Source organism: Rheinheimera gaetbuli, from assembly GCF_054781935.1.
Genome location: NZ_BAAGTL010000028.1, coordinates 173015 through 230685, shown reverse-complemented (window position 1 = coordinate 230685; position 57671 = coordinate 173015). Strand labels below are relative to the sequence as shown.

General features: G+C 49.1%; 52 protein-coding genes (2 of these 52 running past the window's edge). 15 read left to right on the top strand and 37 right to left on the bottom strand.

Features of this window, described 5'->3' with window-relative positions; genetic code table 11:
* On the top strand, positions 1–1352 hold the 3' portion of the coding sequence (locus ACYVIC_RS17460) for a TonB-dependent receptor domain-containing protein (RefSeq protein WP_460862009.1). The gene continues 424 nt to the left of window position 1, outside the view; 1352 of the gene's 1776 nt are visible here — the last part of the coding sequence; its start codon lies off the left edge, out of view; its stop codon occupies positions 1350–1352.
* Positions 1353–1432: 80 nt separating this feature from the next.
* Here ACYVIC_RS17460 and ACYVIC_RS17455 read toward each other — a convergent pair whose 3' ends face one another.
* The 4 genes from ACYVIC_RS17455 to ACYVIC_RS17440 form a co-directional block, all read right to left on the bottom strand.
* A complete protein-coding gene (locus ACYVIC_RS17455; RefSeq protein ID WP_460862007.1) occupies positions 1433–2224 on the bottom strand; it encodes a substrate-binding periplasmic protein in 792 nt (263 codons plus the stop codon).
* A gap of 48 nt (positions 2225–2272) precedes the next feature.
* Positions 2273–2824: a peptide-methionine (S)-S-oxide reductase MsrA gene (gene msrA, locus ACYVIC_RS17450; RefSeq protein ID WP_460862006.1), complete on the bottom strand. Its 552-nt coding sequence runs from the start codon at positions 2822–2824 to the stop codon at positions 2273–2275.
* Between the two features lie 90 nt (positions 2825–2914).
* Positions 2915–6040 carry an efflux RND transporter permease subunit gene (locus ACYVIC_RS17445; protein ID WP_460862004.1) on the bottom strand — a complete coding sequence of 1042 codons (3126 nt, stop codon included), beginning with the start codon at positions 6038–6040 and terminating at the stop codon, positions 2915–2917.
* 2 nt (positions 6041–6042) lie between these two features.
* On the bottom strand, positions 6043–7095 hold the full coding sequence (locus ACYVIC_RS17440) for an efflux RND transporter periplasmic adaptor subunit (RefSeq protein ID WP_460862003.1): 1053 nt from the start codon (positions 7093–7095) through the stop codon (positions 6043–6045).
* Positions 7096–7297: 202 nt separating this feature from the next.
* Between ACYVIC_RS17440 and ACYVIC_RS17435 the strand changes: the two genes are divergently transcribed.
* The 4 genes from ACYVIC_RS17435 (at position 7298) to ACYVIC_RS17420 (ending at position 10990) form a co-directional block, all read left to right on the top strand.
* Positions 7298–7960 (top strand): DUF2982 domain-containing protein, encoded by a 663-nt coding sequence (locus ACYVIC_RS17435; protein WP_460862001.1) that lies wholly within the window; start codon positions 7298–7300, stop codon positions 7958–7960.
* A 59-nt stretch (positions 7961–8019) separates the two neighbouring features.
* Positions 8020–8355: a hypothetical protein gene (locus tag ACYVIC_RS17430; RefSeq protein ID WP_460862000.1), complete on the top strand. Its 336-nt coding sequence runs from the start codon at positions 8020–8022 to the stop codon at positions 8353–8355.
* Positions 8356–8463: 108 nt separating this feature from the next.
* Positions 8464–10122: a FapA family protein gene (locus ACYVIC_RS17425; RefSeq protein WP_460861999.1), complete on the top strand. Its 1659-nt coding sequence runs from the start codon at positions 8464–8466 to the stop codon at positions 10120–10122.
* A gap of 103 nt (positions 10123–10225) precedes the next feature.
* On the top strand, positions 10226–10990 hold the full coding sequence (locus ACYVIC_RS17420; protein WP_460861997.1) for a DUF2884 family protein: 765 nt from the start codon (positions 10226–10228) through the stop codon (positions 10988–10990).
* Between the two features lies 1 nt (position 10991).
* Here ACYVIC_RS17420 and ACYVIC_RS17415 read toward each other — a convergent pair whose 3' ends face one another.
* The 4 genes from ACYVIC_RS17415 to ACYVIC_RS17400 form a co-directional block, all read right to left on the bottom strand.
* The gene (locus ACYVIC_RS17415) at positions 10992–12044 is read right to left on the bottom strand and encodes a succinylglutamate desuccinylase/aspartoacylase family protein (protein WP_460861995.1); all 1053 of its coding nucleotides are present in this window, start codon (positions 12042–12044) and stop codon (positions 10992–10994) included.
* Positions 12044–12961, bottom strand: a complete 918-nt coding sequence (gene rimK / locus ACYVIC_RS17410; RefSeq protein ID WP_460861994.1) for a 30S ribosomal protein S6--L-glutamate ligase — start codon at positions 12959–12961, stop codon at positions 12044–12046. Before rimK ends, ACYVIC_RS17415 begins: the two co-directional genes overlap by 1 nt.
* 101 nt (positions 12962–13062) lie before the next feature.
* The gene (gene mgtE / locus ACYVIC_RS17405; protein WP_460861993.1) at positions 13063–14412 is read right to left on the bottom strand and encodes a magnesium transporter; all 1350 of its coding nucleotides are present in this window, start codon (positions 14410–14412) and stop codon (positions 13063–13065) included.
* A 26-nt stretch (positions 14413–14438) separates the two neighbouring features.
* On the bottom strand, positions 14439–15401 hold the full coding sequence (locus ACYVIC_RS17400) for a magnesium transporter CorA family protein (protein ID WP_460861991.1): 963 nt from the start codon (positions 15399–15401) through the stop codon (positions 14439–14441).
* Positions 15402–15716: 315 nt separating this feature from the next.
* On the opposite strand from ACYVIC_RS17400, the gene ACYVIC_RS17395 reads away from it, so the two are divergent.
* Positions 15717–16289, top strand: coding sequence for an HAD-IC family P-type ATPase (locus ACYVIC_RS17395; RefSeq protein ID WP_460862653.1), 573 nt, complete (start codon positions 15717–15719; stop codon positions 16287–16289).
* A complete protein-coding gene (locus ACYVIC_RS17390; protein ID WP_460861990.1) occupies positions 16231–16620 on the top strand; it encodes a cation transporting ATPase C-terminal domain-containing protein in 390 nt (129 codons plus the stop codon). Before ACYVIC_RS17395 ends, ACYVIC_RS17390 begins: the two co-directional genes overlap by 59 nt.
* Positions 16621–16647: 27 nt before the next feature.
* Here the strand turns inward: ACYVIC_RS17390 and ACYVIC_RS17385 are convergent, their stop codons facing one another.
* The 10 genes from ACYVIC_RS17385 to ACYVIC_RS17340 form a co-directional block, all read right to left on the bottom strand.
* Positions 16648–17898: an alkaline phosphatase family protein gene (locus ACYVIC_RS17385; protein WP_460861988.1), complete on the bottom strand. Its 1251-nt coding sequence runs from the start codon at positions 17896–17898 to the stop codon at positions 16648–16650.
* Positions 17899–18197: 299 nt separating this feature from the next.
* On the bottom strand, positions 18198–18626 hold the full coding sequence (locus tag ACYVIC_RS17380; protein WP_460861986.1) for a hypothetical protein: 429 nt from the start codon (positions 18624–18626) through the stop codon (positions 18198–18200).
* Positions 18627–18783: 157 nt separating this feature from the next.
* Positions 18784–20628: a DUF885 domain-containing protein gene (locus tag ACYVIC_RS17375; RefSeq protein ID WP_460861985.1), complete on the bottom strand. Its 1845-nt coding sequence runs from the start codon at positions 20626–20628 to the stop codon at positions 18784–18786.
* Positions 20629–20741: 113 nt separating this feature from the next.
* Entirely contained in the window at positions 20742–21896 is a 1155-nt protein-coding gene (hemW, locus tag ACYVIC_RS17370) for a radical SAM family heme chaperone HemW (RefSeq protein WP_460861983.1), read from the bottom strand.
* A 2-nt stretch (positions 21897–21898) separates the two neighbouring features.
* On the bottom strand, positions 21899–22501 hold the full coding sequence (gene rdgB, locus ACYVIC_RS17365; protein WP_460861982.1) for an RdgB/HAM1 family non-canonical purine NTP pyrophosphatase: 603 nt from the start codon (positions 22499–22501) through the stop codon (positions 21899–21901).
* A 4-nt stretch (positions 22502–22505) separates the two neighbouring features.
* Positions 22506–22928, bottom strand: a complete 423-nt coding sequence (locus ACYVIC_RS17360; protein ID WP_460861980.1) for a DUF4426 domain-containing protein — start codon at positions 22926–22928, stop codon at positions 22506–22508.
* A 43-nt stretch (positions 22929–22971) separates the two neighbouring features.
* Positions 22972–23268: a DUF167 family protein YggU gene (yggU, locus tag ACYVIC_RS17355; protein ID WP_460861979.1), complete on the bottom strand. Its 297-nt coding sequence runs from the start codon at positions 23266–23268 to the stop codon at positions 22972–22974.
* Positions 23265–23804 carry a YggT family protein gene (locus ACYVIC_RS17350; RefSeq protein WP_460861977.1) on the bottom strand — a complete coding sequence of 180 codons (540 nt, stop codon included), beginning with the start codon at positions 23802–23804 and terminating at the stop codon, positions 23265–23267. Before ACYVIC_RS17350 ends, yggU begins: the two co-directional genes overlap by 4 nt.
* Positions 23805–23825: 21 nt before the next feature.
* Positions 23826–24653 (bottom strand): pyrroline-5-carboxylate reductase, encoded by an 828-nt coding sequence (proC, locus tag ACYVIC_RS17345; protein WP_460861976.1) that lies wholly within the window; start codon positions 24651–24653, stop codon positions 23826–23828.
* An 8-nt stretch (positions 24654–24661) separates the two neighbouring features.
* On the bottom strand, positions 24662–25336 hold the full coding sequence (locus tag ACYVIC_RS17340) for a YggS family pyridoxal phosphate-dependent enzyme (protein ID WP_460861975.1): 675 nt from the start codon (positions 25334–25336) through the stop codon (positions 24662–24664).
* Between the two features lie 30 nt (positions 25337–25366).
* Between ACYVIC_RS17340 and ACYVIC_RS17335 the strand changes: the two genes are divergently transcribed.
* Genes ACYVIC_RS17335 through ACYVIC_RS17325 form a run of 3 tightly spaced genes read left to right on the top strand, consistent with a single transcriptional unit; the run spans position 25367 to position 27992 of the window.
* Complete coding sequence (locus ACYVIC_RS17335) at positions 25367–26419, top strand: type IV pilus twitching motility protein PilT (RefSeq protein ID WP_460861973.1); 1053 nt, start codon at positions 25367–25369, stop codon at positions 26417–26419.
* A gap of 5 nt (positions 26420–26424) precedes the next feature.
* Positions 26425–27549 carry a PilT/PilU family type 4a pilus ATPase gene (locus ACYVIC_RS17330; RefSeq protein ID WP_460861972.1) on the top strand — a complete coding sequence of 375 codons (1125 nt, stop codon included), beginning with the start codon at positions 26425–26427 and terminating at the stop codon, positions 27547–27549.
* Positions 27550–27566: 17 nt separating this feature from the next.
* Positions 27567–27992, top strand: a complete 426-nt coding sequence (locus ACYVIC_RS17325) for a CBS domain-containing protein (protein ID WP_460861970.1) — start codon at positions 27567–27569, stop codon at positions 27990–27992.
* Here ACYVIC_RS17325 and ACYVIC_RS17320 read toward each other — a convergent pair.
* Both ACYVIC_RS17320 and ACYVIC_RS17315 read right to left on the bottom strand, forming a co-directional pair.
* Complete coding sequence (locus tag ACYVIC_RS17320) at positions 27989–28684, bottom strand: lytic transglycosylase domain-containing protein (RefSeq protein ID WP_460861968.1); 696 nt, start codon at positions 28682–28684, stop codon at positions 27989–27991. The two genes, ACYVIC_RS17325 and ACYVIC_RS17320, sit on opposite strands and share 4 nt — an antisense overlap.
* Before the next feature lie 64 nt (positions 28685–28748).
* Entirely contained in the window at positions 28749–30032 is a 1284-nt protein-coding gene (locus ACYVIC_RS17315; protein ID WP_460861967.1) for a DUF3422 family protein, read from the bottom strand.
* A gap of 309 nt (positions 30033–30341) precedes the next feature.
* On the opposite strand from ACYVIC_RS17315, the gene ACYVIC_RS17310 reads away from it, so the two are divergent.
* A complete protein-coding gene (locus ACYVIC_RS17310) occupies positions 30342–31223 on the top strand; it encodes an EamA family transporter (protein WP_460861966.1) in 882 nt (293 codons plus the stop codon).
* 8 nt (positions 31224–31231) lie between these two features.
* On the opposite strand, the gene ACYVIC_RS17305 is transcribed toward ACYVIC_RS17310, so the two are convergent.
* Positions 31232–31720 carry a fasciclin domain-containing protein gene (locus ACYVIC_RS17305; RefSeq protein ID WP_460861964.1) on the bottom strand — a complete coding sequence of 163 codons (489 nt, stop codon included), beginning with the start codon at positions 31718–31720 and terminating at the stop codon, positions 31232–31234.
* Positions 31721–31934: 214 nt separating this feature from the next.
* Here ACYVIC_RS17305 and ACYVIC_RS17300 point away from each other — a divergent pair, with 214 nt between their 5' ends.
* Positions 31935–32363, top strand: coding sequence for a CBS domain-containing protein (locus tag ACYVIC_RS17300; protein ID WP_460861963.1), 429 nt, complete (start codon positions 31935–31937; stop codon positions 32361–32363).
* A 29-nt stretch (positions 32364–32392) separates the two neighbouring features.
* Here the strand turns inward: ACYVIC_RS17300 and ACYVIC_RS17295 are convergent, their stop codons facing one another.
* The 11 genes from ACYVIC_RS17295 to ACYVIC_RS17245 form a co-directional block, all read right to left on the bottom strand.
* Positions 32393–34546, bottom strand: a complete 2154-nt coding sequence (locus tag ACYVIC_RS17295; protein ID WP_460861962.1) for a S46 family peptidase — start codon at positions 34544–34546, stop codon at positions 32393–32395.
* A 161-nt stretch (positions 34547–34707) separates the two neighbouring features.
* Positions 34708–36405: a diguanylate cyclase domain-containing protein gene (locus ACYVIC_RS17290; RefSeq protein WP_460861961.1), complete on the bottom strand. Its 1698-nt coding sequence runs from the start codon at positions 36403–36405 to the stop codon at positions 34708–34710.
* Between the two features lie 94 nt (positions 36406–36499).
* Entirely contained in the window at positions 36500–37114 is a 615-nt protein-coding gene (gene hisIE / locus ACYVIC_RS17285; protein ID WP_460861959.1) for a bifunctional phosphoribosyl-AMP cyclohydrolase/phosphoribosyl-ATP diphosphatase HisIE, read from the bottom strand.
* A 135-nt stretch (positions 37115–37249) separates the two neighbouring features.
* Positions 37250–38023 carry an imidazole glycerol phosphate synthase subunit HisF gene (gene hisF / locus ACYVIC_RS17280; RefSeq protein WP_460861958.1) on the bottom strand — a complete coding sequence of 258 codons (774 nt, stop codon included), beginning with the start codon at positions 38021–38023 and terminating at the stop codon, positions 37250–37252.
* On the bottom strand, positions 38005–38742 hold the full coding sequence (gene hisA, locus ACYVIC_RS17275) for a 1-(5-phosphoribosyl)-5-[(5-phosphoribosylamino)methylideneamino]imidazole-4-carboxamide isomerase (protein ID WP_460861956.1): 738 nt from the start codon (positions 38740–38742) through the stop codon (positions 38005–38007). The genes hisF and hisA overlap by 19 nt, the downstream gene beginning before the upstream one ends.
* Positions 38739–39332, bottom strand: coding sequence for an imidazole glycerol phosphate synthase subunit HisH (gene hisH / locus ACYVIC_RS17270; protein WP_460861955.1), 594 nt, complete (start codon positions 39330–39332; stop codon positions 38739–38741). The genes hisA and hisH overlap by 4 nt, the downstream gene beginning before the upstream one ends.
* Complete coding sequence (gene hisB, locus ACYVIC_RS17265; protein WP_460861954.1) at positions 39332–40402, bottom strand: bifunctional histidinol-phosphatase/imidazoleglycerol-phosphate dehydratase HisB; 1071 nt, start codon at positions 40400–40402, stop codon at positions 39332–39334. Before hisB ends, hisH begins: the two co-directional genes overlap by 1 nt.
* The gene (hisC, locus tag ACYVIC_RS17260; protein WP_460861952.1) at positions 40399–41514 is read right to left on the bottom strand and encodes a histidinol-phosphate transaminase; all 1116 of its coding nucleotides are present in this window, start codon (positions 41512–41514) and stop codon (positions 40399–40401) included. The genes hisB and hisC overlap by 4 nt, the downstream gene beginning before the upstream one ends.
* 7 nt (positions 41515–41521) lie before the next feature.
* Positions 41522–42841: a histidinol dehydrogenase gene (gene hisD, locus ACYVIC_RS17255; RefSeq protein ID WP_460861950.1), complete on the bottom strand. Its 1320-nt coding sequence runs from the start codon at positions 42839–42841 to the stop codon at positions 41522–41524.
* Positions 42842–42843: 2 nt separating this feature from the next.
* On the bottom strand, positions 42844–43752 hold the full coding sequence (gene hisG / locus ACYVIC_RS17250) for an ATP phosphoribosyltransferase (protein ID WP_173499564.1): 909 nt from the start codon (positions 43750–43752) through the stop codon (positions 42844–42846).
* A 388-nt stretch (positions 43753–44140) separates the two neighbouring features.
* On the bottom strand, positions 44141–45214 hold the full coding sequence (locus ACYVIC_RS17245) for a M24 family metallopeptidase (RefSeq protein ID WP_460861948.1): 1074 nt from the start codon (positions 45212–45214) through the stop codon (positions 44141–44143).
* A gap of 140 nt (positions 45215–45354) precedes the next feature.
* On the opposite strand from ACYVIC_RS17245, the gene ACYVIC_RS17240 reads away from it, so the two are divergent.
* Positions 45355–46005, top strand: coding sequence for a GntR family transcriptional regulator (locus ACYVIC_RS17240; RefSeq protein ID WP_460862651.1), 651 nt, complete (start codon positions 45355–45357; stop codon positions 46003–46005).
* A 42-nt stretch (positions 46006–46047) separates the two neighbouring features.
* On the opposite strand, the gene ACYVIC_RS17235 is transcribed toward ACYVIC_RS17240, so the two are convergent.
* Positions 46048–48675, bottom strand: coding sequence for a M9 family metallopeptidase (locus ACYVIC_RS17235; protein ID WP_460861947.1), 2628 nt, complete (start codon positions 48673–48675; stop codon positions 46048–46050).
* 223 nt (positions 48676–48898) lie between these two features.
* Between ACYVIC_RS17235 and ACYVIC_RS17230 the strand changes: the two genes are divergently transcribed.
* On the top strand, positions 48899–51139 hold the full coding sequence (locus ACYVIC_RS17230; protein ID WP_460861945.1) for a S9 family peptidase: 2241 nt from the start codon (positions 48899–48901) through the stop codon (positions 51137–51139).
* A gap of 55 nt (positions 51140–51194) precedes the next feature.
* On the opposite strand, the gene ACYVIC_RS17225 is transcribed toward ACYVIC_RS17230, so the two are convergent.
* The 4 genes from ACYVIC_RS17225 to ACYVIC_RS17210 form a co-directional block, all read right to left on the bottom strand.
* Positions 51195–52613: a peptide MFS transporter gene (locus tag ACYVIC_RS17225; protein WP_460861943.1), complete on the bottom strand. Its 1419-nt coding sequence runs from the start codon at positions 52611–52613 to the stop codon at positions 51195–51197.
* A gap of 58 nt (positions 52614–52671) precedes the next feature.
* On the bottom strand, positions 52672–52860 hold the full coding sequence (locus ACYVIC_RS17220; protein WP_460861942.1) for a hypothetical protein: 189 nt from the start codon (positions 52858–52860) through the stop codon (positions 52672–52674).
* A gap of 71 nt (positions 52861–52931) precedes the next feature.
* The gene (locus tag ACYVIC_RS17215) at positions 52932–55640 is read right to left on the bottom strand and encodes a TonB-dependent receptor domain-containing protein (protein WP_460861941.1); all 2709 of its coding nucleotides are present in this window, start codon (positions 55638–55640) and stop codon (positions 52932–52934) included.
* Positions 55641–55731: 91 nt separating this feature from the next.
* Entirely contained in the window at positions 55732–56985 is a 1254-nt protein-coding gene (locus ACYVIC_RS17210) for an NAD(P)/FAD-dependent oxidoreductase (protein WP_460861939.1), read from the bottom strand.
* Between the two features lie 80 nt (positions 56986–57065).
* On the opposite strand from ACYVIC_RS17210, the gene dapA reads away from it, so the two are divergent.
* A protein-coding gene (gene dapA / locus ACYVIC_RS17205) for a 4-hydroxy-tetrahydrodipicolinate synthase (RefSeq protein WP_460861938.1) crosses the window boundary here: on the top strand, positions 57066–57671 show its 5' portion. The gene runs 318 nt beyond the window's last position; 606 of the gene's 924 nt are visible here — the first part of the coding sequence; it begins with the start codon at positions 57066–57068; its stop codon lies off the right edge, out of view.

Below are 57671 nucleotides of genomic sequence, written 5' to 3'. Positions count from 1 at the left end.
TTATCGCTATTACCACAAGACGTGCCAATACCGTTGAGCTAAATGCTAATGTTGGTAGTTACGGCCAGGCAGGTACTGATATCAGTTTAAGTCACAGTGCAGCTCAGTTAACCTTGCGGGCTACTGCAGGGGTAAGCCGTGCTGATGGTTTTAATGTCCAGCCTGCACAAGATCCGGATCGGGATGGATACAATCAGAAGTTTATGAAAGCGGCGGCAGACTATCAAACAGCACTGGGTTTATGGACGGCTCAGGTTGATGTTAATTCCGGCTATTATGAGTTTGATACGTCCTGGGGTACAGAAGATCAAGCCGATACCTTAAACCGCACCTATTTACTCGGCTGGGGTCATCAAACAGGCTCATGGCAGCACCAGGCTCAGCTAAGCCGGCAGTTAGATCGTGATGTGAGTTTCGGCCCGGTGTCCAGTAGCCCGTTTACTACCGAACGTGATGAGTTTAACTATCAAACCACAACGGATCTTACCGACAAGCTGGCGGTATTGTTGGGGGTTAACTGGTATCAGGAAGAAGTGGCAAAAGCCGCACCAAGCTTTGAGCGTGACAATCGTACTAACCGCGCGCTGTTTACCGGTGTTAGTTACCAGCTGAGTCAGTTAAAGCTTGAAGTTGCCGCGAGACAGGATAATGCAACTCAGTATGGCAGCAATAACACCTGGCAACTTGCGACTGGTTATCAGTTCAACGAGCAATGGGCACTGCGCGCCAGCCGCGGTTCGGCTTTTAAAGCGCCGACGTTTAATGACTTATATTTCCCGGGTGCCAGCAACCCGGATTTACTGCCGGAACGCGCAATTGCCGATGAACTGGCGCTAGATTTCACAACAGCGGCTGCGCAAATAAGCCTGGCGTGGTTTAACCGCGACGTAACTAATCTTATTCAATGGGTTATTACGCAGCCGGAAAATATCGCTAAAGCTGATATTGAAGGCATAGAATTTAGTATGGCTTATCAGTGGCAGCAGTGGTCGCAACGTTTTGCTTACACCTGGCTGGATGCGCGCGACAAGTCAAATGATGCCCGGTTGTTACTGCGTCCGGAAAACAGTATCAACTGGCGTGGTGGTTTTAACGCCGATAGTTGGTCAGCTTTTATCACGGCAGATTATCAAAGCCGCACCAGGCAGCCATTTGACTGGGCAAGCGGCAGTAATTTCCCTGATGCACCTGCTCATACTTTATGGGGCTTAGGTGCCAGTTATACGGTTTCAGCAGCACTTACAGTGCGCGCCAAGGTGGACAATCTGTTCGACAAGGATTATTACACCAATCATGGCTATGCCACGGCCGGTACTAACTTTGGTATCAGTGTTAGCTATACGCCGCAATAGCCGGGTTGGGCTTAAACAAGCATGCTTATCGCATGCTTGTTTATCCACAGGTTCTGTTTTTGGCTGGTTGCCGCAAAGTGTTATTGTGCTGCCATATCCGGATAATGCAGGTAATCGTAATAGCGTTGAGGTTGAATAGTGCTGTTAAGAAGCCGCCATAATTGCTCTGCCAGTGCTGTATTCTGCTGATAAAAGGCCTGGCTAAATACCAGATAACCGGTGGTCTCATACAAGGGGGGATACACTACAATCAGTGGTTTACGCTGGCTAAGCAAGTCAGCGCCGGCAACATCATTCACTTTACACAGCGTGGTGGTGGCATCAACCCGACCGGACAATACCAGTTCTAACGCCTGCTGCTGTGAGCGCACAGGCACCACGCTTATACCCGCTGGATAATCTGGGGTAGAGTAGCCAAGCGGCCTGGAAAAGACCAGGTTGCCATGTTGCTGGGTGATTTTCTGTTGAATATCGTTGTCTGCCCGGTGAACCAGGCAAGTAGCATGGCTGCTCATGGCGCGTCCGGGGTCTGGCTTGCCGTCTGCAGTAGTGGGGTAAACTGCAAACTCGCTGCGCTGCGGTAAATAAGTGGCTACCAGCGCATCTACTTCATTTTGTTCGAGCTTTTGCAGGCAACGCCGCCAGGGAAAACGGACAAAGATCAGTTTAACATTACCGGCCACTGCAGCAGTGGCATGCAAATGCTCTAAAGTCACGCCGGGTAGAGCGGGCGTAACATGGCCCTCGCCGGTATAATAGGGCAGTAGTTGTTTGTCTTCGTAGCAAAATGTCAGTGTGACATTGTGTTCTGCCCGCGTTACAAATGCTAATAACAAACTAAGACAAAGCAGCAACACAATAGGGTACGTCATAGTGTTCTCGATTTTTACAGCACTGCAATATGTTGCACAGCAACTTACTCAGGGTGTTAATGCGGCTGATTTTAACAGCTCAGCATAGCTTTGTCTGAATTTTGCCATTTTCGGCGCCACTACCACCTGACAATAGCCTTGCTCCGGGTGTTGTAAAAAGTATCCCTGATGATAGCTCTCGGCCAGATAAAACGCTGACACAGGGCTTAGTTGCGTGACAATAGCTTTACTGAATACTCGTTTTTCGCTCAGCTGCAGTATCATTTGTTCTGCAATTTGCTGTTGTTGCGCGTTGTGATAAAAAATAACTGAGCGGTACTGCGTGCCAACATCATTACCCTGACGGTTTAGCTGCGTTGGGTCGTGCAAGCTAAAAAATACCAGACACAGTTGCTGATAACTAATAATGCTGTCATCAAATTCTACCTGTACCACTTCGGCGTGGCCGGTATCGCCATCACAAACACGGCGGTAGCTCGCGCTGCTGGCGTCACCGCCCATATAGCCGCTTAATGCACGGATAACACCATTGAGCTGGTTCATCGCGGCTTCCAGACACCAAAAGCAGCCTGCGCCAAAGGTTGCGGTTTGTATCGACATAATAAATCCTCTGATTAGTTGCTGCCATGTTAGCTGTAATTCATCTTAGTTTAGCCAGTAAAAAGGGCGCTGTGCAGCGCCCTTTCAGATTTACAGAGGATTAACCTCATCTGCGGCATGCTCGTCGGGCGCTTCACGTTCCAGCCGGTGCAGTTTTTGCTCAAGTCGCTTCGGTGAGCCTGTATTGCCCGCTATAACCATGTAGGTTACCGGTACTACGTAAATTGTCATGAGTGTGGCCAGCGCTACCCCTGAGAAGATAACCATGCCTATTACCATCCGGCTTTCTGAGCCAGGGCCGCTGGCGACTATCAGCGGGATACTGCTCATTGCTGTGGTAAACGCCGTCATGACGATAGGGCGCAGGCGCTGACTAGACGCTTGCTTTATCGCGCTGCTGAATTCAACACCAGCATCACGTAACTGGTTGGCAAATTCCACAATCAGGATGCCATTTTTAGCCACCAGCCCTATTAGCATTACCAAACCTATCTGGCTATAAATATTCAGTGTCATGCCGGTAAAATACAAACCGGATAAGGCACCAACCAGACCAAGTGGTACCGTGATCAGGATTACCAGTGGGTGAACAAAGCTTTCAAATTGCGCGGCCAGTACCAGATAGGTGATAAGCAACGCCAACACAAACACCATTAACGTTGAGCTGCCGCTTTCCTGATACAGTAATGACTCGCCCTTGTAATCAATACCTACTGTATCCTGAATCTCGGTTTGCACCACATTCTCTAAATATTCTAATGCTTCACCCAGGCTGTATCCCGGCGCCATGCTGGCAGTGAGCGTAATGCTGCGCATCCGGTTGTAACGGTTCAGGCTGGATGATGTAGCTTCTTCACGCAACGTCACCAGATTGTCCAGTGGGATCAGCTCGCCTGAGGTGTCAGAGCGCAAGTAGACATTGGTGATAGTGCCTGGTGCGGCGAAGTCTTCATCAAGGCCCTCAATGATCACATCGTATTCTTTGCCGCGATCTAAAAAGGTGGTTACCCGGCGTCCGCCTAGCATAGCCTCTAGTGAGCGGCCGATAGCGCCGACAGAAATCCCCAGATCGCCGGCACGTTCAGTGTTAATTTCAACCAGCACTTGTGGCACGGTTTCTTTATAATCGTGGTCCATCATCAGGATATTTGGGTTTTCTGCCGCTTTAGCTATAACGATATCGCGCCAACGCGCCAGATCCTCATAGGTATTGCCCTGCAACACCAACTGAATGGGCCGGCTACCACCGCCACCGCCACCTAGGCCACTGCGCATAAAGGTAAAGGCGCGTACATCTGGTATAGCATTTAATTTTGGGCCAACCTCTGCCATTAATTCCTGAGTGCGGCGTTTACCATTGTGCCAGTTTTCTGCACCCACTATGGCAACGCCGCCACTGTTACCCCAGCCCGGTACCCGTACTAGCAACCGGTTAAACTCGCCATTGTGGTAGTACGGCATCAGGACGTCTTCTATCAAGCGCATATTACGGCTGTTGCTGCTATAACTGGCGCCTTCGGCCGGGCTCATCATTACAAAAAAAGTGCCTCTGTCCTCTTGCGGCGCCAATTCGCTGGGCAGCAACCGCACCAGCATGTAGCTGGCAACAAAGCATAAGCTGACGACTATCATCACCGGCCAGCGTGTGCCACAGACTACGTCAAGTTGACGGCGGTAGGCGGCTTCGAGTTTGTGAAAGGCGGCATGTAGCCATAGTCCCAACTTACTTTCCCGCTTTTGGTGCGTCAGCAGCTTGCTACAGAGCATCGGCGACAGCGTAAGGGCTGTGACACTGGAAAAGGCTACAGCTGCAGCAATAGCCAGGGCAAACTCGGTAAAGAGTTTGCCAAGTTGGCCCTGCATAAACACCAGCGGTACAAACACTGAAATTAGCACCAGTGTTGTAGCCACTACGGCAAAACCGACCTCACGGGCACCGCGATAGGACGCCAACAAAGGGTGTTCGCCCAGTTCAATCCTTCGGTAAATATTTTCCAGCACCACGATAGAGTCATCAACCACCAGACCAATAGCCAGCACCATTGCCAGTAAAGTTAACAGGTTGACGGAGAAATCAAGGGCAAACAATACGGTTACGGCGGCAACCAATGCTACTGGCACAGTAACCGCCGGGATAAAGGTAGCGCGGATGTTGCCTAAAAACAGAAATATCACCACCACGACCAACGACATGGCGATAGCCAGGGTGTTGTATACTTCTTTTATCGATTCAGCGATAAATAACGACGAATCATAACCCGGCTCAATAGTGGTGCCTTCTGGCAGTGTGGGTTTGATGCGCTCCATTTCAGCTCGCGCAGCTCTGACAACTTCCAGTGTATTGGCTTTAGACTGCTTAATAATACCGATGCCAAGCAGGTTTTTACCATCACCACGAAACTCACTTTCTTCATTTTCAGAGGTCAGTAATACGTCAGCTACTTCGCCCAGCCTCACCAGATAGTTGTTGGCGCCGCGCTTAATCACCAGCCGGCGAAAATCCTGCTGGGTTTTATAGCTGCGCTCAACCCGCACGGTAAAATCACGGTCGTCAGATTTAACATTACCGGCTGGCAGTTCAACATTTTCTGCTCTTAACACGTTTTCTATGTCTTGCACGGTTACGCCGCGCGCAGCCATGGCATCGCGGTTCAGCCAGATCCGCATAGCATAATCGCGCGAGCCGCCAAGTTGTAGCCTGGCAACACCATCAACTACTGAGAAACGCTCAACGATATAACGTTTGGCGTAATCGGTAAGTTCCAGTGTCGTCATCGACTCGCTGTTAAGTACAAACCAGGCAATAGTGTCTTCGTCGTCACTGGCTTTGGATACTTCAGGCGGATCAGCTTGATCGGGCAGGTTATTCAACGCCCGTGATACTCTGTCGCGCACATCGTTGGCAGCAGAGTCTATGTCGCGCTCCACGTTAAACTCAATCGAGATATTAGAGCGGCCATTGCGACTGGTCGAGGTGATATTTTTAATGCCCTCTACGCCGCTGATGCGGTCTTCCAGCAGCTGGGTAATTTTCGATTCTACAATTTCTGCTGACGCACCGGGGTAATTAGTGCTAATGCTGACGATAGGGGAGTCGATATCCGGGTATTCGCGCAGCGGCAGCATAGTAAAGCAGACAATGCCAAATACCAGCAGCAGCAAATTAACAACCGTGGCAAAAACCGGCCTTTTAACTGAAGTATCAGATAGCCACATAATCAGCCACCAACCCGGTTAATGGTAACGCCGGACCGCAGTTTCTGCGTGCCTTCCACAACCACCTCGTCGCCTTGTTTCAACCCACTGATAATTTCTACCCAACCTGGTGTACGCTGGCCTATCACTACCTCAACCTGACTGACGGTGTTATCTGGGGCGACTTTATAGACAAATTGTTTTTGTTGTTGTGGCACCAGTGCACGCTCAGCAATCTGCATTGCCATGCGGTTGTCCAGTTCAAGTAGCACATTTAACAACATACCAGGGCGCAGACGAAGGTCTTCGTTGGGTAGGGCGCCATGCACTGTTACGGTGCGGGTGACAGGATCTATCCGTGTATCAATGGCACTGACCATGCCGTTAAACCGGATATCGCCGTAGGCCGCATTGGTGACAGACAGCGGCATACCCACTTTAATGTCAGCCAGATAATGCTCTGCCACACTAAAAGCCACCCGCAAGGTATTTAAATCGTCCAGCGTGGTAATCACAGTACCGCTACTGACGTAAGCGCCCACACTAACCTGCCGTAAACCAAGATAGCCATTAAACGGCGCTGCAATAGTCATTTCTGCTAACTGTGCTTTGGCAATCTCAAGTTGGGCCAGGGTAGTGTTTACTTTGGTTTTTTGTTCATCAAGCAATGACTGTGCTGTGGCCTGTGTGGTAGCGAGGTTTTTCAACCGGTTTAGCTGACGTTTTTGTTCATCCAGCACGCCTTCAAGTTCTGTTACCCGTGCGCGCTCTTGCACATCATGCAAGCGTGCTATTACATCGCCTTGTTTAACCGCTTTACCCTCTCGCACATTGAGTTCGGTAATAAAGTCGCTGGTCGGTGCAATCAGACTAATAGAGTGGTTAGCAATGCCGGTACCCAGTGAGCTAACGCTGCGGATCATCGGTTTGGTTTCGACCATTGCAGTACTCACTGCAACCACCGTTGCCCTGCGCTGGGTATCTTGCTGCTGATTTGGCACGACATACAGATAGCCAATAAACAGCAGCAATGCAAACAGTATTGTCCAGATTAATTTAGAATGTAATTTTGCCACTATAACCCCGTGTACCAGCTAATTTTAATATACTGCCTTATTGTATGGAATAAACCGGGTTTTAGATTTCCTGTTATCGCAATGACTGCGGCATTGGTCGCTTGATACACCAATACCGTTATGCTTAACTGGTAATAATCTTCGTTATGCGTGCAAAATTTATACAGCGCTGTGCTTTGATAATGTGAATAAGGAGACCTTAATGCAACCTGTGCAAATTGAGGCTAACTCTAGTAAAGGCGGTGCAAAATTGCTGCTGGCCAGTTCAGCGACAATGTTGATACTTGTTCTGATCGCCAGCGCATTGGATCAAATTAGCTGGTGGTTTGCCTTGTTGATTGTAGCCTGCGTACTTGGGATTTTTGCTGGTTGGGCCAAACTGGCTGAGCCAAAATTTTTTTTGCAGTTTGATGATGATGGCGTGCGCTTTTTTCACCGTTTGGGTAGTTGGCATTTGCCCTGGCAATGTTTTTTGTATAGCGGCGTACCGCAGCTAAATGAGCAGAGCATGGCGTTTATAGCGTTTAAAGTCACTGACTACGATGCTTTGTTAAAACATATACCGCTGCGCCTGGCGGTGAAACTGATGACAGAACAGCGACCACTTTACATGGAAGCTGTGCGTTTAGGTTGTGCTCAAGGCCAATGTGCTACTGAGCTGCTTAGTGAGAAAGATTATTTTGATACGGCAAAACAGCGCTATCACGGCGTTACTGCAGCATTTGCCTGGCGTATGCAACGGTTGGCGTCAGCAACTGGCTTTGATATCTTTGTGCCAGTAAGCTTTGCTGATGCCGACGCTCAGCAGTTGTGTCGGCAAATTAATCAATACAGGCTACAATTAATACGTAATACAGTAACCTAGACACTACAGAGTGTCTGTATCATAATATTGCTATCCGTTTATGTAATGCAGGTCTGTGAATGAATAATTTCGAAAAAGCGTTTTTGGTAAGTGGCCGTAATACTTTAATCCACAAAAATAAAAAGCTGGATTTAGTGGTTGTTAATGATGACGATGATCCTGTGGTGTTGGTGACGCGTCACGGCGTGAAACCCTTTACTGAGACCGTGCCGACAAACCGCGCCGAGGCAAAAGAGCGTTATTTGGAATTGGTGGATATTTCCAGCTCTGACGTTTTTGGTGAGGCAAAAACACTGTTGTTTATTCAGGCAATTAATAACAAAGAGTACAAAGTAGACTACAGTAAAAAGGATTCAGATTTGTTTATCCGTATCCATCAGGAAAACTATATCTGATAATTAGCAATAGAATTACGTTTTCAGCAGATGCAGTGCTTGCCTTTGGGCCGGTTATTTGTTTCAGTAGATATGCTTTAGTGCAGTAACCTTAAAGTGTGAAGCCATATGCAATTTACCGAGCAAAATAACAGTATAAAAATAACCGTGCCTGTAACGTTGGACGCGCTGAGCGCTAATGATCTGAATGCTGCGATACAGCAGGCCGGTTTTTCCCGCTGCTTGATTATTCAGGAGCAACTCACTAATTTGCTGGTTGAGTATCAGCAAATTCAGCAAAAAATTAAAGAACAACTCCAGCCAGCGGGCACGCAGCTTACCTATCGTATTGCAGAAAAAAGAGATGCGGAACTCAGTTTTGAAATTGCTGAAGATCAAAGTTCAGCTGCAGCTGTAATAACAGCAGCCTGGGGCGGTGCACCGGTATCGGCAAACTCGCTGGTAAAAGGCGCACAGGAAGCTGGTGTGGTGTTTGGTTTTAGTAAAGATCACATTGTTAAACTGGTTACTCATGCCAGTAAGGCAGAGCCTGGTAGTAGAGTCAAACTGGTAATAGCCAAAGGGCGCCCGGTTAAAAATGGTGAAAACTCGCGTTTTGAACCCATGATTGCTGAAATGCAGAGCCGCCGTAACCGGCCTTTGGTGCAGTCTGACGATAAAGCCGACTTACGTGATTTTGGGGTTATTCCTGCTGTTAGATCAGGCGAGCCTTTAGTGCGACGCCATCCACCTACACCCGGTGTAGATGGTATGTCAGTAACGGGCACACTAATAGCTGCCGTGCCTGGCCAGGCGGTAGAGTGGAACCTGGGCGAAGGCGTCGAGTTGGCTGCACATGACCCGGATTTGTTAGTTGCAGCCAGAGATGGTTTACCACGTATGGTTGAAAATGGTGCCACGGTTGATGAAGTCTTTACGGTTAAGAATGTTGATTTGGCTACCGGGCATATTATTTTCAAGGGTTCGGTGGTAGTCAATGGCGATGTTACCGAAGGCATGAAAGTGGTAGCCGGAGGCAACGTATTTGTAAAAGGCTTTGTTGAAGGTATTTTGATTGAAGCAGGCGGTGATATTACCGTGGGTGGGTCTATTATTGGTCATCAGCTTGCTTCAGCAGAAAAAGACAGCAGCTACAGCACCACGCTTCAAGCAAAGGGCGACATTCAGTGTAATCTGGCGCAATATGCCAGGTTTTCCGCTGAAGGTAACCTATATATCAATAAACAAATTATGCACTGCGCAGTGGCTGCGGCTAAGGTTTATGCCGGACCGGAAGACAACCCTAATGGCAAAGTTATCGGTGGCTATTTTTACCTCGATTATGGCATTTTTACCGGTAATTTGGGCGCGCCGTCCAGTAGCAATGTGTTAATCGAACTTAACCGCATGATAGACCCGATAGCTGAAAAGCAAGACGTACTTCGCAGCAGTATCACGGCAGCAAAAAAAGATATGCAGGATATTCGCGAGCAACTGGAAAAGCTGAAAAAGATAGAAGGCAATGCCCAAATTGATGCGCGACGGCAGGAGCTAACCGCCGAGTTTGAAGAACATAAAACTGTGGCACTGGCCCTGATTAACGATGTCAAACAACTTGAGTTACAGCGTCAGCAAAGGCTGTCTGAAGCATTGATAGTAGTGCGGCAGCAATTATTCTCTGCCGTCGAAGTGCATTTTGGTACTGACCAGATACGTAGCCGGCGTGAATACGGCCCGTCAAAAATCCTGCTGGTCGACGGTAGCCCGGCGATAGAAGCGTTTTTCTGATAGTTTTAGCGATAATCAGTCTATTGCGTGCGGTGCATTCAGCTGCGCCCGGTTTGGTATTGGCGTACGCTTAGACTAAATGTCTGCAGTAAGGTGTTACAGCGTGAAATTGTTATCTGTGTTAATTCTTGCAATGTTGTCACCCTTTGGCTTGAAGGCTGCTGAATGCAATATGGCTTTTATACACGGTATTCTTATCGCGCCAGATCATATTCGCATTCTACAAAATAACCGCACCCATGTTCAGATTAACGCCGACAAACAGTTGTTTATCCGTGGGGAATGGATAGCGCTGGCTGATGCAGACACCGTGCTGCTGCAACAATATAGTCAGGACTTACGTAAGTTTGTGCCGGAAATAGTCAGTATTGCTGTAGATGGCGTGGAGCTTGGGTTGTCTAGTGTTGAAGCCATGTTTACTGGCCTTGGCAGTAAAGCCCAGCAGGCTGAATGGCGTGAGCTGGTTCGCGAAACGACTTTTCAGTGGATGTCGCGCTTTGTCCGTACCAACGAGCATTTTTACCTTGCACCACAAAGTTTGAATGAGTTGGATTATTTTCTTAACGACGAACTCAAGCCTCAGTTAAATAATCTGGCCAGACATACGGTTGGTGCAGTTTGGGGGGCGCTGCGCGATGCGCTGCGTCACTCCGATAGCAATTTTGAGCGAGCCGATAGCCAGGAGTGGCAGTCAGTCGGGGAATTAGTTGATAAAATAAACCTTGGGTTAGATGCCAAGGTGGTAGAAATGGAAGCAAAGTCGGCGTTATTTTGTCAACGGATGCAGGAGCTGGACCAGGTGGAGCAAGCGTTGCAGCAGCGGGTCCCGGCATTAAAACCTTATGATGTTCTGGCATTAAAGCCGTAGGCTAGACCACACCATATTCTTCTCCCAACACTGGCGGCATAGCATTGTCAACTTCGTCGTTAATTGCGTCCAGCGTTTTTTCGGCTTCATCCAGAGAACTCACTTCTGCAACATGAAATAGTGCTTCGCCTTCGTTTACCAAAGGCAGGTTGTTGCGTCCAATAACAATGCCATCAAAGGTAGCTGATACTGTCACTTCAAAATCTGAGTAGGGCGAGTAGATATGCGCCATGGTATCACCGGTTTTTACCGTTTGCCCCAGGCCAACATAATAACGCGCTATACCGTCGTGTTCAGCGCGCACCCAACTGCTTTTCTTCGAAAATAATGAGCGAGTGGCGGGTTTGCGCCGGCCGGCTCTGAGCATGCCTAAATCTGTCATAACATTGAGTATGCCGCGCACGCCGATATTAATTGATTGTTCGTCAAACCGCAGAGCTTCGCCTGCTTCGTACAGTAGAATAGGAATACCTAAACTGTTAGCTGTACCCCGCATGGTGCCCTCGCGCGAAGCCGCTTTGATAATAATGGGCGCGTTAAATACTTCTGCCATTCGCAGTGCTGTTTTATCTTTGGCACTGGCACGCACCTGCGGTAGGTTAGAGCGGTGAATCGCACCAGTGTGTAGGTCTATGGCATGGGTGCATTTTTTCAAAATTTTGTCGGTAAACTGAAATGCCATCCTGCTGCCAAGCGAGCCTTTTTCACTGCCTGGAAAGCTACGATTTAAATCTCGTCGATCTGGTAAATAGCGTGACTGCTGCACAAAGCCGTAAGTATTTACTATTGGCACGACGACAAGTGTGCCCTTAAGTTGGCTAAGCCGCGGTAATTTCAACAGGCGGCGGCAAATTTCGACGCCGTTAATCTCATCACCATGCAAAGCTGCCGCCACTAATAGCACCGGGCCTTCTTTACGTCCATGTATAACATGGGCGCCAATGTTTAGCTCGGTATGGGTGTAAAGCTTGCCAAATGGAATATCTACCACCGCACGGCTGCCAGGTGGAATACTGCTGTTGCCAAGACTAAAGGCTGCTCTGCCTACCTGCATTAGCCGGTTCCTTTTGTGTTCAGTTTACGTCGGCTTTTATGCCGGGCGACTTGTTGCTCAAGGAATATTATTGTCATATCAGCAATATCTTTATCTGTTGCCGTTTCAATGCCTTCCAACCCCGGCGAGCTGTTTACTTCCATCACAACAGGGCCATGGTTAGAGCGCAGCAAATCTACTCCCGCCACATTTAACCCCATGGTTTTGGCGGCCCGCATAGCGGTGCTGCGCTCTTCTTTGCTTAGCCGCACAGTGGATGCTGTACCACCGCGATGCAGATTTGAGCGAAATTCGCCAGCTTTGGCCTGACGTTTCATTGCTGCTACCACCTTATTGCCAATCACAAAACAGCGAATGTCAGCGCCACTGGCCTCTTTGATATATTCTTGCACCAAAATATTGGCGTTTAGTCCCATAAAGGCTTCTATAACACTCTCTGCTGCGGTACGTGTTTCTGCTAAAACTACGCCAATGCCCTGAGTACCTTCGAGCAGTTTTATCACCAGAGGTGCACCGCCAACCATATCAATTAAATCCGGAATATCGCCGGGTTTATCGGCAAAACCGGTAACCGGCAGGCCAATGCCCTGACGAGCAAGCAGCTGCATACTGCGCAGTTTATCGCGTGCCCGGCTAATGGCTACTGATTCATTCAGGCTATACACACCCATCATCTCAAACTGCCGCAGTACCGCAGTACCGTAAAAGGTAATAGAAGCACCAATACGCGGGATCACGGCATCAAAACCTGCCAGCACTTCACCTTTGTGGTGAATAGAGGAATTGCTGCGGTTAATATTCATATAGCAGGCAAGTGGATCTATCACCTGCACCTCGTGGCCACGCTCCGTTGCCGCTTCTACTAGTCGTTTAGTAGAGTATAGCTGGGCGTTACGCGATAAAATCGCAATTTTCATGCGCTCTCCGATAAGCAAAAACCAAGGCTGCTATTGTAAAAGGCTGTGTATAGCCTGGCAGCAGAAATACCTTGTCTGAGGCAAAATAAAGTACTTGCTTTTTAACTGAGCAAGAATAGTGAGCCCAGGCCTAAAAAGGCAAAAAAGCCGATTACATCGGTTACGGTGGTTAAAATTACTGAGCCGGACAACGCCGGATCAATATTTAGTTTTTCCAGCCAAATCGGAATTAACACGCCGGAGATAGCCGCCACTACAATATTGATGATGATAGCTGAGCCGATAATAGCGCCGATAATCCAATCACCAAACCAAAAATAAGTAATAACGGCAATGACTATGGCCCAAAGCAGACCATTAATAGCACCGACGCCGAGTTCCTTGCGAAGCAAGGTTAAGTATGTTTGTGGCGTAATTTGTTCCAGCGCCAGGCCACGGATAATCAGGGTTAATGTTTGGCTGCCGGCGATACCGCCCATACTGGCCACAATTGGCATTAGCACCGCCAGTGCCACAACTTGCTGTAAAGTGGCTTCAAATAAACCAATTGTCCAGGCCGCCAGAAAAGCAGTAAGTAAGTTAATGCCCAGCCATAATGCCCTACGTTTGGCGCTATCAACGACCGGTGCAAATAAGTCTTCCTCTTCGTCCAGACCAGCGGTATGCATAAACTGGCTTTCCAGGCTACGCCGTACGTTTTCCAGTGCTTCACCAATAGACAGGCGACCAAGTAATTTGCCTTCACTGTCTACAACTGCCAGTGCGGTATAACCAGAGCGTGAAACAATATCTGAGCCTTGGTCTAAATCCATTTCGCCCTCTACCAGCGGAGCATCTTTATCTATTACCGTTTCTACCGGCAGGTGCGATCCTAAACCTAATAACTGCGTTGCGTGTACTAAACCAACATAACGGCCGGTTCTGTCTACAACGAATAATGCATCGTGATATTCAGCGTCATCTGCCAGTTGGCGAAACAGCCGGATGGCGTCGCGAACTCTGGCATTTTTATTGATAATGAGCATATCGTGGTCGGCATAGCGGCCACATTGATCGTCGGTATACGCCAAAGCGGTATCCAGCCAGCGGCGTTGGCTTTCATCAAGGCGGGAGCAGGCATAGTTGTATATGCGCAGAGGCAACTCATCGAGTAGCTCAATCAGATCATCAACTTCCATACCCTCAACCAGACTGCGCAGTTGCGCTTCATCTAGTTGCTTAAAAACGTTGTCACGGGCGTCAACCCGCATGTAAGTCAGTGCAGCAATCTGATCATCAGGATGCAAACCCAACCAGGCACTGACCCGTTGCTCTACCGGCATGGCCTCTAAGGCAATAGCAATTTCTTCCGGCTCCAGCTGACTAAGTTTGCCGGTTAACTGGCCGGCTTCATTTTCATCAAAGCTGTCACGGACAATTTCTTCAATATCAAGCGGTTGATTTTCAGCCATATACTACTCCCTTGCCTGAGGTGGCATTACCACCAGCCGCGAATTTTAAACCAAATCAGCCCTGATACACCGCCAACTGCCATCAGACTTAAGACAATATAGTAGGCGTTGGGCATTTGTAGCTCGGGCATATAAATAAAGTTCATGCCGTAAATGCCGGCGACAAAAGTCAACGGAATAAAAATGGTGCTGACTATAGTTAACACTTTCATCCGTTCGTTGATCTGGTGTGACGTTGTCGACAAATAGCCTTCTACCAGATCACTTAGCTGATCGTAGTACATCTCTGTCATGCTGTGCAGCCGTTCAAATTTCTCGTAAAAATCACGTATTTCAGCCGTACTGAACTGCCGCTGCAAGGGGCTATTTTCTTCATACAATGCATCAGAAAAGATATCTTTCTGATAAGCCAGATTACGGTTAATTTTTCGCAGTACCGAACGGTAGCGCATAATCAGCGCCATCTTCTCATCGTTGCCGCTGCTCAGCATAACATCTTCAAGTTCACTCTGTTCATCTTCAAAACTGATCAGTTTTTCCAGATAGCTGGCTGAAACCGCCAGAATACTCTGCTTTATCCAGTCTGCGATATTGCTGCTTAGGGTCGCCTGCAGTTGTGGTTGCAATTGTTTTAGCAGTACCGGGTTATGGCTGTGTATTTTGCTTATTAGTACCTGCTTTGAATAGAGCAAATTTACCTGCGCGCTGCGGGTGTATTCACTAAAGTCGGCATCAGCATAGCCGCGCAAAATCAGTAGAGTAAAATCGGGTTGGCTCTCGACTTTGGGCGGGTGGCGCTGACGGCTGAAATCTTCTGCTAAGGTTGCCTCTATAGCAAAGCGCTGCAATATTTGCTGTTGCTCGTCTTGGGTTGCCTCATTGAGGTTGATCCATACACGCGCATCTGCTGGCAAAGTGGCAGGCAATTGTGCAGTGGTGTAGTCGCGCCAGCTGCTGGTTTCTGGTTCAAAATAGCTAAGTAAAATCATAGAGTTTGTCCAGCCGTTGCCGCATAGCTACAGCATACCTATAAATGCCTGCTACGGGCAAATACTCAAACAGTGTATTGACGACAATTTGCTGTTGGTACAGCAAAGATTAAAGAAACATCCCTAACCTGATATTTACTTGTTGTTGGCATTCGTGCTTTCAATTAAATTTGATGCTGTGTCACTGACTCAACCGATTATCAGGACCACGGCCCCGCTTCGCTTGGCAAGGCTTTTGACATAGCAATTGCCACTGAGGAAACTATGATGACTGACTGTAAGCAAACGCAGTGGCACCAGTAGCAAGCCGACACACTGTACCGGCAATTCTCGGTGCATCTTGAGCATGGCTTAGACCTGTTGCAGGTAGAGCAAGCGCGTCAACAGTATGGCGCCAACCTGTTACCGGCCAAACCGCCACTGCCGGTCTGGCGACGATTTGTACGCCAGTTTAATAATTTGCTGATATACGTGCTGCTGGTTGCCGCTGTGCTGGCGGCGGTATTAGCAGAATATCTGGATATGGCGGTGATTTTAGCTGTGGTGCTGGTAAATGGCATCATCGGCTTTATTCAGGAAGGCCAGGCTGAAAAAGCGCTGCTGGCGATTGGCGTTTTGCTGTCAAGCCGGGCCAGGGTACTGCGCGCCGGGACCACCGAACTGTTAGACGCCGCCGAACTGGTGCCGGGCGATATTGTTATACTCGAAGCCGGCGACAAAGTGCCAGCCGATATGCGCTTGCTAAAGGTGTATAACCTGCAGGTACAGGAAGCCTCATTAACCGGTGAATCGGTGGCGGTAGAAAAACATCCTGCAGCACTGGCGGCAGATGTGGTGCTGGCCGAGCGGCGCAATATGGTTTACCGCAGGCATCTTCGGCGTATTTAACTGGGCCATAGCCCAGCAGTTAAGTATCGACTACGCCCGCACTATGGCCGTGAACACTCTGGTAGCGATGGAAGTCTGGTATTTGTTCAGCGTGCGCTATATGCAGGGGCCATCGCTGTCACTTCAGGGTATTAAAGGCACTAAACCGGTACTGATAGCGGTAGCCATAGTGCTTGGCCTGCAACTGCTGTTTACTTACCTGCCGCTGCTGCAACAGCTGTTCAGCACTAAGCCGTTGCAGTTTAGCCACGGCTTAATATGTGCGGGTGTGGGTATGGCGCTATTTGCTATGTTGGAGCTGGAAAAGTGGTTAACACGGCAACGCCGGTAATTACTCTGTTTTGTTGCAGTGGTATATTCACGGCCCTGTTGTGCTGTTCAGCACGGTATCGGGCCAGGCCGGGTTGCCGTCGTTAGCGGCGGGTGTTAAGCCCAAAATGCGGCACATCAGGTTATACAGCTCGGTATTGCTAAAAGCAGGAATAATGCTGCCGGCTTTAAATGCCGGGCCGTGGCCGATAAACATGGCCTGCATAGCGTCGCTCTGGTTATCATAACCGTGGCTACCACTGGTTTTGCCTTCAGCGGCCATTTGCCGGTATTTTGCCGCGGCTTTTTGCTGAATTAACAGCCAACCAGGCTGCGGCACTACTAACAATGGCGCTATACGTTTATTGTCCTGATAGCGCCAGCGTGCGGGTAAGTTGGTTTTTTTATACACTTTGGCTTGTGGCGGTAAGCTGCGGCTTAACTGCTGATAAATGCTGTCCAGTTTGCTTTCGCGCGGGAAGATAGAAACAATTTCTGCTGTCCACAGCGTAAGCAGGGCATCGTGGCTGTTAAACAACTTATCTAACGCAATAACTTGCTGTGGCGGCGTTTCTACCATGCCGTGGTCTGACACCAGCATAATGTTTATTTTGTGGTATAAATCACGTTGGCGTAAGCCTGCCAGTAAACGGCCAATCGCCTGGTCTACCTCTGCTATGGCTGCCGCTACTTCTACCGAGTCAGGGCCGTAAGCGTGGCCGGTATCATCTACTGCACTAAAATACAAGCTTAAAAACCGCGGGCGCTCTGCCCCGGGTAAATCCAGCCATTGCAGCACCGAGTCGACTCTGTCGTTATGGCTTACGTTGCCGTCATAGCGTTGCCAGTAACTGGGGCGCACATTCTTTATCGCGGCCTCAGAACCCGGGTAAAAATAGGTAGCCGCTTTTACGCCCTGAGATTCAGCAGTAACCCATATTGGCTCACCATGCCACCAGCGCGCATTGGTCACTTCTTCGGCCTTATTTAGCCGGAAAATAGCATCAAAGTCGGCATCAAATATGTTGTTTTCAACAATGCCGTGTTTAGCCGGGTGCAGGCCGGTAACAATGCTGTAGTGATTGGGGAAGGTTTTGGTGGGGAACACCGGCTGCATGCTCTGTGCCCTAAGGCCTTCCTGTGCCAGCTTTTTAATATTGGCAGCAGGGTATTGCTGCAGGTAGTGGTTGGCAAAACCATCGATAGAAATCAACAGCACGCTGTCGGGTTGCGCTTTTACGGCAAAGCTAACCAGCAGGCTAAAAAGCAGAGCAAACTGTACTATCCGGGAAAATGTCATATGTGTGGTCTGGTTGTAAAAATCCGCTGCAGTGTACGCTGCCAACAACACGTTAAAATGACAGATCCGATAAACTGCCGGCCAGGTGCCATAAATGGTTACAGTTGTGCTTATTACTACCGCAACCCTTGCGGTAGTAACGCTGATACAAGTTATGCAGAAGACGAGGCATCAACATAAAATGTTCCCGGATAAAATACTTGCTTTACATTCTCCCAAGCGTTGTTTGGCGCCGACGCATATAAGCTCTGCGAAGGCAGAGCTTAGGCGTTTATCAGCGGCAGTAAGACGGGGTTGACTTAGACTGTTCCGGCGCTACAACAATACGCCAGGATAAAAGTGTTCACCCCGCTGCTACTGTGCACAATGTTTCTTATATCGGAGTTAAGTTTAGCCATGGCAGCGCTGACATAATCAGGTGCCTGGAGTTTGTCAGTATTAAAGTCGTGTACTTTTAATTTAACGGCTTTACCATCTGCAGTTACGGGAGAGGCCAGGCACCGGTCTTCTTTAGCAAATTTTTCTTCCCGATCTGCTACTGCGCCAATTCTTCCGTTACAGTAGCCGTGTGTGCCTGACATAATATGAATGGTGTGATTAGCTCCGTTTAACTGTGAAGCAATATGCTCGACTGCTTTGGCTACGTCATATTTATTACACAGTTGGTGAAAGCCCCAGATTTGAATTGCATCGGGCGTTTTTTCGGTGATATTTATCAAAGTTGCCATTTGGATTTCCTTTTTTAAGTTTTACGAAATGCTGTGATAGCCAGCAAAAGTAATAATGTTAAAAACGGACAAATGAACACACAGGGAAATGATACAGGTGCAGATAAAACAAGCCGGTCCAACGACCGGCTTGTTGGTTTTAAAGTATTGCAGGCGATCAGGCTTGGTTGGCGGCAATATACTCGTCTATCAATTGCTCTAATACATCCAGTGGCACGGCGCCGTTTTTCAGCACTACGTCGTGAAACATACGGATATCAAACTTATCGCCCAGCGCAGCTTTAGCTTTTTCGCGCAGTTCAATAATTTTAATCATGCCTATTTTGTACGCCGTAGCTTGAGATGGCATGACGATATAACGCTCGATGGCTTTCTCAATCGCAGTTTCAGTATTGGGCGTGTTGTCTAACAAGTACTGAATAGCCTCTTCGCGGCTCCACTTTTTGGCGTGAATGCCGGTGTCTACTACCAAACGGCAGGCGCGCCACAGTTCCATGGCTAGGCGGCCGAAATCAGAATACGGGTTCTGATACAGGCCAATTTCTTTTGGTAACAGTTCAGTGTATAAACCCCAGCCTTCAATATAAGCGGTGTAGCCACCAAAACGGCGGAACTTGGGCATGTCGGTAAGCTCTTGCGCAATAGCCAGCTGCATATGGTGGCCGGGCAGGCCTTCGTGATAAGCCAGCGCTTCCAGCTCGTACTTAGGCATATCACTCATGCGGTACAAGTTAGCGTAGTAAATGCCGGGCCGGCTGCCGTCCATTGATGGTTGTTGATAAAAGGCTTTACCGGCACTTTGCTCACGAAACGCCTCAACCGCTTTTACGATCATCTCTGCTTTGGGCTTGACTAGAAACAGCTCATCCAGTCGTGAACGCATATGGTCAATCACCGCGGTGGCCTCGGCTAAGTATGCTGCTTTGCCTTCAGCAGTATCCGGATAGTAAAACTGCGGATCAGTCTGCATAAAGTTGAAAAAGGCTTTTAAATCACCGTCGAAGCCGGTTTGCTGCATAATAGCGCGCATTTCGCTGTGGATACGTGCCACTTCATCTAAACCAATCTGGTGAATTTCTGCTGCTGTCAGCGTAGTTGTTGTGGTGCGCTGAAGGGCGTTATTATAAAACGCTTCGCCGTTTTTAAAACGCCAGACACCATCAATGGTTCCGGCTTTTTGTTGCAGCGTTTGCAGATAATTAATCAGGCTACTGTAGGCCGGTTTTACACTGGTAAGTAGTGCTACTTTAGCTTCGTCCAGCAGTAGCTTGCTGGCATGCTCATTTAGTTCCAGTTTGGCAATTTTGCTACTAAAGTCAGCCAACAGAGTGCTGTCGGGGCCATCGTCAAACGGCGCACCTTTAATCACGTTTTCACTGGCCGAGATAACATGCGGGAACACAAAGGCGGGTGCAATAATACCCGCTTCAGCGCGCGCCTGTAGCTGTTGTTGCAACTGGCTGAATAATTTGGGTACCGCGTTCAGGCGGGCAATGTATGCTTTAGCATCACTTTCAGTTGTTATGCTGTGCTGGTTTATCAGCACCGACGGCACCTGCGAGTGGCTACCAGACATCTGGTTTACCGGATAGCTATACAAGTGCCATTTAGCATCGTCCAGTTCTTGTTGCAGATCTTGCTGCATTAACAAATAACTAATACGACTATTGTCGTCCAGTTTATTGACGTCAATGTCTTGCAACATCATCAGATGTTGGCGCACCAGCTGCAGCGTAGCGTTGTAATGCTCGTCTGATAAATCATGCCATTTGTCATAATCATCCTTTATGCCCAGCCGGGTTTGTAACAATGGATTGCGCCTCACATTATCCATAAATATCTGTTCAAACAGCGCATTGGCTTTGTCAGATTCTGTTTGCTGCTGCACTACAATGGCTGGCTGTGCCGGTGGTGTTGTTTGTTGCTGCGGACCACAGCCGGTTAGTAACGCTGCGCTTACTGCTATTGGCAGTAACGCGCGCTGGAGCAAAAATGGTGTCATATCAATTCCTGTTGTTATTGTCTGACTGGGCTTATTAGTTAGCACACTGGCTGTATTCTACGCCACTACGTGCTGATTAAAAGGCCAAGTATCGCGCTGACAGGTTAATCAGGCTAGATAAACAAGGTCAGTAAGTCGTTTAGATAGCGCGCGCCTTTGGCGGTAATTTGCCAATGCGTGTCGGTAACTGTCAGCAACTGTTTTTGTTCAGCTTCTACAATAGCGCTGCTAATGCTGCTCAGTGGCAAACCGGTGTAAGCGGCAAAGTCGGCAATCGGGCAGGGCTCAAGCAGGCGAAAACGGTTCATAAAAAACTCAAACGGCCGATCTTCCGCTGTTACCTGTTCGCGGCTGTCCATGTAACCGCGGCTGATATCCATATAGCCCTTAGGGTGCTTAATTTTTACTGTACGTAAAATAGCATTGCGCGATGGCAGGGTAATTTTTCCGTGCGCGCCGCAGCCAATACCTAAATAGTCGCCATAACGCCAGTAGTTCAGGTTGTGCCGGCATTGCTGGCCGGGCTTGGCATAAGCTGAAATTTCGTACTGCTGGTAACCGTGCTGCGATAACAATGCCAGGCCTTGCTGCTGAATATCCCACAAGGTATCGTCTGGTGGCAGTATTGGCGGGCGTGAAGCAAAAGCAGTGTTGGGCTCTATGGTAAGTTGATACCAGGATAAATGTGGCGGTGCTAAATCTATCGCTTGTTGTAAATCGGCCAAAGCACCTGCCAGATCTTGTTGCGGTAAGCCGTGCATTAAATCCAGATTAAAACTTTGCAGTGCCTGCCCCTGTAGTAGTGTGCTGGCAAGTTTTGCCGCGTGCACGGCTTCGCTGCTGTCGTGAATACGCCCCAGAGCCTTTAGCTGAGCTGTTTGAAAGCTTTGCACACCAATAGAAAACCGCGTTACACCGGCGCTAACATAGCCGGCAAAGCGCTCGGCTTCAACAGTCCCGGGGTTGGCCTCCATGGTTACTTCCATGTTATCGTCACAGGCCAGGCGCTGTTTTACACCGGTTAAAATCTGGCCGATGCCGGCTGCAGAAAACACACTGGGGGTGCCACCTCCGATAAAGATGCTGCTAATGCTGCGGCCAGTTACCAGAGCTAAATCCTGATCTAAATCGGCCAGTAAATGGGCGATATACTCCTGCTCGGGAATGCCTTGCTTTACCGCATGGGAGTTAAAGTCGCAGTATGGGCATTTTTCAATGCACCAGGGAATATGAATATACAACGCCAATGGCGGTAATTGCAGGGCCACTATCACAGGCTCTTTTGTTGTAGTTGTGTCATTAGCTGTGCCAGGGCTTTGCCTCGATGGCTAAGTTGCTGTTTGCGCTCGCGGCTTAACTCAGCACTGGTACAGCCTTCACTGTCGATGAAAAACACCGGATCGTAACCAAAACCGCCGCAGCCTGCAGGCTGTCGCGTGATGCTGCCATGCCAGATGCCATGGCACACCAACGGTGTAGGGTCTTCTGGGTGACGCAGGTACACCAGCACACAATGAAATTGAGCAGTACGCTGACTATCGGGTACATCTTTTAGTGCCAACAGCAGTTTGTCGATATTGTTGTTATCGCTGGCCGCTTCACCGGCATAACGCGCCGAATAAATACCCGGTGCGCCGCCCAAGGCATCGACCGCCAGGCCAGAATCATCGGCAATGGCCGGTAAGCCGGTAACCAAGGCTGCATGACGTGCTTTAATAATGGCATTTTCAATAAAGGTTAAGCCGGTTTCATCTGCATCTGTTACATCTAGCTCTGTTTGCGGTATGACTTGCAGGTCAAACGGTGCCAGCATTTGGCTCAGTTCTGCTACTTTGCCTTTGTTGCCGCTGGCCAGCACAATTTTATTCGTCATATTGTTAGTCTACGTAAAAAACCTGGTCGAATTTAAGCTGTTGCGTTTGATTGCCACTGCTAATAGTGATTGTAAAGCTGTAGCGTTGTTCATGATGAAATGGCAACTGCGCCAAATAGTACACCGCATCACCTTCAATAACTTCGGTAAACTCAAGCGTGCGCTGACGGCTTTGTAAGTCTCGGGCACTGCCACTAATGGCCACTTTTTGTGCTTGCTGTGTGGTTTTATCCAGTACTGAAATATTAACAATACCGTTGTATTTACTGCGTTGTAGCTTATATTGCTGTGCTACTTCAGGTGTCAGTATAGGGGAGGGAAAAGCAATATAATGTACATCCCAATTGCCCAATTGCTTTTTTTGCTCGCCAGCTGCGCTAAAGCTAACAATTAAGCCCAGTAGCAGGGCTGTAATAACACGGTTCATAATCCACCTCGGTTAGTAGGTCTTGGGGGGTAAGTATAGTGGCTCATGCTATTCCCAGCTGGGTTTTTATCAGTTCCGGTAGTTGTTTAGGGTTGATGATAAGCACAGTTTTGTGTCGGCCCAGCTCACCTTTTTCTATCACTACCTGTGATTTTGCTACCGCAAAGCTTTTGGCCAGGAACTTTTGCAGGTGGGTGTTGGCTTTACCATCCACCGGCGGAGCAGTAATAGCCAGTTTCAGCTCGTCGCCATATAGGCCTGCCCAATTGTCGCGACAGGCCTTGGGTTGAATGTATAACTTCAAGCGAATGTCTTCACCGGTAAGGCTTACAGCGGTCAAATGCCGCCAATCCAACTGCTGAACAAAATATTTAAAAACTGCAAACCAACCAATACTACCAGTACCGATAAATCCAGCCCGCCAATTGGCGGCAGAATACGGCGTATCGGCCTCAATACCGGTTCAGTAAGTTGGTGCATCACATATTCTACCGGGCTGCGGCCCTGGCTAAACCAGCTTAGTAGGGCGCGGATCACTAAAATCCAGAACAGCAATGTGAAAATTTCTTTTATCAGTACGATAACCGCAAAAATCAAACTGGGTACCAGAACAATCTGACCAGCCGATAACATTTGTAATACCAGTAGCTTAGCCAAAGTTATGCCATAGGCCAACAGTAAAGACGCACTGTCTAAACTGCCAATACTGGGCACAATGCGGCGCAAAGGCAGTACCAGAGGGTTAGTTGCTTTTACCACAAACTGGCTAAACGGGTTGTAAAAGTCGGCTCTGGCCAGTTGCAGCCACAAGCGCAGGATCATTACCATCAGGTACAGACTAAAGGCAGTGTCAATCAGAAACAGCATAGCTTGCATTGCGGGTTTCTCCGTTAGTAATTACAGGCTTTTCGCCATTTCTTCAGCTCGGGCAATTGCCGCATACATGGCGTCAGCGACCATTTTTTCAAGCCCCTGATTGGCAAAAGTGGTAACCGCTTCATGAGTTGTGCCACCTTTTGATGTTACCTGCGCACGCAGATCAGCAAAACTATGTTCACTGTTCAGCGCCATAGTCGCCGCTCCCAGTGCGGTTTGCGCTACCATCTGCTTGGCTTGCGTGGCGTCAAAGCCTAGTTGCTCTGCTACTTGTTGCATCGCTTGCATAAAGAAAAAGAAGTACGCTGGAGAACTTCCGGTAACGGCAATTACATGGTTAATTTGCGCTTCTGTTTCAAGCCAGACATTCATGCCAGTGCCGCTGAACATATGGTCGACAAAGGCTTTTTCATAGTTTGAACATCCTGACGGTAATAAACCAGTAACACCCAGACCAACCAGAGAGGGCGTATTTGGCATAGCGCGTACCAAACGGATGTTACCCAGCCACTGCTGATAACGCGCCACCACGATACCCGCGGCTAGGGTAACAAACAGTTTTTCGACAATTTCAGGCGCCGCGCTTATCAGTGCTTCGCATACTTCCTGCATCATCTGTGGTTTTACTGCCAGTACGATAACATCCGCTTTGGTTACCGCTTCAATATTATCCAGCGTGGTTTGAATGCCGAAGTCGGCAGCCAGCGCCGTTAGTTTTGGCTGACTGCGGTTGGCTGCAATGATGTTTTCTGCCGGATAGCCGGCATTTGTCATGGCGGCAATAACGCAGCGCGCCATATTGCCGGCACCAATAAAGGCGACTGTGTTGTCATTCATCTGTGTCGTCATTCCTTTTGTTAATCTCTTGCGCCAAAAATTGCGGTACCCAATCGTATCATAGTTGCGCCATATCGCAGAGCCAAAGGCCAGTCATCTGTCATACCCATCGATAATTCAGTCGCTTGCGGGTAATGTTGCTGTAGTTGTTGCGACAAGATCTGCATCGCTGCAAAGGCGGTTTCGCTTTGACCTGGTGCCGGTATTGCCATCAGGCCCTGCAGTTGTAATTGAGGTAACTGACTTACATCGGCGGCCAATTGCAGCATGTCTGCCGGGTTGATGCCAGCCTTGCTGTCTTCATTACTGATGTTAATTTGCAGCAATACCTTTAATACCGGCATAGTTGCCGGGCGCTGTTCGTTCAGACGTTGGGCGATTTTAAGCCGATCAATACTGTGCACCCAGTGCGCCTGCTCAGCCACCAGCCTGGTTTTATTTGATTGTAACGGGCCGATAAAATGCCAGCGGATATCATTGTGCTGTGTCAAAGCGGACGCTTTTGTTGCCAGCTCCTGCGGGTAGTTTTCAGCAAAGTGACGTTGCCCGGCCTGATAAGCGGCTAAAACTGCACTGAGCGGCTTGGTTTTGCTAACGGCTAACAGTTGCACCTTAGTAATGTCTACAGACAGCTGAGCGCATTTTTGTGTCAGGTTGTGATAGGCGAGCTGTAGTTGTTCTGCTATGTTATTCATATCAATTGGCAAAGTGGAGTAGAAGTTGTCATGGATATTACCGAGTTACTAGCATTTAGTGTGCAACATAAAGCATCAGATTTACACCTTTCAGCCGGCGTACCGCCGCTAATCCGCGTTGATGGCGACGTGCGAAAACTTAACGTACCGCCATTATCTCATAAAGAAGTACATGCTTTGGTGTACGAGATTATGACTGATAAACAACGTAAAGAGTACGAAGAACATCTGGAATCGGATTTTTCTTTTGAAGTGCCCGGTTTAGCGCGCTTTCGTGTTAACGCTTTTGTACAAAACCGCGGTGCGGCTGCTGTGTTCCGTACGATCCCCAGCGAGGTATTGACGCTGGATGATTTAGGTGCGCCGGATATTTTTAAAACTATTGCAGAAAACCCGCGCGGCCTGGTGTTGGTAACCGGGCCGACCGGTTCGGGTAAATCGACAACCCTGGCAGCAATGATTGATTACATCAATACCATGCGCCACGACCATATTTTAACCATCGAAGATCCGATAGAATTTGTGCACAACAATAAATCCTGTCTGATTAACCAGCGTGAAGTGCACCGCGATACCCACAGTTTCAGTAACGCCTTACGCTCAGCGCTGCGTGAAGACCCTGACGTTATTCTGGTGGGTGAATTACGTGACCTTGAAACCATTCGTCTGGCAATGACGGCGGCAGAAACCGGCCATCTGGTATTTGGTACCTTGCACACGACGTCGGCGCCGAAAACCATTGACCGTATTATTGATGTGTTTCCGGGTGAAGAAAAAGATATGGTGCGTTCAATGCTATCTGAGTCATTGCGTGCCGTTATATCGCAAACCCTGCTAAAGAAAATTGGTGGTGGCCGTATCGCGGCGCACGAAATTATGGTCGGCCTGCCGGCTATTCGCAACCTGATCCGCGAAGATAAAATTGCCCAGATGTACTCTGTTATCCAAACCGGCGCGGCACATGGTATGCAAACAATGGATCAATGCCTGCTGAATCTGGTAAACCGCGGCCGGATAACCCAGCAAGACGCCGCAGCAAAGGCGCAGGATAAAAACACCTTTGGCGCGATGGGTAGGATGTAATCACTATGCAACTGGATGATTTTTTAGAAAAAATGGTCAGTATGCGGGCATCCGATATGTTCGTTACTGCAGGCATGCCAGTAGCAGCAAAAATTAATGGCGAAATGACGCCTATTGATGAAATGCCGCTTACCGATGCAACCTCGTTAAAACTGGTGTTATCGGCGATGAACGATAAACAACAGCAAGAGTTTATGACCAGCAAAGAATGTAACTTTGCTATTGCTAACGAGGTGGGCCGTTTTAGGGTATCTGCTTTTTGGCAGCGCGACTGCGCTGGCATGGTGGTGCGTCGAATTGTAACGCAAATTCCTAATGTCGATGATTTGGGCCTGCCACCCATTATGAAAGAAGTGATCATGTCCAAGCGTGGTCTGGTGCTGTTTGTTGGTGGCACCGGCACCGGTAAGTCTACGTCACTAGCGGCATTGTTGGGCTATCGTAACAAAAACGCCAAGGGCCATATTCTTACCATTGAAGATCCGATTGAATTTGTCCACGATCATCATAAAAGCCTGATCACCCAGCGTGAGGTGGGCATTGATACCGAGTCGTTTGAGGCAGCCCTGAAAAGCTCATTACGCCAGGCGCCGGATGTCATTTTGATTGGTGAAATTCGTAGCCAGGACACGATGGAATATGCGCTATCCTTTGCTGAAACCGGCCATCTGTGTATTGCTACGTTGCACGCAAATAACGCCAACCAGGCCATCGATCGCATCATGCACCTGGTACCCAAAGAAATGCACCAGAAGCTGCTGTTTGATCTGTCATTAAATTTACGTGGCATCGTTGCGCAGCAACTGGTACCAACAGCCGATGGGCAGGGCAGGGTGGCAGCAATAGAAGTACTGCTTAACTCGCCACTGATTGCCGATTTAATTTCCCGCGGTGACATGGGTGAAATTAAAGCAGTAATGACAAAATCGCGTGAGTTGGGCATGCAAACCTTTGATCAGGCGTTGTACGATTTGTATCAGGCCGGTCGCATTAGTTATGCCGATGCGCTACACCATGCTGATTCACCGAACGATCTACGTTTGATGATCAAACTGCGCAGCGGGGATACCAAAGGGGCGGGCTTTCTGTCAGGCGTTACTATTGAAGGCTTTGAAAACAAAGACGAATAAGTTAAAAAAGGGCCGTAATGAGTATAGCGAATATTATGACGCATCGTAGTAAGCTGGTAACCACCATGGCTGACGCCAGCTTGGCCTCCTTGCGTGATGTATTTGCTAAGGCCCGTTTTCAGCACGTACCGGTGGTTGACAATACCAACCGTATTGTTGGTATTGTCTCGGTAAAAGATTACTTTCGCGAGGTAAGTCCGGTAATGGACTCTGCTACCGATCCTACTATTGCGCAGTTTATCCGTTCGCGCAAAGTGCATCAGGTAATGAAAAGCCCGGTAATAACTGTGACTGAACACAGCAGTGTGAAACAAGCTGCTGCGTTGTTGTTGCAGCACAATATCAGCTGCCTGCCGGTCACTGATGAGTATAAGCATCTGCTTGGGTTGGTATCCTGGAAAGATATAATGCGCGCCGCACTGCACAAACCGGCTACAGCTTAAGTTTGCTGCTGATAGCGCTTATGTAAGATAACTACCCGCTCAACATAGGCCTGTGTTTCAGCAAAAGGGGGAACGCCCTTGTAGCGTCTAACATTGCTTGCGCCAGCATTGTAGGCGGCCAGTGCCAGTGTTAACTCGTTATTGTGTTGTTTAAGCAACTGTGCCAGATAACGACTACCAGCATTGATATTTTGTTCCGGATGGTGGGCGTCTTCAACGCCCAATTCAACGGAAGTTTGCGGCATCAATTGCATTAAACCTACAGCCCCTTTTTTTGACACTACTTGTGGCCGGAACGACGATTCTGCGTGGATAACTGCGCGGATCAATGCCGGGTCCAGTTGATGCATGTTAGCCGCTTTGGCAATAATGCGATTGTAAGGTTTAATGTATAGCGGTACGGTATGCCAGTTGATATTTGATACCGGATCGCAGGCAAAACAATCAAAGCGCATCAGCTGATATGGCCGGTTTAGTGGCTGGCGATCAGAAAACAGTACCGAGCCATCTTGCTTTACTGATTTATACACTGCTATTTGTGCGGCGGCAGGGCGCTTTGCTGCAGGTACTGCCTGATGTAATGATTGGCCTGGTGCCAGCTTAAGTTGTTTTTTCGTGTCAGCCGGATCGGCCTGCACTATGCTGGTACAAGCAAAACCGATAAAACTGACGACCATTACGCCACGCAACACGTGTTAATCCAATATTTTTAACAGGATCGCAAGTAAAGCACTGCAATGGCAATTTCTCAAGCACTCAGCGGGTTTTATCATGGTGCAATTTGCGGTTAAGCCAAAATAGCACCACAGCAACCAGCACTATCACCAACGGCATGCTGATACTTTGCCAGCGGTCGGTATCCAGTTGCGGTATAAAATGATTCAGCGCTGTAATAGCTTTGTCAGTTAGCTGGACAGCGTAATAGCTGATAGCCACCAGTGATAAACCCTCTACCATTTGCTGCATATTAAGTTGTAGCCTGGCGCGTTTATCCATTGACGCCAATAATTGCTGATTTTGCTGCTCTAATTTTAAGTTAATCCGCGTACGTAACAATTCTGTTGAGCGGCCCAGCCGGCCCGACAGCGCATTTTGGCGAAACACTACCGATTCGCTGGTACGAAACGCCGGCGTTAAGCGTCGTTCGGTAAAATCCTGCAGTGATAGCAAACCTTCTATCGGCGTTTCATTTAAGCTTTTTATCCGGTCCAGTGTCAGTTGATAGTAAGCGGCTGTTGCCTGTAAGCGTGAGCTGGTTTCGGCAATTAGATGCTCGGTTTGCGCTGCCATTGTGGTAATTTCATTTAGCAGGCGTTCGTCATCGCTGCGCTGGTGCTCAATGCGCTGGGTAATGTCTGACAGCTGTTGCTCAAGTAAGTTAAGTTTTGCCAGCGCCTGACGTGACATCGGCCAGCCTAGTAAAGACAGTTTGCGATAGTTGCCAAGGTCGAACAGTTGTTGTACTAAACGGCCTAATGCTGAAGGGCTTAAGCCCTGATCCAGCAACAGCATACGGCCAGCGCCTTCTGCATGTTTTTGAAAGTCTGTCCAGATACGTGCTCTTTGCCCGGCTAGCATGCTACTGATGCAATTGTCCGGGTTAAATAACATATCAATATTACCCTGTGCTTTAAGCTGCGCCGGTGTGACGACACTGAGCTGCACTACGCGAAAAACCTGCCCCGGGATATCTTGTAGCCAGTCTTTACTGGGCAAAAAATCCAATGGATCGTTAAACAATTGCTTGTCGTTACCATACTGAATAAACACATAGCTGGAAAATTCACCATGTTTTTCAAAGCGTAAAGTGCCGCCAAACAGCGACAGATTGATATCGTGGTCGGTTTCACTGAAATGGCTGCTTTGCGCTGTAGCCAGCTGTTGCATAAAACTCAACTCACTACTGCGTGATGCCGCTGACACCGTTAGCATAAACTGGCACAAGCGACACGGCGCACTGAGTGCCGGAAAAGTGCGCTGTTGTAATTCTTTATCCAGCACGTCGCGCAGGGGATGGCTGCGGTTATGTAGTCCGGTCATAGTATGCTCCTGTATCACATAACGAAAAAAATGAGCACGGATACCGATAACTGTGGTTAGCAGTTGCCATGCCAGTACTGCGTTGGTGCTAGCATGCTGGTTAATTTGCCGCTAAATAGTTGCTATAGCATGATATTTTTTTGACGTCTTAATGTCGTTGCGACTGGCCTTATATTGTATGGAGTGGAACTTTGCCCCGAAATAATGCGCAGATGGCGCAATACTGTGCATGGCTGGTTACGTTTTGTTTGCTGCAAAGGCTACAATTAGCAGGTTCGCGTCTTGTACGTCCTTTCGGATCTTAGTGTTATGCCTGTCTCAGTAAATCGCACGCTTGTTGTCGCTGTTGTAAGTGTTTTGCTGGCGATGATTACCATTCAATCTGGTGCTTCCATTGCCAAGCAGTTGTTTCCGCTAATTGGCCCTGAGGGCACTACTGCACTGCGGCTGGGGTTTTCGGCACTGGTGCTGTGGCTGGTATTTCGCCCCTGGCGTGCGTTACCGCAAGGCCGCGATTGGCTGGCAATTATCGTGTATGGCATGTGTTTGGGGGGGATGAATATTCTGTTTTATTTAGCTATTGCGCGTATTCCTTTGGGCATTGGCGTGGCGCTGGAGTTTACCGGGCCCTTGGCTGTGGCACTGTTTTCCTCAAGGCGTAAACGAGACTTGATCTGGGTTGGCTTTGCCATCGCCGGTATTTTACTGCTGCTGCCGGATATGCGTGGCGTGGACGCGCTAGACCCGGTGGGTGTGGTTCTGGCATTGGCGGCGGGAGCGTGCTGGGCCGGTTATATCTTATTTGGCAAAAAAACCAACTCTCAGGCATCAGGTGGTATTACGGTAGCGCTGGGCATGACGGTGGCTGCAGCCTTTCTGGTGCCTGTTGGTGCAATAAGCCAGGGTATGGCGCTGCTGAGTTGGGATGTATTGCCGTTGGGGTTGGTGGTAGGTATTTTATCCAGCGCGTTACCGTATTCATTGGAGATGGTAGCGCTTAGAAATATGACATCGCAAAACTTTAGTGTGTTTATGAGCATGGAGCCGGCGATAGCGGCGTTGGCGGGTTTTTTGATACTGGCTGAAATGTTAACGTTATGGCAGTGGCTGGCGATTGCTTTAGTGATTATGGCGTCACTGGGGAGCTCGTTAACGCCTTCTGCGGCGAAGCCCGCCACAGAGGACGTATAGCTGTGTTATTAAGATTTAGGCATGACTACGCTGTCTAATACGTGGATTACGCCATTGCTGGTTTCTATGTCTGTAGCGATAACCTGAGCACCGTTAACATAGACTTTGCCGTCTTTTACTTCGATAGCTAAATCCTGGCCCTGTACGGTCTTAGCCGATGTTAGTTTTACTACATCGGCAGCCATTACTTTACCTGCGACAACATGGTAGGTCAGTACTTTGGTCAGCGCCGCTTTATCTGCCACCAACGCATTTAAATCTGATGAGGGGATCTTGGCAAAAGCTGCGTCGTTTGGTGCAAAAACCGTGAACGGACCTTTGCTTTTTAATGTGTCAACCAGTTCAGCAGCTTGTACTGCAGTTACCAGGGTAGAGAAGTTGCCGGCAGCAACAGCAGTGTCAACAATATCTGCTTTCATTTTGTGATTGTGCGCCTGGGCTGTAACCAGCAGTGAGCCGAGTAACAAAGAACCGGTAATAAAGTGTGACAGTTTCATAATATTTCCTTTTTTAGCACAAAGTTAGACGAAAAATTCGCTTATAAAAACGCCACCTCGACGGAATAAGATCAGATTTATATTTTTCTGTATTCGCTAAACTACATAGTTTTGCTGGCCGTACGCGGAAAAACTTGATCCAGTTCGGTGCAACGGCGACAGTTTTTCGCTATATCTATTAGTTATTACTCAGATACTGCTAAAGGAGCTATGTATGGCTATCACTACTGTTGCCCAATTAATGACGATAGATCCGCTGTGTGTAACGCGCGATGCCAGCTTAAAAGATGCGCATGATTTAATGCGCGGGAAAAATATCCGCCATATTCCGGTGATTGACACTAAAGGCGAACTGGTGGGCATGCTGACGCAAAAAATTATGATCGCCAAAGTAATGGGCTTAATGGCGCAGTACGGTGCCACTGCGCTGGAGCGAAAAGAAAAACAGCAACTGGTAGCCGATATGATGGCGACCGATTTTGCTGCCGTTACGCCTGAGCAGTCGTTAAAAGATGTGGCTGGCTTTTTTGTCAAGAACCGCCATGGTTGTATGCCGGTGGTAGATGAAAACAATAAGCTAAAAGGTATTCTGACGTCGTCGGATTTTGTCAGGTTGGCGGCGGAGCTATTGGAAAAGCAATAAAAAAGGGCCTTGCGGCCCTTTTCGGATGTTTATTTAACACCCATTTCTTTTAACAGGTTTTCAGCGCCGTCCAGCTGCATTTGCCACAGCATAAAACGGTGATCTACCTGAATAGAGCGGGTGTTGTTCTGGTTGTAATCCCAATCAGAGATAATGGAATCCAGCGTACCGTCAAAAGCTAAGCCTACCAGCTCGGCTTTGCTGTTTAGTACCGCCGAGCCCGAGTTACCACCGGTAATATCCAGCGTGGCTAAAAAGTTAACCGGTACCGAATTTAAGCTGTCTACCTTGTAAGGGCCATATTGTTTCGCCTTGATAGCGTCTAACTGGCTTTGCGGTGCGTTAAATTCACCTTCGCCGGTGGCTTTGGCCGTGATGCCGCGCAAGGTAGTAAATGGCGCCCAGGCATTACCATCTTCGTTGCCATGGCCACGGCCTTTTACGTTACCGAAAGTAACACGTAAGGTGCTGTTGGCATCAGGGTAAACTGCCTGACCTTTAGATTGCATAAAGGCAATTTTAGCGCGCATATAGCTGGCATAAGCCTGCTGGATTTTACCGGCCAGCTCTTCTTCTGCCGCTTCTTGCTTTAAGTTCCACTTATGCAGTGCAACCGCTGCTTTAACAAAGACATCATTGCTTTGAGCGATTTGTGCCGGCGTCATCTCCAGCAAGGCATTACGTTTATCCAGCGCTGTTAACGTGGTGTTGGCATACCAGCTGTCAATCAGTGCTTTTAGCTGTTGCTCTGTCATGCCATCTTTAATACCCATCACCTTATCAAATTCAGCATCGCGCTGTTTCTTCGGCTGGGCGGCATAACGGCTTAAATTATACAAATCCAGAGCCTTTTCTACGCTGACAGCAAAGTTACGCTCCATACCGGCAACGAAGGCCTTATAGCGCGGTAAGTCACGGCTTTGGAAGCCAGCTTTACGTTCAGCATCGGGTTTAGTGGTTTCTTCTGCTAAGCGGTATAGCGCGCCAGCTACGGTTAGTAAACGTGGTTTAGCGTTGTTTAGCAGATAGTCGCGACGGTCTTGCTGTTGGCGCTGTTTCAGCAGTTTTTCAATGGTTTTTAAGTCATCAGCATAGGCTTTTTTATTATCACGGCTGCTGTTAACCCACTTAGTCAGTTCGGCATGTTCAGCTGTTTTACGTGCCAGAAAATCGCTGTCTGCAAAGCTATCTAGCATGCCCTGACGGTTTTTCATGTAGTTGTTTAAGCCAGCGACGCGGCTGGCGTACTTCAGCTCGGCATCTTTATCATCGGCGGTTTCGCGGCCGATAATATCCAGCGTATTTTTAAACTGGGCTACAGTGTTGGGGTAAGCCCATTCAAAGGTATCACTTACTTCACTGGGTAAACGATGACGATTAGTGCGGCCCGGGTAACCCAGCGCCATAACAAAATCACCTTCTTTTACGCCGTCTTTAGCCAGGGTTAAATGAAAGTCTGGTTTATATGGCACATTATCTGCGCTGAAATCAGCTGACTTACCTTCAGGGCTGACATAAGCACGGTAGAAGCTGTAATCACCAGTGTGGCGCGGCCACATCCAATTGTCGGTGTCGCCACCAAATTTACCTACACCTTCAGCCGGAGCGTGCACTAAACGCACATCTTTAATTTCCAGTTGTTTAATACGGTAATATTCCAGGCTGCCGTAATAAGCGGCAACGGTACAACGGTGGCCTTCATCTTTTTCACATTCTGCGACCAGTGCTTTCTGGTTAGCTTCAATAGCATCAATGCGCTTTTTGCCAGATAACGTAGCCGTGGCAGCATCAATCACTTTATCACTAACGTTATCAACTGCCTTGGTGACATAAATCCGGCTACCTGGTGCGGCAGCCACTTCATCACTTAGCGTTTTAGCTAAAAAACCATTGGCCAGTAAGTCATTCTCTGGCGTCGAGTTGTGCGCAATGCTGCCATAAACACAGTGATGGTTGGTGGCGACCAAGCCGTTCGGTGACACGAAAGATGCTGAACAGCCGCCCAAACTGACAATGGCGGCGGCCGGAAATTCGGTCAGTTTAGTTAAATCGGCCGGGTTGAGTGCTAAACCGGCGGCTTTTAGTTCAGGCGCAATATCGGGCAACTGCTGCGGCATCCACATGCCTTCATTGGCCATGGCGAAGCTGCTGGTCAACGCCAACATTAAGAGAGATTTTTTCATAGTGACTCTTTTTATTTAGTGTTAACAGAAGTGTTAAACATCAGACGGCAGTTATAGTCGTTTTCAACGTCAGGCTTGTCAATAGACAGACAAAGGCTGTTACATTTTAATGCGACGAATATGGGCAACGTTGCGTTGTGCAGTAACGGTTAAGCGGCAGATTATGCTTTGCTATACCAGCAAGGGTGGTTTTGCCCGCTGCGTTTAGCCTGATACATAGCGGTATCAGCCTGCCGCAATAACTCATCGCAGTCGGTTTCACTTTTAAACAATACCAGGCCGATACTGCAGGCGCCCTGATGCATAATGTGGTCGTTCAGTGGGAAGGGGCGAGACAACTCCTGGGCTATTTTGGCTGCAACAAGTTGTGTTTGTTGCTGGCTGCGCTTGGCGTCAATGTCAATATCGCGCAGTAGTACAACAAATTCATCGCCGCCAAAACGCGCTACGGTATCGGCAGAGCGTACTACAGATTGCAGGCGCCTTGCCACGTTTTGCAAAAAGGTGTCACCTACGCGGTGGCCATAAATATCATTTACCGGTTTAAAGTTATCCAGATCAATAAACATAAGGCCACAGTATTTCTGGCTGCGCTGGCTATTTGCCATCGCTTGTAACATATGTTCTTCTAAAAGTCGCCGGTTCGCTAAACCGGTGAGATCATCATAAAATGCCAGATGGCGGATTTGTGCACTGCTTAAGCTGCGGCTAATGGCAAGTTCGGCCAGATTGCCATAGGTTTTAATTTTTTCCAGTAGCTCAGCTGATGGCTCCGCCGTTTGCCGCTGATAAATAGCAAAGGTGCCTAACACCTTGCCCTGGGCATTTTTTACCGGCTGTGACCAGCAGGATTTTACCTGTGCCATTTCTGCCAGTGCGAGATAGGGCTGCCAGTATGGATGACTGTTTATATCGGCCACAATGACGGTTTCGCCGATACTTGCTGCGGTACCGCAAGAGCCGACCCCGACGCCGATAACCACCCCATCAAGCGCCTGGTTATAAGCGTCGGGCAAAGATGGCGCGGCACCATGGCGCAACGTTTTACCATCTTCGTCCAGCAACAAAATAGAACAAAGCATATGAGGATGCAGTTGTTCTACCTGAGCCACCAGATTATGCAATACACATTTAAGCCCGACACCTTCACTGATCTGGCTTAAAATCTGATTTTGCAGAGTCAGTTCATGAGTGCGTTGCTGCACCTGTTGCTCAGTTTGTTGTAAGTTGCGCTGATATTGCAGGTTAACCAGACTAAGTTCCGTAATTTGTAGTGCCAATGATGCCAACATATTTAACATCGCCGGTAGTTTGCTTTCATCGACAATCGGTACTTCTGCCAGCGCCGCCATATAGTCTTGGGTATTAAAGCCAGCCGTTTCTGCCTGTTTGCCAAAATACTCCGGATCTGGCTCGTGGAGTAAAAATTGGCCAATAAACAAGTTAGCTATATGCTCGCCATCCAGAACAATTGGTGTGGCGCAGTCGGTTAAGCCATTGCGGCAACGATAAATAGAATAATTTTTACCTTGCTCTAATTGCAACGCCAGATCACGGTCACTCTCTAAGCAGCGCTGTAAGGTATGCTCGGTCTGGCGATGAAACTGGATACAAGCCCGTTGCCAGCGGGATGATGCCAGCACTTTACCGTGCAGATCAATCAATGCAATCGACACATTCATCACCTGCAGGAAGTTTTCAAATAAGGTGTTTAAGCGGGAAAAGTCCAGCGCAGCAAACAGCTTACTGGTTACTGTGCTGTCAGGTGCAGGCAATGCCTGATTCCAGTCGGTGGACATAGGGTCCAGCATTTGGATCAGGTTTGCCTCGCGGTGTAAATGCGGCGTTTTGTTTGTCATGACGGCTTAAGTATAGTGAGCAGAGTGTTGTGCCGCTACAGTTGACGCAAATAAATTATATTCGCTGCTGTACAGTGATGCTGCCAGTTTTTGCTTACTTATGCCGCTGTTGCAGCACCTTAATTACGTCGTTTAGTTCCAGCTTTTGGCTGCGCAGTAATACCAACAGGTGAAAGATTAAATCGGCGGCTTCGTTGGCGAGTTCTTCCCTGTCACCGGCCATCGCTGCCAGTGCTGATTCGACACCTTCTTCGCCGACTTTTTGCGCAATGCGTTTTACGCCTTTGGCAAATAAACTGGCGGTGTAGCTGCTGGCCGGATCGCTGCCTTCACGTGATTTTATCACTTGCTCTAAGTCGTATAAAAACGCCAGTTGTGGGCTATTGGCGCTGTTATCATGCCAGCAGGTTTCAGTGCCGACATGGCAGGTAGGGCCTTGCGGCAGTGCCAGCACTAAAATGCTGTCGGCATCGCAGTCGCTGTCGATACTAACCAGTTGTAAGGTATGGCCCGAGCTTTCACCTTTGGTCCAAAGCCGCTGTTTACTGCGGCTGAAAAAGGTCACCTGGCCGCTTTGCAGTGTGTGCTCAAGCGCCTCTGTGTTCATATAGCCCTGCATCAGTACTTTGCCGGAGATGGCATGCTGCACTATTGCCGGTAATAACTGGTTATCGGGCCAGCTTAGTTGGTCAATTGATTCTTTGTTCATGTTAGTTCTGAATCCCCCCTCGTTCCCCCTTTTTCAAAGGGGGAGGTTAATAGCTCAAATCCCGCCACATCTGCATTTTAAAGCAGAGGCTTCCCCCCCTCTTTCGTAAAGAGGGGCAGGGGGAGATTTGTCGTTTTATGGCCTGATACTAATACCATCAGCAATCAGTTTGGCTTTTAACGCCGCTATCTCAATAATGCCTTTGTGAAATACACTGGCGGCCAAAGCGCCGTCAACGTCGGCTTTTTCAAATACGTCAGTAAAGTGCTGCATAGTACCGGCGCCACCACTGGCAATTAACGGTACCGTGCAAATATTGCGGATGTTTTTCAACTGCGCGATATCATAACCCTGGCGCACGCCATCCTGGTTCATGCAGTTAAGCACAATTTCACCGGCGCCACGGCTCAGTACCTCGCTCACCCAATCACGGGTAAGCCACTGCGTTTTTTGCGTGCGGCTCTCATCGCCGGTAAACTGGTATACCTGATACTGGCCCGAAGCGACATCAAAAAAGCTGTCAATACCAATAACTACACACTGCTGACCAAAGTTATGGTTCAGCTCGCTTATCAGCTCTGGCCTGGACAGCGCCGGGCTGTTCACTGAAATCTTATCCGCGCCCATTTCCAGTATTTTGCCGGCATCGGCCACGGTTTTAATGCCGCCTGCGACGCAAAACGGAATATCGATGACTTCGGCAATGCGTTTAACCCAGCTTTTATCCACCACGCGGCCATCGCTGGAGGCGGTAATATCATAAAACACCAGCTCGTCAGCGCCTGCCTCGGCATAGCGCTGTGCCAACGGCACTATATCGCCGATAATTTCATGGTTACGAAACTGCACGCCTTTAACCACTTTACCATCGCGTACATCCAGGCAGGGTATTAACCGTTTTGCCAACATGCTATGGCCTCCTCAAGTGTAAATTTACCTTCAAGCAAGGAGCGGCCCAAAATGACGCCGGCGACGCCGCTGCCAATTAAAGCGCGGATGTCGTCCAGCTTGCCAATGCCGCCCGAGGCCTGCCACTGAATTTGCGGGTAGTTTGCTGCCAGCTCTTTATACAGCCGCACGTTAGAGCCTGTTAAGGTGCCGTCTTTACTGATGTCAGTACACAACACATGCTGTGCACCGGCGGCAATATAGCCATCCAGCACCTGCTCCAGCGTAATATTGGATTGCTCAATCCAGCCGTGCGACGGCAGGGTTTTCTCGCCTTTGGCATTTATTGCCACATCCAGCGCCAGCACGATTTGCTCGCCGCCATATTTGCGCACCCAGCCTTGCACCAGTTCGGGTTGGCGAATGGCCAAACTGCCGATAACCACCCGGCCGGCACCGGCGTCGAGTAAGTCTTTAACGTCCTGCTCAGAGCGCACACCGCCGCCAACCTGAATATGCAGCGGTGACGCGCTCATCAGCTCGGTTAGTAATGTTAATTGGCGTTTAGTGGCATCTTTGGCGCCGGACAAATCCACAATATGCAGCCAGTCAGCACCTGCACCGGCATACTGATTACGCAGGCCAATCGGGCTGAAATCGTACTCGGTGGTATTGTCGTAACGGCCCTGATACAGCCGCACCACAGTGCCGTCAATTAAATCAATGGCGGGAATAATCATAGCTGCCACTCCAGGAAATTCTGTAATAAACGCGCGCCGGTTTTACCCGAGCGCTCAGGGTGAAACTGCGCACCGGCGACATTGTCTTTACCAATAATCGCGGCAAAATCGCTGCCGTAATGGCACAGTGCCAATGCGTGCCGGCCCGGCGCTACGGCAAAGCTGTGGACAAAATACACATAGTCTGTGACAGAAAAACCGCGCATTAACGGGTGCTCACTGAAGCTATGCAGTGTGTTCCAGCCCATATGCGGCAGGCGCAAGCCAACGCTTTGCATTGGCAGTACGTCGCCCGGAATAAGGTTTAAACAGCCAACATCGCCTTCCATGCTGTGGCTGGTCAGCATTTGCATACCTAAGCAAATACCCAGCAGCGGTTGCTGCAGGCCTTGCAGGGTGTCAATCAGCTCTGCTTGCTGAAGCTTGGCCATAGCGTTGTGGGCTGTGCCGACACCTGGCAGCAGCACCTTGTCGGCGGCTTTAATTACTTTGGCATCGCGGCTTATAGTGGCCTCAACACCCAAACGTTTAAAGGCAAAATACACCGAGCTGATATTGGCGCAGCCGGTATCAACAATAACCAGTTGCATTACAACACTCCTTTTGAGCTCGGCAGCGCCTCGCCGGATACAGTAATGGCCTGGCGCAGGGCACGACCAAAGGCTTTAAACAGGCCTTCTACCTTGTGGTGCTTATTGCCTTCGGTGATGCTCAAGTGCAGCGACATCAGCATGGCATCGCTTAGTGAGCGGAAAAAGTGCGGCACCATTTCCAGCGTTAAGCCACCTACGGCGCCATCGCCCAGCTCGCCGTTAAACACAAACAGCGGCCGGCCGGATAAATCCAGCACACATTCGGCGCGGCATTCATCCATCGGCAACACAAAGCCAAAGCGGTTAATGCCACGTTTATTGCCCAGCGCCTGTTTTAACGCCTGGCCCAGTGCCAGTGCGGTGTCTTCCACACTGTGGTGATCGTCAATGTGATAATCGCCACTAACTTTTACCTGCAGTGAAAAGCCGCCGTGGGTGGCAATTTGCTCCAGCATATGGTCAAAAAAGCCCACACCGGTGCCGAAAAAGTTATTGCCGCTGTTGTCCAGATCAACACTGATCTCGATGTCGGTTTCACGGGTGGTGCGGCGCACCGTAGCTTTGCGGCCGCGGCTTAACAGCTGTTTAGTAATCTCGCTCCAGCCTAAACTATCGCGGTTATATTGAAACGACGGCAGGCCCATATTCTCGGCTAGCTGCACATCGGTTAACCGGTCGCCAATAACGTAAGAGTTGGTAAAGTCAATTTTACCCTGTTGCAGGTAATCTTTTACCAGCCCCAGTTTGGGCTTACGGCAACTGCAGTTATCAGCATCAAAGTGCGGGCAAATCAGCACGTCATCAAACACAATACCTTGCGATGTCAGCAGCTGCATCATCTTGTTGTGCGGCGCATCAAAGGTTTCGCGCGGGAAGCTGCTGGTACCCAGCCCATCCTGATTGGTTACCATGACTAAACGGTAGCCAGCGGCTTGCAGTTTTAATAAGGCTGGCACTAAACCCGGCTCGTAGGCCAGCTTTTCCAGGCTATCAAGCTGCTTGTCAATTGGCGGCTCTTCTACCATGGTGCCGTCGCGGTCGATAAATAAAATAGGCTGGCCACTCATGCGTTTACTCTCTTTGTGTTTAGGCTCTCTGTATCTGAGCTATTGGAAAAATAGTGTTGCATTGCCTGTTGTAAACGCTGCATCTCATCCGCGGTGCCAACTGACACCCGCACCACTTCTGACAAACCGAGCTGGCTGGACTGATTGCGGATTAAAATGTCAGCATCAATCAGCGCACTAACACAGTCTGCGGCGTTGTCCACCTGTAGCAGCACATAGTTGGCGTTACTGGGCCAGACTTTTTTAATACCGCTTTGCGTTTTGGCAAAAGCGATAAAAGCATCGCGCAGCTGGTTAATGCTTGCCACGCTTTGCTGCATCTGCGCTATGCCGGCAGCAGATAACGCCTGGGCGGCAATGTGTGCCACCGGCTCGGCAATCGGGTAGGGCGCTATCATCTTTTTCAGTGAATTAATAATTTCCGGCGAGGCCAGCGTAAAGCCACAGCGTAAACCGGCCAGGCCAAAGGCTTTAGACAGGGTGCGCAGGACAACCAAATGCGGGTACTGGCTAAGTAAGTTCACTACTGAAGCCTGTGGGGCAAACTCGATATAGGCTTCATCGAGCACCACTAATGCTTTACCGGCAAAGTGCTCCAGTACCGCAATAATTTGCTGCCGTGGGATCAAGTCGCCGGTTGGGTTATTCGGGCTGCAAATAAACACCAGCTTCGGGTTAGTGGCAAAAATGCCATCTAAATCCAGTTGCTCGTTGTTAATCAACAGCACTTTATTCACCAGGGTTTGGTTACTTTCGGCGCTGATGGCATACATGCCATAGGTCGGCGGGCAAATAGTAATGCCGTCTTGTTTTGGCTCACAAAAACTGCGGATCAACAGTTCTATGCCTTCATCGGCGCCTCGGCTGACTAACACCTGCTCAGGTTCTACACCGGCATAGTCAGCGTAGGCGTTAATCACCGCCTTGGGCTGGCAGGACGGGTAACGGTTAAAAGTGCCATCTAACTGATAGCTTGGTGCAAGGGCATTTTCGTTGGCGTTAAGCCACACAGCACCGCCACTCATGCTGCTGCGTGCTGATGCGTAGGGCACCAGATCTTTGACGATTTGTCTGGCCAGATTATTCATGCCAGTAGGGGTGTTCTCAGACATAATTTAGTTAACCCTCAACATTATTCAGTTCAGCCAGGCGCAAGCGAACCGCATTGGCGTGCGCATCCAGGCTTTCAGCTTCTGCCAGCGTGACAATGGCAGGGCCTATATTTCGCATGCCCTTGGCCGTTAATTTTTGTACCGTGAAGCGACGGTAAAAATCGGCCAGTGACAAACTGGACACCGTTTTGCTGTAGCCATAAGTGGGTAGCACATGGTTAGTGCCGCTGGCGTAATCGCCGGCCGACTCCGGTGTCCACTTACCAACAAAGATACTGGCGGCGCTGTTAAATTGTTCAGTCAACTCGTCATCTACTGCGGTTTGCACGATTAAGTGCTCCGGTGCGTAGGCGTTAGTGACTGCTACCGCCTGAGTTAAATCGGCAGTTAAGATGTAGCGGCTGTGGCTAAGCGCAGCTGAAGCGATGTCTTTACGTGGTAGTTGGGCTAACTGGTTGGCGACTTCAGCCTGCACAGCGTCTATTAACGCCGCACTGTCACTGACTAAAATCACTTGTGAGTCTGGGCCATGCTCGGCTTGTGATAACAAGTCGGCGGCAACAAAAGCCGGGTTGGCGCTGCTATCGGCCAGCACCAGCACTTCAGACGGCCCAGCCGGCATATCAATTTGCGCGCCCCTGGCATCCTGGCTCACTTGCTGCTTGGCTTCGGTTACATAGCGGTTGCCGGGGCCAAAAATTTTATCTACTTTGGCAATAGTTTCCGTGCCGTAAGCCAGCGCGGCAATGGCCTGAGCACCACCGATGGTGTAAATCTCACTAATACCGCACAGCTCTGCGGCGTACAGAATTTCCGGCGCAATATCACCCGCTTGCGGTTTGCCCGGTGGGGTAACCAGCACAATGCGCTCGCAACCTGCTAGCTGTGCCGGCACACCCAGCATAAGTACAGTAGATGGCAGCGGCGCACTGCCGCCCGGAATGTACAAGCCTACTGCGGCAATGGCGCGGCTTTTTAGCTGGCATATAACACCGGCACTGGTTTCTACCTCGATATCTCGCGGTAACTGGGCAGCATGAAATTTACGGATATTGTCATACGCCAGCTCAATGGCGGCTTTGCGCTCGGGTAATAGCTTGTTTAACTGCGCCAGTTTGGTCTGTGCACTTAAGCGCAGTGGGTTAGTTGCTAAACCATCAAACTGCTGGCTGTACGCTAGCAAAGCCTCATCGCCTTGCTGGCGCACAGTATCAATAATGGCCCTTACCTGACCGCTTAAAGCAGCGGAGTCGGCAAGCTCAGGCCGTGCCAGCGCGGCTTGTTGCTCAGTGTCGGATAACTGCGACCAATCAAATACCCGGCTCATAGCTACTCCATCATCTTTTCAATTGGCAGCACCAAAATTGAGCTGGCGCCCAATGCTTTTAACTGCTCCATGGTTTCCCAAAACAGCGTTTCACTGCTGACCACATGAATGGCGACCATGTCATTGTTACCCGCCAGCGGCAGCATAGTTGGGTTTTCAGCGCCCGGCAGCAGCGCAATCACTTCATCTAAGCGGGCACGAGGTGCGTGCAGCATAATGTATTTGCTTTCATTGGCCTGCATTACGCCGTTAATACGTGGCATCAACTTGTTAATCAGCTTGAGCTGGCGCTCATCGGTTAAGCCTTTACGTTGAATAAGCACAGCCTTGCTGCGGTAAATCACATCGACTTCTTTCAGGCCATTAGCTTCTAAGGTCGCGCCGGTAGACACTAAATCACAGATTGCATCGGCCAGGCCGGCACGCGGCGCCACTTCAACCGAGCCTTTTAAGTTAACAATACGCGCACTGACACCTTGCTCTTTTAAATAGCGTGCCAGCAAACGCGGGTAGGTGGTGGCGATGGTTTTGCCGTCCAGTGACGCAACACCGCTATAGTTTTCTTCCTGCGGTACGGCAATCGATAAGCGGCAGCCGCCAAAATCCAGCCGTTTTAATACGGTGTAATCAAAGCTATCGTTATCCAGTTTGCGCTGTAGCGATTCTTCTTCCAGCACGTTTTCACCGACGATGCCCAAATCACAAACACCGTCCATCACCAGGCCAGGTATATCGTCATCGCGCACGCGCAGAATATCAATATCCATATTCTCGACATGGGCAATCAGGCGCTGCTCGCGCAGATTGATTTTTAAGCCGCAGCTGGTGAACAGGGCCTGAGAATCGACCGACAAGCGGCCGGATTTCTGCATGGCGATACGTAAGCGTTTAGATTCTGTTGCCGGACTCATATTGGTCTCCGTGACGATAATTAAAATATATAATGCGAATAAACAAAAACCCCGGGCCTGGGCTCGGGGTTTTTGTTGCTGTACCACCGGAGCGCCAGAAAATAGCCCTCCGAAAATTCCGGACGGCTAGTCGCTATGATGGTGTAGTACAGTGACAGTTTTCATTTCGCAGTTCTTACTCATTAAGATGTTATACAACTTAAAGCTTGCAGCGTTAAACTGCAAGCAAAAACTTAGCCTGTAATAGTAGAGCGCTTGCCATTAAATTATTGTTTTTAAATGTTAAGTTGTTTTTGTGGCTACGGGTGGTGAAAATAATTTTTATGCTTAGGTCAGGTTTTACCGCTTTTTTGGTTCATAAGTAAGCTAGTTGTATAGTCAATCTGAGTCAGGCTGGTAGCTGTTGCAGCTGTCTTGGGCTTTGTGTCAGTAGCTGATAGCCTTGCTGGGTTATGACAATATCATCTTCAATCCGCACGCCGCCAAAGCCGGGCTTATAAAGGCCCGGTTCAATGGTGACAACCATATCGGGTTGCAACACAACCTCACAGCCGCGGCGCATTAGCGGATATTCATGCAGCGCCAATCCCACACCGTGGCCTAAACCTTCGCCGACATAAGCGGCATAAGGCGAGGCGGTCAGCACAGCTTGGGCTATCTGATCGAGCTGTTGGCCGCTGATACCAGGCTTTACCGCCGCTAACGCTGCTTGCTGTGCGTTTAATACGGTTTGATAAAACTGCTGTTGTTCAGCACTGGCCTGACCCAGCACCACAGTGCGGGTCATGTCAGAACGGTAGCCTTCGACGCGGGCGCCAAAATCCAGCAGGATCCAATCGCCAACGGCAAAGCGGCGTTGGCTCGGCTTGCCATGCGGCAGGGCACTACGTTCACCGGATAGCAAGATAGTAGGAAAGGCCAGTTCATCAGCGCCCAGCGCGTAGATTTTTTGTTGCAGTAAATCTGCCGCCGCCCGCTCTGTCATACCCACCTGCAACTGCGGCAGTAACCAGGCTAACGCGGTGTCGGCAATAGCGGCGGCCCGGCGCAGGCAATTTAGTTCATGCGGATCTTTGCAGGCGCGAAGCTGCTCAGGCAGATTGGTAGCCGGGCTCAGTGTTAGCGGCAAGTCATGCTGCAGCTGCCAAAATAATTCGACGCTCAGATGGCCATATTCCAGATGTAAACGATTTATCGGTTGATGCTGTAATAGCTCGGCGAGGCATTGCCCCAGGCTCTGTGCTGAGCGGTCGCGACAAATAATGTCAACGCCAGCGCATTCAGCCTGTGCCTGTTCGGTATAACGATAATCGGTGATCAGAAATTGCCGCTCGGCGGTAATAAGCAAACTGGCGGAGCTGCCACTGAAACCAGACACATAGCGGATATTTAACGGTTCGGTCAGCAGCAGAGCCTGATAATTGAGTTGTGCCATTAACTGGCGTAATTTACCTAAGCGCATTGGCAACCTCCTTTTGGTATACAATATCCAATATGCTTGACGACAGCAAGTGCTGTTTTAATGCCTGGCTAAGTTATTGCTGCAGCAATAGATGTATTTGGTATACTGCATACCATGTTAAGGCAAAAGCAGGCTCTGTGATGGTTGTTGAATATAAAACTCGTACCCAGGTAGTTGTAGAGGCGATCCGGGAAAAAATTCTCACCGGTGCTATTAAAGCGGGTGAGCCACTGCGACAAGCGGCGCTGGCTGATGAGTTAAAAGTAAGCCGTATTCCGGTGCGTGAAGCGCTGCTGCAGCTGGAAGCCGAGGGTCTGGTAGAGTTTGAAGCGCATAAAGGCGCTACCGCAACTAAGCTGTCGGCCGAGCAGGTGACCGAATTATTTGAACTGCGCGCTTTACTCGAATGTGAGCTACTGCGGCTGGCGATCCCCAAGCTGACTGAGGCTGAACTGGCACAAAGCGAACAGTTGCTGCAGCAGATGGCTTCGGCTTTTCATGATGTAGGAACTAAGAGTTCCTGGAGTGAGTTAAATACCCGCTTTCATTTAAGTTTGTATAAAGCTGCAGATCGGCCGTTAACCTTTGAAATAGTTCAAAATTTAATCGTTAATTCAGATAGATATATCAGAGTGCATCTGTTATTGGCGGGGGGTATCAATAAAGCTGATCCTGAACATTCTGCACTGCTAAACTTTTGCCGCAAAAAGCAAGTGAAAGAGGCTTGTCAATTGTTGCAAAATCATATTACCGGCGCGGCGAAGGAAATAGTTAATATTCTGCATAAATAACAAAACAAGGGACGCCAGGGGCGGCCCTTGTTTTGTCTGCATCTAATTCATCGTAACTGTGAGTGTAGTCTGTGGCCGTTCAGAATTAGCATGAACACTGATATAAGCCCAACCAACCGGTAATGCCTCAGTGGTAATGGACTCGTTACTGCCCGTGCTGACAGAACGTTGTTGACTATCATCAGATGTCGGCCAGCTTACATTACTAAAATACAGGTCTGCATTGCCTTCGCCGTTGCCGTTGCCGTAAAGGTTAAAGGTATAACGTGCATTAGCAACGGTGTTGTACAGATAGAAATACGTATAATCGCCATTATTTGCCGCTGCAACACAATATTCGTTATCCGGCGCAACCTGTATATAGCTTACCGGCGCTTGCGTTGCGCAGGCATCAGGTTGTGTCGTCCCGCTTTCTAATGTTGCTGTCAGTGTTAGACCACTAAAAGCTCTGTATGCATGAGTTGAAACATACCAACGACCCGCTGCAGGCGAGGTGAATTCGCAGCCTTCGTTATTGCCATTTCTATATGGCCGGCAATCATAGTTACGTAAAGCGGGTTCCTGACCACGTTTTACGTAAAGATCGGCATCACCGCTACCTCCTGTCTGAGAAATAGTCAGCTTACTTTGGCCGGCAGGTACATCAACAAAGTAATGTAACCATTCGTTGCGTTCAGCAGCTAAGCCCGTTTTGCTCTGGCCGGAGATGAGTTCATTTGTATCTGGTGGATCTGTCGGATCCGTTGGATTAGTTAATGTCACATCAGGGGTAGTATCATTACTTGTTACGCTGCCTAACCAGGTTGACCATTCTGCATCATAGCTGGTGCCTATAGCGTTTATCGCGGCTAAATAGCTGTCATAGTTACCCGTTCTGAAGTGAGCTAACAGTTCGTTTAATTTGGCAGGTTGACGCTCAAACATAAAACGAACAGCCAGGTAACCCCAGTGATATATCCGCTCAGTACCGCTGTTGTATGTGTTAGACATGATTTGGCTTAGCGCAAATTTGCGTGAGCTAGCCAGGCTTACCGCATAATCGTTACGGTTTTTCTTTGAGACGTACTCAGCTAAACCTTCAATCCACCATACGGTTTTATGGGTTCCAACCCGGGCGTCGCCAAAATCGCCTTTTAAGTTAAAACGTCCGTCTAAATAATGCACCATTTCGTGCGTCAGGTTCCAAATGGTAAAATCTGGCCTTAGCCATTCAGCTTCATAGGCTATAAAACGTGCCTGGTTTCCTGCCTGTGCCGGGTTACCTTCGAGGTACATGCCACCGTTATTGGTATCTATACCGAAAAATAATCCAGCATACAGGCCATAGTCGTCGCTACTGTCAAACACTACCATTTCCAGGTTGCTATTAAGGTCATCTGCCACCGGCTGATTATTTGTCACCAGGAACTGATGGAAAAAACTCTCCTGTGCAACTAAGGTGTTGCAAGATTCGTTAAATTGGTTAGACGTCATATCCTGAACACGGAATTTTAAAGAATCATTACAAGAATGACGCGTGTTTAACACCTGTTGTTCCAATTGCTCAGCAAAACCGCAAATGTTAAACGCTGCACAACGACCATAGTAATCAACAGTAGCTGCTGTTTTTATCCATACATTAGCGCCAACGCCATTCATATTGTAACGGCTTAAAATTTTGCCCACTTCACTATCAACAGTTACTGAGGTTGCAGTATTGCTGTATTGCAAAAAGCGGCTTAGTTCGGCGGCGGCGTTTTCCTGCATAAATGATGAGTTGGAATTAAGCATCCAGTCTGATGTGGCAAAGTTGCCTAATTGCTGTATCAGTTGACTGTCGTTTGTTGCCGCCTCTACAAAAGCGCTGTCGTAATGCCCGCGAAATAACACCGTGAATATCGAATTAACAGCCGAGCGCATATTCCAGCTCTCAGCCATATTGCTGTTCCAGCGGGTCAACCATTGTTTTACGACATATAAATAACGCGCATTTTCACCGGCACTGTCGATAAGTGTTAAAGCGTCCTGAATATTTCTGCCATGTAGGTCTGAGCTGCTATAAAACTGAGGATTGGCAAATAAATTATCCAGCGCTGAATGGACAGCTGTTTTAACCCAGGCAGGATAAGCCGGGATGGCGCTGGGGTTATAATATTGCACGTAATATCCGGTGCGTAAAAAGTAATAAAGCTTACCTATTGTTTCTTCAGTTGCAGTGCCAGGGTTGTAGCTGCTCGCTAAAGCTGCCGTCGCATTGGCTACGGTATACATTTTGTCAGCCTGAAATGCCGCTATTGCGGTGGCATCACCGTTAAATAGTGCATTAATACACGATGATGGGTTGGCCAGGATATGGTCAACTAATGCCTGCCCGGTTTTATTGCCATAACCGCTATATACTGAGTCGCAGTTTACGGCACTCATTATTGCCTCGCCCGAACGGCTGAGCTGGATTGCGGTATGAGATTCGTAAAATTCCTGCTCTTGTTGATGTTTGAGCCGCAAGGCGTCAGGTAGTGGCTCAACAGGCGCCTTTATGCTGCCCGAGCTTGGATTTACTGAATTTGCGTTTAGCGCTTGCGGTGCAGGTTTATCATTTGCCAAAGCAACAGAACTGTAAGCGCTAATGGCCAGTGCCAATGCGCTTAATACAGTTTTTGTTCTCAATGATTTTTGTTGTTGTGTTCTCATGTCTGGTTCCTGTGCATTAGATGTTATTTTTGCCATCGCGGGCTTTTGTAATCTAAACGTAATGAATACTGTATACAATATCCTTTAAAGACTGTTTGCTTATACATTAGGTTACTTCTGATGTTATTTTGACCTAACCATAATAGGTAAATTGTATAATGGATATTGTATGCAGTTTTGTGTGCTGTTATGCTCAAGTGCCATTTTTACATTAGGACTGAGTATGTTAGCCAGATATTTACTGCTGACAGCCGCGTTACTGGCGACACCGGCGTTAGCGTCTGAACCTCCTGCTATGCAGCTTGCTTACCAGCAGGCGCAGCAATATTTTTACCCCAATGTGCGGCCTTTAGTGCTAAATGCCGAGCTGCCGTTTTACTGGCAACAGCAAGGCTATTGGTTTAGCCGCCAGCAAGCCGATGGCCGCAACTTTTACTTTGCAGACAGCTTGCAGCAAACGCCGCAGCAGTTAGATATGGCTGAACTTTCCCGAGCTTTGGCAGCGGATTCCGCGCTAGATGCTGATGAGCTGCAAATAAGGCTTAACCGCACTGAACAGCACTGGCAGGCGACATTGCAATACCAGCAGCAAAGCTGGCGTTGTCAGCTGGCATCGGTTTATCAGTGCCAGGTGGTGGCACAGCCCACAGCGGTAATGTCGCCAGACAAGCGCTGGCAGCTGGCTAGCATAGCGCATAACCTGCTACTGACTGATCTCAGCTCGGGCCGGACGCAGCAATTGACCACAGATGGCAGTGGCGATTATGCCTGGGGCGAATTAAATGACTGGTATCAGCTGGACCAGATTAATGGCGCGGCGGTAGCGCCCAAACGCAATACGCAGTTTGTCTGGTCAGGTGATAGCCGCTACGCCGCCACCTTTGTGCTGGACAGACGCACTATGCCAACGCTACATATGCTGCAAAACCTGCCAGCTCAGGGCCACAGCGCAGTGTTGCACTCTTATAAACGCGCTTTACCGGGTAATGATCAGCGCTCGCATTATCAACTGGCGATTGTTGATGCGCATAGCGGCAAAGTAAGCATGACGCTGCTGCCGCCGCTTGAAACCACGCAAAACTGGGGCGATGTCAGCTGGCATGACGACGGCTTTTTCTATCTGGTGGCGCGCGACCGCGGCATGCGGGCGCTGACATTATGGCAAATTGATACCGCGGGGGTGGCAACCATAAAATGGCAGGAGCGCAGCGAACAGTTTCTCGATTATGCCAAACACGGTATTGCCTGGCTGGACGCTGATCAGTTTGTGTTTAGCTCTGAACGCGATGGCTGGAACCATTTATATCTGCAGCAACGCAATGGTAAAACGCGCCAGCTGACGCGGGGTGACTTTGTTGTGCGCCAGCTGCATGGCGTAGACCATAAAAACCAGCAGCTGTATTTCTCTGCGTCCGGTCGCGAGCGTGGCGATCCTTATTTTCGCTATTTGTATCGTATTAACCTCGATGGCAGTGCGCTGACGCTGCTAACACCGGAATATGCCGATCATCAGGTGAGTTTATCGCCAGACTGGCAGCATTTTTACGACAGCTATTCCCGTGTTGATCTGCCGACCATCAGCACAGTGCGCCAGAGTATGGATGGCCAGGTGCTGCAAACGCTGGCGGTAGCCGATGACAGTGCGCTGCGCGCCACTGGCTGGCAGCCACCGGAGCCCTTTAGTGTGCTGGCGCGCGATGGCAAAACGCCGCTGTATGGTTTGCTGTATAAACCAACCAATTTTGACCCGGCCAAACGCTACGCGGTGGTGCAGCATATGTATGCCGGCCCGCATACTATCGTCAGCGCCAAGCGCTTCTCGCGCGGCTTTGCCAATACCGAAACACCGCTGGCGCAACTGGGTTTTGTGGTACTGAATCTAGATCCGCTGGGTACAGCGCATCGCTCGCGGGCTTTTCACCTGCACAGTTATAAAAATCTCGGTGATATAGGCGGGCCAGATTTTATCAGCGGTTTGCAGCAACTTGCTGCCAAGCGGCCTTACCTGGATTTAAGCCGGGTTGGCGCTTACGGCCATTCTGCCGGCGGTTATGATGCCGCCAGGGCGCTATTGAAATACGGCGATGTTTATAAGGTGGCTGTGGCCTCGGCCGGTAATCACGATCACCGTATGTCTAAAGCCTGGTGGCCGGAGATGTGGATGGGTATGCCGGAAGAAGGTGAGCATTATGACAGCAACAGCAATATGACGCTGGCGCATCAGTTAAGCGGCAAGCTGTTATTAGCCACGGGGGATTTAGATAATAATGTTAATCCGGCCAACAGTTTCCGGCTGGCGGCAGCCATTCAGGCAGCAAACCGCGACGTGGATTTATTGCTGTTAGCGAATAAAGATCACGATTTGCGCGAAGACAGCTACTTTACCCGCCGGCGTTGGGATTATTTTGTCCGGCATTTACTTGAGCAAGCACCACCAGCGTTTTTCCACATCAACAGCAACTAAGTAAAATAACGCGGCGCCCGTTAGTTCAGCGAAAATTAACGCGCCGCTTTACCAATCAGGCTTTGCCGTGCATCCAGTACACCAGTTTGTCGGCCAGACAATATAGCAGTAGGCCCGCAATAAAGGCGGCTATTGCCAGGCCGCTGAAAATGGCAAAAGCGTTGGCTATCATGGCCTCGTCAGAGGTGCCTTTATCGGTACCTATTAAAGAACCTATTAAACCGGCTAATTTGTTAGCGGCGGCTAAAAACAGATACCAGGCGCCCATTAATAAAGATGCCATGCGCAGCGGCGATAAGCGGGTTACCATTGCCAGGCCAATAGGTGATAAACACAGTTCACCCAGGGTAAAAAACAGATACGCCAGCACCAGCCACCACATACTCGCTTTACTGCCATCACCTTGCTGCATTGTAGCGCCAACCATAAATAAAAAGCCGATACCCAGTAGCACCAGGCCTATGGCAAATTTCAGTGGCGAATTGGGTTCATGCTTTCCTAAGCGCAGCCATAATATGGCGAATAGCGGCGCAAAAATCATTATGAAAAGTGGGTTAAGTGATTGAAAATAAGTGGGGTTAAGTTCAACGCCAGCAACGGTTCTGTCAACAAATCGGTCAGCGTATATATTCATCAGGCCGCCGGCCTGTTCAAAGCCTGCCCAGAAAATAATAGTAAACAACCCCATTATTAACAGCACCTTTAACCGGTCAACTTCTTGTTTGGTTAAGGGCGCCGTACGTTTTGCTTCAGACAAACGTCTGTCACGCCTGGCCGCCGGTTCAATACCAATGTCACCCAGTAACACTTTTGCCAAGGTCATTTGCAGCACTAACGCCAATATCATACCTAAGCCTGCCAGTAAAAAGCCTGCCTGATAATTGCGGACATGGACGAGGTCACCATTAACCGTGTGTTGAAACCCAAACTGATCAATCACAATGCCAACGCTGATCCCGGCTAAAAACATACCGGCATTAATACCCAGATAAAAGATGGTAAAAGCGCCGTCGCGGCGGCGATCACCTGCCGCATATAAATCGCCCACCATAGTGGATATGTTTGGTTTAAATAAGCCATTTCCCAGGATCAGCAACGCCAGCCCGGCATAAAAAGGGTAGAGCTCGATTCCGGCAAACCAATGATGCGGCAACGCCAGGCTAAATTGGCCCAGCGCCATTAATATGCTACCGAGTATGATTGCCAGGCGCTGGCCTAGCAGATGATCTGCCAGCCAGCCGCCGAGTAATGGGGTAACATAAACCAGCATGGTAAAGGTGCCATATAACTTTAATGCACTTGCCTGGTCCCAGCCTAAGCCGCCGCCCTGACTGTGAACGGTGTCTACCAGATACAGCACCAGCAAAGCGCGCATAGCGTAGTAGGAAAAACGTTCCCACATTTCGGTGCCAAACAGCAAAAATAAACCTTTAGGATGGCCCCAAAGATCTGTACCTCTAGATATTTTGTCCATTTTTATTTAATTCCTTGCTTGTTAATTTGCAGGTGATGAAAGTGTTGTTCATCATTTATCAGGTGTGCGGGTTGTAGGTAACATCGATATCCCCGGCAAAGCTTTGGTATTGCGACAACGTGGGTTTTTCGCTGGCTATGTCGGCTGGTGTTAGGGGATTTGGTGTGGCCTTTAACGACACACAGACAGTTAATGCCAGGAGCAGCATCTTTTCTTGCAAGTAATGTTTCATCGCGGGGAGTCTCAAAAAACTCCTGGCTAGTTAGCCAGGAGTAAACAACAAAAGATGCAGGCTTGCCATCTTTTGATTTCCAGGGGTTAGAAACTTTGCGTATAGCCCAGGTAAAGGGTGCGGCCATAGATGCTGTATAGGCTGCGCGAGTAACCGCCCCATTTATCAAAGCGCGGATCTTCGTCAGTCAGGTTGTTGATACCCAGACTGACTTTACCTTGCCAGGGCAGCTCTAATTGATAAGAGATGTTATGAGTAACGAGTGAACCCACCCGGTTATCTACCACCCATTGTTGCTCGGCGTTAAGTTCTTTATCCTTTTGCGCGCTGATGTAATTGCCATAGTAAGTCAGGCTGTGATTACCCTGGTTGTAGCTGAGGGTTAGGTTAATGCGATCTGAAGGATAATCGATGCGGCCGATTTCATTCATACCAAGTTCTAACTCACCCATGTTGCTTTCAACCGATTGCGAGCGTTTAAAGCGAGCTATGTGGGATAATCCCAGGTCAGCTTTAAATTCGCCGATGTCGGTTGCCAACCTGCCACTTACTTTAACGTCAATGCCTCGCTTTTCTTCGAAGCCTCGGTTAGTTGTAGTAATTTTCATGCTTTCCAAACGCCCGTTTGGCAAAAAGCTAATTGCCGTATTGGGAAACAGGGCAGAAATATCTTGACGGGGTTGGCCTGCGGCGTCTGCAGCTTCCCATAGTTTTGCCTGGCTATAGGCAATCAGACCCGGACTTAACTGACTAATAATATTATCAATTTTCAGCTCCCAAAAATCAGCGGTTAAACTAACGTTGTCATAAATATCCCAAACAACACCGATATTGCTGGTTTTTGAGGTTTCAGCTTTTAGTTTGTCGTTACCGCCAATATCAACATAAATACTATCGCGGCGGGTGCAGCCGGTTATTTCCTCACCAGCTGTTGCATGGCATAGCGGGTAGTTGGTGATGGTGTACCAGCCTTGGGTTGGGCCACGGTATAGGTCTGCCAGCGTTGGTGCTCTGAAACCTTCGCCATAAGAAGCACGAATTAACAGATTATCCAGCGGGGTGTAGCGTAATCCTAGCTGTGGATTAAAAGTCCCGCCAAAATCACTGTAGTGGTCGTAACGACCGGCAATATTGGCTTCAAGTTGAGAAAAAACAGGTACGGATAATTCGCCGTAGACCGCTTTTACGGTTCGCTCACCATTGCCGCCCGCACCACCGCTACCGCCAAATATTTTCCCAGCCTTGGTTAAGGCGTCGATATCTGACATAAAGTGCTCCTTGCGGATAGCAGCACCAATATAAGCCGCAACACTGCCACTGGCCATTTCAAATAAATCAGCGCCAGCACCGGCACTGAAATCCACCGCTCTGGCTTTAGAGAATTTATCAATATTAGCGGCGGCTCCGCCTGGAACATCAGAGTTAGGATCGCGAGGGTCCCAGCCAGTAAAGGTGGCGGTAGTATCGTCGTAACTACCAATTAATTTCTGCACTGCGTCGGTGTATAGATATCCCGTACCCCAGGTAAAGTTGTTGTACCGGTTGACGTTAATAGCGGACTCCCAAAAGCCCCAGCGGGTTGTGCCTTCTACACTCAGCAGAAAATCGAGGATGTTGTCGTTATGCCTGGCAACACGGTCACCCGCAGAGTCGAAGCGATAATATATCCGATCTCCGGCCTCTACTGCTCTTAGCGTATGACCGGCCTCAGTGGTATATGAGGGCAGGGCGGTAGGGAAAATAATGGTGCCGGGAACGGGGGCGGAAACATCTTTACTGCGGTTGTTGGCCCAATAGGTTCTGGCACTGAGTTTGATATCTGCAGTAAGTTCGCGATTATACATAACAAGGATGTTATCTTGGTTGCTGCTTGAATTCATGTTGGCAGCAACGGAATGATCATACAGGCAGGCCCGATCATCGGGGTAATCCAGTGACGATACCGGGCCAATAAAGGCATTCTGGCCGTTTTTGTTGTAGGCATTGCAATCGTCATTCATTAACGGTGTTTGGTAGGCCCATGAATCGTCAGATGATTTAACGATGGTGCGGCCCCACTCCCATATTTTACGCCAGTCATCCATCAGGCCTAGGTTACCGCCAGCAACCAGATAGGGGGCTTCATAGTCGCGCGATCGCATACTAATAGCGTCGCGCTGTTTATGCTCCCAGGTCATAATAAAATTGCTTTTGCTATCGCTAAAACCTGTGGTCATGGAAAAATCGTAGCTATCGCCGCCGCCGCTACGGCTGGTGGTTTCGCGCCGAAGACTAACCTGGCTGCCGTTGTAATCTTTTTTCAGGATAATGTTAATAACACCAGCCATAGCATCAGTACCGTAAATTGCTGAAGCACCATCACTTAATACTTCGATACGTTCTACAGCAGCCATTGGCAAGGTATTGAGATTAGCTGAACCGCCGTCCATAACAGGCGATTTGGCCATTCGCTGGCCATCAAGCAACACCAGGGTGCGCTCTGAACCAGAGCCTTTCATTGATACCGTCGATTGTGATGCCCAGGAATTATTGGCACCACCGCCCCAAGAGCCGAAAGAGTTAAAATTGGATGCTCTGAGCGCATCGCCAACATTGTTAAAGCCTGCCGCAATTACATCTGCAGCATTTATCACGGTGATAGGGCTAGCACCTTCCATATCGACCTGTTTCAAACGTGAGCCTGTAATGGTAATACGTTCTAGCTGGTCGGCGTCCTGTTCGGCTGATGCCAACACCTGATAATGCGTTGAGCCAAGCAGTAGCGTGATTAACAGTGGTAATTTTGCGCGTTGCATGAATGTTTCCTTCTTCCTGTTGTTTTCTTGTGTTGTTGTGCAAAAAAGCAGCTTTGTTATACCTTAATGTGTATATTGTATACAATATAATTTAAAATCTATTTATGCGAAATGGTGTCAAATCAAATGCTGGCGCCTGTTTCAGCAGGCAGCTGGTCAGCAGTTCAGCGCTAAAGGCTGCCTGCGTCAGCCCAAGATGCTGATGGCCAAAGTTGTAATAAATGCCGCTATGGCGCGGGCAGGGGCCCAGCACCGGCAATGAATCGGGTAATGATGGCCGGTTACCGGCCCAGACCGCATGGGTAGCAGATAAGTCAGCTTCTGCTGGTTTAACTGCAGTTGTGCGCTGGCGCAGTAACTGGTCGGCATGTTGCTGCAGTACGGTCGCGCGCTGATAATCGGGTTTGGTGTGCAGGCCGGCAAATTCTGCCGTACCCGCCAGACGCAAGCCGTGCTGCATGGGCGTCATTATGCATTTGCGTTCCAGTGAGCTAACCGGCCGGCTCAGTGCCACCGGGGCCAGCATCAGGTGATAGCCACGCTCGGCTTCCAGCGGCACCCGCCAGCCTAACTGCCGGGTAAATTGCGCTGAATGCGCACCGGCAGCAATAATCAGCTGTTCACAGACAATTTCTTTGTCGACGCAGATAAGCTGGTGCCGGTTTTGGCCAGGAATGACTTGGCGCACTTCAGTCTGCAGATAACGGCCACCCAGTTGGCAAAACTGCTGATAAAGTTGCTGGCATAACGCTAAAGGATCGCTGCTGTGTGCCACTTCAGTAAAATCCAGTGCGGCATTCAGCGTGGCAGCCAATGCCGGCTCCAGCTGCTGCAGTTGCTGTCTGTCACACCAGCGCACATCTATGCCAGCGCTGCGATAAACCTGATATTGCTGTTGCAGTGCACTGATATTGCGGTGTTCTGTCACCAGCAGCGCGCCGTTATATTGGATTTGCTGGCTCAGCTGACAGCTGTGCAGCAGTTTTTGCCAGCTGGCCAGGCTGGCATGGTTTAAGCCACTTAACGCCCGTTGATGGGCATCGCGCTTGCTTTTACGCATATTGGCGACAAAGCGGGCGAACCACGGCAGCGCCTGCAGTAAATAACTGGCGCGAATACGCAAGGGCCCAAGTGGATTGAGCAGCATGGCCGGCAATTGGCTTAACAGCGCCGGTTGCGCCAGCGGGAATACCTGTTCGGTAGCAAAGTGGCCGGCATTGCCAGCTGAGCAGCCCTGGCCAATACCGTTGGCATCGAGCAACAGCACGTCAAATCCGGCTTGTTGCAAAAACAAGGCGTTGCTTAATCCCACTATACCGCCACCGATAATACAGACCTGTTGCACAGCAAAACTCCAAAATCACTTGATAATGCAGATTGTATACAATATTCTTTATCCAACATCAATGATAGAGGTTAAAAAAGATGCAAGTAAACTGGCAAGGTGTCTATCCGGCAATCTCCACGCAATTTCAGCAAGATGGCAGCATTAACTACGCGGCCAATGCCCGAATGTTAGAGCAGCTGATAGCTGATGGCATTGACGGCATTATTGCGTTGGGTACCGTGGGCGAAAATGCCTCACTGACGTCGACAGAGAAGCGGGAGTTTTTGCAGCAAACGGTAAAAACGGTGGCCGGGCGTATTCCGGTAATTGCCGGTTGCACAGAGCACAGTGCCGGCCAGGCTATTGATTATATTAAAGCCGCTGAACAAATTGGCGTAGATGGCATTATGTTGCTACCGGCAGTGGTGTACCGCGGTACCGACCGTGAAGTGCTGGTGCACTATCAAACCGTGGCGCGGGCGACGAAATTGCCGATTATGCTATACAACAATCCGGTCAGCTATGGCGTGGATATTAACCTGCAGATGACCGCTATTTTGGCAGAAGAGCCGAATATCGTTGCTATTAAAGAGTCCACCACCGATACCCGCCGCATCACCGAGCTGCAAAGCCGTTTTGGCGAGCGGTTTCAGATTTTTTGCGGCGTCGATGATATCGCACTGGAATCAATATTCCTCGGCGCT

Coding starts and splice junctions, on each gene's coding strand:
- ACYVIC_RS17300 (WP_460861963.1), top strand. CDS start 31,935: ATGGCTATCACTACTGTTGCCCAATTAATGACGATAGATCCGCTGTGT.
- ACYVIC_RS17430 (WP_460862000.1), top strand. CDS start 8,020: ATGAATAATTTCGAAAAAGCGTTTTTGGTAAGTGGCCGTAATACTTTA.
- hisB (WP_460861954.1), bottom strand. CDS start 40,402: ATGAGTGGCCAGCCTATTTTATTTATCGACCGCGACGGCACCATGGTA.
- ACYVIC_RS17335 (WP_460861973.1), top strand. CDS start 25,367: ATGGATATTACCGAGTTACTAGCATTTAGTGTGCAACATAAAGCATCA.
- hisG (WP_173499564.1), bottom strand. CDS start 43,752: ATGAGTCCGGCAACAGAATCTAAACGCTTACGTATCGCCATGCAGAAA.
- ACYVIC_RS17295 (WP_460861962.1), bottom strand. CDS start 34,546: ATGAAAAAATCTCTCTTAATGTTGGCGTTGACCAGCAGCTTCGCCATG.
- ACYVIC_RS17375 (WP_460861985.1), bottom strand. CDS start 20,628: ATGACACCATTTTTGCTCCAGCGCGCGTTACTGCCAATAGCAGTAAGC.
- ACYVIC_RS17400 (WP_460861991.1), bottom strand. CDS start 15,401: ATGATTTTACTTAGCTATTTTGAACCAGAAACCAGCAGCTGGCGCGAC.
- ACYVIC_RS17455 (WP_460862007.1), bottom strand. CDS start 2,224: ATGACGTACCCTATTGTGTTGCTGCTTTGTCTTAGTTTGTTATTAGCA.
- ACYVIC_RS17350 (WP_460861977.1), bottom strand. CDS start 23,804: ATGCAAGCTATGCTGTTTCTGATTGACACTGCCTTTAGTCTGTACCTG.
- ACYVIC_RS17380 (WP_460861986.1), bottom strand. CDS start 18,626: ATGGCAACTTTGATAAATATCACCGAAAAAACGCCCGATGCAATTCAA.
- hisD (WP_460861950.1), bottom strand. CDS start 42,841: ATGAGCCGGGTATTTGATTGGTCGCAGTTATCCGACACTGAGCAACAA.
- hisF (WP_460861958.1), bottom strand. CDS start 38,023: ATGTTGGCAAAACGGTTAATACCCTGCCTGGATGTACGCGATGGTAAA.
- ACYVIC_RS17415 (WP_460861995.1), bottom strand. CDS start 12,044: ATGCAGGTAGGCAGAGCAGCCTTTAGTCTTGGCAACAGCAGTATTCCA.
- ACYVIC_RS17230 (WP_460861945.1), top strand. CDS start 48,899: ATGTTAGCCAGATATTTACTGCTGACAGCCGCGTTACTGGCGACACCG.
- ACYVIC_RS17290 (WP_460861961.1), bottom strand. CDS start 36,405: ATGACAAACAAAACGCCGCATTTACACCGCGAGGCAAACCTGATCCAA.
- ACYVIC_RS17340 (WP_460861975.1), bottom strand. CDS start 25,336: ATGAATAACATAGCAGAACAACTACAGCTCGCCTATCACAACCTGACA.
- ACYVIC_RS17235 (WP_460861947.1), bottom strand. CDS start 48,675: ATGAGAACACAACAACAAAAATCATTGAGAACAAAAACTGTATTAAGC.
- rdgB (WP_460861982.1), bottom strand. CDS start 22,501: ATGACGAATAAAATTGTGCTGGCCAGCGGCAACAAAGGCAAAGTAGCA.
- ACYVIC_RS17435 (WP_460862001.1), top strand. CDS start 7,298: ATGCAACCTGTGCAAATTGAGGCTAACTCTAGTAAAGGCGGTGCAAAA.
- ACYVIC_RS17325 (WP_460861970.1), top strand. CDS start 27,567: ATGAGTATAGCGAATATTATGACGCATCGTAGTAAGCTGGTAACCACC.
- ACYVIC_RS17360 (WP_460861980.1), bottom strand. CDS start 22,928: ATGAACCGTGTTATTACAGCCCTGCTACTGGGCTTAATTGTTAGCTTT.
- ACYVIC_RS17310 (WP_460861966.1), top strand. CDS start 30,342: ATGCCTGTCTCAGTAAATCGCACGCTTGTTGTCGCTGTTGTAAGTGTT.
- rimK (WP_460861994.1), bottom strand. CDS start 12,961: ATGAAAATTGCGATTTTATCGCGTAACGCCCAGCTATACTCTACTAAA.
- hisA (WP_460861956.1), bottom strand. CDS start 38,742: ATGATTATTCCCGCCATTGATTTAATTGACGGCACTGTGGTGCGGCTG.
- ACYVIC_RS17215 (WP_460861941.1), bottom strand. CDS start 55,640: ATGCAACGCGCAAAATTACCACTGTTAATCACGCTACTGCTTGGCTCA.
- ACYVIC_RS17245 (WP_460861948.1), bottom strand. CDS start 45,214: ATGCGCTTAGGTAAATTACGCCAGTTAATGGCACAACTCAATTATCAG.
- mgtE (WP_460861993.1), bottom strand. CDS start 14,412: ATGGCTGAAAATCAACCGCTTGATATTGAAGAAATTGTCCGTGACAGC.
- ACYVIC_RS17390 (WP_460861990.1), top strand. CDS start 16,231: ATGTGGTGCTGGCCGAGCGGCGCAATATGGTTTACCGCAGGCATCTTC.
- ACYVIC_RS17305 (WP_460861964.1), bottom strand. CDS start 31,720: ATGAAACTGTCACACTTTATTACCGGTTCTTTGTTACTCGGCTCACTG.
- ACYVIC_RS17315 (WP_460861967.1), bottom strand. CDS start 30,032: ATGACCGGACTACATAACCGCAGCCATCCCCTGCGCGACGTGCTGGAT.
- ACYVIC_RS17225 (WP_460861943.1), bottom strand. CDS start 52,613: ATGGACAAAATATCTAGAGGTACAGATCTTTGGGGCCATCCTAAAGGT.
- ACYVIC_RS17385 (WP_460861988.1), bottom strand. CDS start 17,898: ATGACATTTTCCCGGATAGTACAGTTTGCTCTGCTTTTTAGCCTGCTG.
- msrA (WP_460862006.1), bottom strand. CDS start 2,824: ATGTCGATACAAACCGCAACCTTTGGCGCAGGCTGCTTTTGGTGTCTG.
- ACYVIC_RS17240 (WP_460862651.1), top strand. CDS start 45,355: ATGGTTGTTGAATATAAAACTCGTACCCAGGTAGTTGTAGAGGCGATC.
- hisC (WP_460861952.1), bottom strand. CDS start 41,514: ATGTCTGAGAACACCCCTACTGGCATGAATAATCTGGCCAGACAAATC.
- ACYVIC_RS17445 (WP_460862004.1), bottom strand. CDS start 6,040: ATGTGGCTATCTGATACTTCAGTTAAAAGGCCGGTTTTTGCCACGGTT.
- proC (WP_460861976.1), bottom strand. CDS start 24,653: ATGACGACACAGATGAATGACAACACAGTCGCCTTTATTGGTGCCGGC.
- hisIE (WP_460861959.1), bottom strand. CDS start 37,114: ATGAACAAAGAATCAATTGACCAACTAAGCTGGCCCGATAACCAGTTA.
- ACYVIC_RS17330 (WP_460861972.1), top strand. CDS start 26,425: ATGCAACTGGATGATTTTTTAGAAAAAATGGTCAGTATGCGGGCATCC.
- ACYVIC_RS17425 (WP_460861999.1), top strand. CDS start 8,464: ATGCAATTTACCGAGCAAAATAACAGTATAAAAATAACCGTGCCTGTA.
- hisH (WP_460861955.1), bottom strand. CDS start 39,332: ATGCAACTGGTTATTGTTGATACCGGCTGCGCCAATATCAGCTCGGTG.